The organism is Aeromonas sp. TS_SC_11 (genome assembly GCF_057318915.1).
Map to the genome: position 1 here is coordinate 4146409 of NZ_CM170470.1, position 57671 is coordinate 4204079.

Sequence of the window (57671 nt, forward strand, 5' to 3'; positions counted from 1 at the left end):
GTGAAGTACACGTCCGCCTGCCTGTGTCCGGACTTTTCCGGCAGGTTTTTGGGCCAGAACACAAATCCTGGCTGGAGAAAGAGTTGCTGCTGCGCATTAGCCAAGAACAGGTCATCGCCCATAGGCTGGCTCGCAAGACGCAGGCGGTCAATCCGCGACTCTACGACAGGCAGCAACTGCTCCGGTACCAGTTTCCTGATGTCCAGATCGATCAGCAACTGGAGCTCGGCAGCCCAAGCATGATTATCGAATGAGGCTGGAAGCACGATCTGGTCGACCGTCAGAAACTGATAGGGAAAATAGTTGTGCGTCTGGATTAGGCTGTTTTCAAGCCGCTCGCGCTTTGGTTCGCCTGTGGTCTTCGCCATGCCTACTAGGTACATTAGTGGCGCATCGGGCGAGATGCTTCGCAGGTCTCGGCTGATATCGAGCAATGTCCTCCCGCTCTCAATAACACTTGCGACAATGACTATTGGTTCGATCGTTTTGGCAGGAATGTCATCGATATTATCCCGCGCAATCACCGGTGCTGGCGTGGCGAGGTGGGCCGCCACGCGCCTTGCAAGCGCCTGCGACTGTTGGTCGGCGGCGATAACATGCGACAAACGCGCCGGTAGCGATCGGCGCAGAGCATAGTCGAGCTTGTTGCCAAAGTCTGCGCTTTCGAGCAGCTTGTCAGCGTTTATGTGAAACAAGCGAGGCGTCTTCAAACCGATGCGTCCGAGCCCTACCTCGAAAACTTCGGCGCAGGCGTAGCGGCCCATCAGCGCTGAAAGTCCCTTCGGTGCGTCGGCGAGCCCAACCAGCAGCGCATCCTGTTGGGGGCCTGCGAACTCGAACTGATCGCCCTGGAGCTTGATTGCGTGTGAGCCTCCAGCGCACATTGGGCAATCCGCGGATTCGTTGGCTGATGGTAAAGTCGTGAATCCGGCGGGATTGACCTGGGCTTCCCGTAAAAGGTCACAAACGACTGGCGTTGTGCTCGGTTTTTGCCCGAGGTACAGCAAATGCACGATCCGCTGCGGCTCGACATTCTTCTCGTCGATGAGGCGAGCAGCGAGAGAGCCGCTAGACGATGCAGAGATCAACACCACTGCATTATCGTCGCTGTCAAACGCGCATTGATCAAAACCGGCATAGGACGAGAAATTGTCAGCGAGAATCCAACGCGCACCCGCAAATGAGCGACGCTGCTCATTAATTGCGGCGACGACGGCGTATAGCGAGGGCGTATCAAGATAAGCCTTCGTTACTGAGAGGGCGATTTGAGGCAGGCAGCAGAAACCGATAAATGCAATCTCCGCTCCACGCGCCAATATGTTAGACAGCCGGATGAATCGCTCGGTGTGCCGTCCCGAAGGGTTCTCGAAATGATAAGTGGCGTTTGCCTCGACGAAGCCTCGTCGCTCGTTGAAGATAAAGGTGATCCCGCGGCGCCGCACATCATCGATGGTCATGCCATTGGTAGCTATGGTGCCTGCGACATAGTGGCGCCTACTCTCAACTCCATTGCTGTTGTAACCGATTAGGGTGACAGTGCTATGGCCAAGCCTACCCAACGTTGAATTATGAAGCGAATGGTTAGTCAGCTCGTCCAGCGTGGCAGCAAACGACGGATCGCGCACAATGATCGCCACCTCGTCGGGCACGAGATTGATTTCTATCTCCGCCTCCATCATGCTTGCGAACGCTTCTGGGTCTAGTTCTGGTTCCGCGACGAAGACCATCAACGTATCACGTGTGATGGCCTCCGCTGCCTCGTTCAAACGGTGGAGGTCGAACCTCAAGCTAAATAGTGATTTCACCGTCCCCTCCGCAGTGGTAGCAGGACCGTAAGTAGACTTCCAGCGACCGGGGCAAGGACCCCGTCCTCAGGGCGGAACACCTGGAGGGCCTCATGGCCCTCCCCCACATTCGTGTCCGAGAAGTCGGCATGGATTGATAGGCGTCCTGTTCGCAGTCTCAGGAACCCCCGCTCTTGGCGCAGCACCCGCAGCACATGTGGTAACCCCTGTCCAAAGCGCGATCCTCCCTTGGCGCTGAAGGTCGTAAAGCAGTCCCGCACCGCGGCCTCTTCCTCTTCACTACTGAGCTCAACGAGCGTTTTGCCTGCACGCGAGACGGCAAAACCAGGTCCGGAATCGAGGATAGATAGCTCGAACAGGTGAGTCTGGACGGCATCTTCCGCCGGTTCTAGGGACCGGCAATAATGAGCGAGCGGGGGATAGTCGGCCACGATCTGGGCTAACGTTTCCGGCTTGATACCATGATGTACGGTCTTGATAGCGCGGATCGACATCGACAGAATATTGCCGAAGGCGTCGGACTGGCCGTGTTCCTCGGTGTTCTTGAACAATTCAAAGATCATGCCACCTAGGGCCTCAGGCATTTGTGGCGCGATCCTGTTCTGGTACGCCTCTGGCACGGTTTGTCGCAAAAGCCACGAAGCCAACGAGGTAAAGGATTGTCGCGGCCGCAATTGGGGGGCTTGGCCGCTATCGGTCTTGTAGAGGAGATAAGGTGCATTACGCCCAAGATGATCTGCACAGATAATTTCCACCGACGAGCCGCGATAAGCCGCTTTCGGCTTGGCGCTCAGTAACGTTGTTAGGCGAGCGAGCGCTGCATCACGCACCTGATGAGTTAAATCTCCCGCTTTGCCACCGCCCATGATGACCCCTGCGCAAAGGGCGCCAGTCAGCCCGGGCAGGCGACGGACTAGTTCCCCGATCTGCTCAGGTGTTTCAACGTAAGTTTTCAGAGTGACTGGAGGGCGCGGCTGGGCCCATGTGACCAGCAATTGGTTCAAAGCCGCCTCGCCGCCGCCCCCAAAATGACGTAGGTTAGACGGCAAAATGAAGGGCTCATTCTTGGGTGCGGTAGCAGCTTCATGCAGGGCCCGCTCGATGTTGGCGACACTCGCCTGTACTGGAATTCGCAACACTGTCTCCTTGAACCCTTCAGCTGAGGCTCGGGCCCAGTAGTTAGGAAATTAATGCAATCAGCTTCAGCATTGCCGCAAAGGTTGAGGGTCGCCCATCCGATATTTCATCGACACTACCGGGATGTTGAAAACATGACGGAAATGTTAATCCGACTATTGGAGTTGCGATAGCCCCAAATGAGTGTTTTTAATTTGTTCAATAAACCCTCCTTTCTGGATGGGCGGCGATAATGGGTTGAACGACTCACTATCGACGCTCGTTCGGGTCACGCTACAGACGTTGTTTTTCGCAGCAAATCCCCGAACAGCTCAATCCGATGGGCGCTGTGTACCAGCCGGTCTAGGATGGCGTCTGTCACCGTGGGTTCACCGAGATAGTCGTGTCAAGCGCTGACTGGCAGTTGGGCCGCTATTGTTACCGAGCACATACAGCTGAAATCGTCGATGATTTCCAGTAGGTCCAAGCGGTTGCGCGCAGTCAGCTCGCCGATACCCCAGTCGTCCAGGATCAACAATCGTAACCGGGATATCGTCTGTCGCAATTTTGGGAGACTGCCATCGGCACGGTTGCTCTCGACTGCTTCCAGCAGGCGACTGAAGCGGCGGTAAAGAACCGTATAGCCGCGCTCGGCTGCAATCATGCGGTAGCGCCGCACTGTATTCTTGGCTCTATCAAGCTGTGCTGGCCTGGTGCCATATGCAGGAGAGTGACGTGGAGGCCTTCTACAAGCGAGTGACGGCAGCGTGATACCAAAAGTCTTTTGGCTCTGAAATAAATCCTGTAAATTTGTGCAATATTTATCACATTTTAAATAGTATTACTGCCGTATCCTAATTACCAACTGGAATTCGATTCAAATCTAGTAAACCTGTCATATTCAGAGTTATTGGGTGTGTTTGTCGCAAGATTCTGAAAGTAGTTTGACATCGGCATGTTGAGTGTGCGGAGAAAGATATATGTCTGATTTTACACCTTATAATGACCAACCTATCGAGGTACCTTGCGATGACCGATTTGGTGTTGATCCCTTCGCCCGGGCTCTTGCGACTAGCTTTCTCAGAATGAAGTCTCCCCAAGGGGCTGTTATCGGTCTCAATGGGCCATGGGGCTCTGGAAAAAGTAGTGCAGTTAATCTTTGCAAGCACCATTTGGCCAAGGCCGTCGAGGCTAACGAGATTGTTATTATCAATTTTGCCTGTTGGTGGTTCAGGGGAGAAGATGCTCTAGCTCTCGCTTTTTTTAGAGAATTGTATGCAGGCTTAGGTCCAAGTCTTGGTGACAAAGCAAAAAAACAACTTCCGAAACTAGGTGCTCGATTGCTTCGCGCTGGTGCTCTTGTAGGAAAAGTCGCTGAAGTTGCAGGAGCCGGTATCGTTGGAGGTATTGCTGAAAAGGGAATGGAATGGGCTGCAAGTCTCATTGAGCAGGACGAAAGCGTTGAATCCCTACATTCTGAACTATCAGAAACGTTACAGAAGCAGGGGAAGCGTTTCCTCATTATTATTGATGATATAGACAGGCTCTCACCTGATGAAGCTCTGTTAATCTTCCGCCTAGTTAAGTCAGTCGGGCGCTTGCCAAACGTTATGTATTTGCTGTCCTATGACCGCGAACTGGCGGAGAAAGTTGTCAGCGAAAGATATCCATCTGAGGGCTCACATTATTTAGAAAAGATTGTTCAAGCCTCGTTCGAATTACCTGAACCAACAGATTTTGATGTTCAGCAACATCTGCAGTCACAGATTGTTTCTATCTGCGGGGCTGCTGTTGAGGCGGATGCTGTTCGTTTTATGAATATTTTCTACGAAGGTATTGCACCAGCAATGCGTACTCCAAGGGATGTCATACGCTATACGAACTCATTGAGCGTGTCATGGCCAGCAGTGGCCAATGATGTAAACTGTGCAGATTTTTTAGCATTGGAAGTGTTCCGACTATTGCATCCACGGATTTATCGAGCTATACGACAAAACAAGTCTGTATTAAGTGGTAATCGACAATATGAACATCGAGAAAAACAAGAGTTAGAGCAGCGTTTAAATGAACTATTTTTTGGAGCCAATCCAAAAGCTGAGGACGATAGAATTCGGCGTGTATTAAAACGTCTATTTCCTACTCTTGAATCCATTTGGGGAAATATCGCTTACGCAGGAGACCCTGAAAGACGATGGACAATAGATCGCCGAGTTTGTTCGGTTAGGCATTTTGATACATATTTCCGTTTTGCGATCAGTGATGATACGGTTACAAGTGCTGAGTTGAATATTTTATTGGCCAGAGCTGATGACGTTATATATGTCAAAAGCATTCTGTTAGAGGCAATCTCTATCAGCCGTAGAGCAGGCGGAACCAAGGCTGCCGTATGGTTAGAGGAGTTGCGTACCCACGCTGAAAGTGTGGCACGTGATAAGATTCAACCATTACTTACTGCTCTTTTTTCTATATCTGACAGTCTTAACGTTGATGCTGATTCTATTAAAGGGTTTGGTTGGGGTGACAATCAGTTCCGACTGCACTGGTTATTACGTGCTTTAACGATAGATAAAATGTCGCTTGAAGAGCGCTCTTCCATATTGCTTCGCGCTTGCGACTCTGCCTCTATTGGTTGGCTTAGTCATTTCTCACGTTCTGCTTGGGCAGACTATTATCCTCAGGAAGGTAGTGATCCTGAACCACCTGAAAATTGTTTGACCACTGAAGCTGGAGCTGAAGAGCTTCGTGGGATTTTATACTCACGTATAAAGATTTCAGCAGAAGATGGATCTCTAATTGAACACAAAAAGTTTATATCTCTCTTATACGCTTGGTTAGATTTGACAAACGACAATGGTGCTGAAGTACGAGAATGGATTTCATCACAGCTCACAACAGATCATGGCGTTAAGTTACTCACTAAAGCTTTTACTTCATATGCTTGGACCCAAGGGATGAGTTTTGATGGGATGGGTGATCTTGTGGCTCATCGGATCACACGAGTTGATTTAAAGGAAATGACCAAATTAATTGACCTAGATGTGTTCCGCCCTCGTGTTGAGGATATTGCTGTTTCAGACCCAAATGTACGCGAGTTCTTGGAAGCCTGGCGGCGAGCTGAGCAAGGCCATGATGATTAACCCTTATCTGTTGATGCATGTAAGGAGTTGTTGCTTAAGGAATGGATAGCAAATTGAGAGCGCCAGCTCTGAAGATGGCGGGCTGGGGACTACTTCACGATGATTTCTTTGACCTGGACGACGTCGCCGAAGTGCTTGAGATACCCAGTGGAGAGGCGGGCCAGCTAATGTACTACTTGCGCACGCTGCATAGTGTAGAGTTGGTTTCCGAAGTCCGTGTAGGGCGAAAAGAGGAGGGGAAAGTCTACAAACGGATTGTCATCAAGGTGCTCTGCATCTATCCAGAAGCTCCACCAAGGCCAAAGAGGTTGCCGCAGCTCTCGAAGTCGGCCTCTCTCCAGCAACAGTTGACCAGACTGGTCAAATTCATGCCTTCACTGCGGGGAGATCGCTGATACAGGTGGTATAGCGATGCCAGCACGGCCGTCTGTCTGCCAGCACTGTGGCGGTATCGGGCTGAGGCCCCAGGTACGCCGCGCCATCGAGCTATTCCTGGGAAGCTGGAGTCGTAGTGAGTGGGAGCGGCAGTGGTATCCGCTCTATCAAGCGGTGCTGGCCTGGTGCCATGTTCAGGAGAGCGAGGTGGCGGCGTTCTATAAGAGGGTGACGGCTGCGTGAGCATCTTGAAATTTTGAATCACCAAATTGAATGCTCCAATGGTCTGGTAATGAGAGGTTTGTCAGGTACTTTGGTTTTAATTGCGAGTGAGCACTTGGGGAGCACATTTAATGCAATACAGTGACAATAACGATGAAGAACGGGAATTGCGTATTTGTTACGAGTGTGTCGGTGAGGCATACCTTTCCAGCGAGATCGAACGAAATGGTGTAGAAGGGGGATGTTCTTATTGCGATGAGGTCGCGAAATCTTGGGCGATTCATGAGTTATCTAACTCAGTTGAGGCCGCATTAGAACGCCATTTCATCCGTACGTCAGATCAGCCTGATTCGTTGCAGGAGCGGATGTTGGCTGATAGAGAATCCTTGTATGACTGGTATCGTGATGGTGAGCCAGTCCTTGATGTAATTGTGAATACTGCTGAAATTTCAGAAGATGCTGCGAAAGACGTTTTAGAGATCCTTGCAGATAAACACTATGACCGCCATTTAGCAGAGATAGGTGAAGAGACGGAGTTTGATGGAGATTCTTATTATGAGCAGAGAAGGGCTAGTGATGAGACTTGGCAGTGGGAATGGAATAACTTTGAACAATCGCTGAAGTCTGAAGCCCGCTTTTTCAGCAGAGCTGCAACGGATTATCTTGCTTCAATTTTTGATGGGATTGATGAGTGTAAGACTAGAGACGATTGTCAGGTAGTAGTTAATGCTGGACCGCAATCTGAATTTGAGTTTCTCTATCGTGCCCGTGTTTTCCAATCAAAAGAGAAACTCAAAGAAGCAATTTGCCATCCTGACCTTCATATTGGTCCACCTCCTGGCCGCTTTGCCGCATCTGGCAGAATGAATGCACGAGGTATTTCAGTATTCTATGGTGCAACAGATGCTGATGTCGCACTTGCTGAGGTCCGTCCCCCAGTTGGAAGTGACGTTGTGGTCGCGAAGTTTTTCATAGTTCGTCCGCTCCGTCTTCTAGACCTAAGCGCATTGGAGGGGGTGTACGAGAATGGGAGCTTCTTTGATCCTCTCTATAAGGAAAGGCTCGAGAGGGCCGCGTTCCTTCGTTCATTAGGTCGGCGCATAACAAAGCCCGTTATGCCAGATGATCAAGACTTCGACTATCTAGTAACGCAAGCTATAGCGGATTTTCTAGCAACTGAGAATAAGCCACAGCTAGATGGAATCATCTTCGAATCTGTTCAATCGAAGAGTGGGCGAAATGTAGTCTTGTTCCATAAGGCTGCAAGAGTTGAACCAATAGTTTATCCAAAAGGTACTGAGGTCAAAGCTGATAGTGGATATTGGACTGAAGATGGATGGGAGCCGGAGTACGTAGTTCGGGTTCGGTCACCGCGTCAAGAAGAGCCTCAGGTTCCACCAGGCAATAAGATTTTTGCCTATCTTGGCCTACCACCGGATGTTGATCGTGCTCTAGGCTATTTAACAGATGTTGCCGCTGACCCAAGGGATGTCGTGCTGCGGGTTGACCCCAAGTCAATTACTGTACATCAAATTGATAGGGTTCAGGTGCATTCCACAATGTCGGAGGTTAAACGCCATACATTTAAGATGTTTAACCGATGAGATAATTAAGATATTTCTGCTGGGATCTCTCTGATACCGGTGGTGTAGCGGGCGCTTTAATGTTTCTGTGGGAGATAAGTATGTCTAGGCTGTGTTCTTAAAGTGATGAAGATATAATCTCAAATCTTCTCAACAGCTTAAGACGGCGTTGTTTCCCAAATCAGCCAGCAAGTCATGACTTCCCCAGCCCCTGGTGACCGCTACACTCGGGGCTTTCTGACAGGTAGGCCCAGGGTATTCAGCTTGTTTATGGCGCTTACATACGCCATGACTTCTCCCACTTAGCCGTTGTAGTTACGCAGACTGATTTTCCCCGTCAGCAACTGCTTGAACCGATACATCGCCGTCTCTGCCAGCGAGCGACGGTGATACCCCGATATCTTCTTCCAGTGCGCCAGCCCTTCCTTGCGCATTACCAGCACGGCCTCATTTCTTGGATGCCCCTTTTTCCATAACCCCGCGCTCTTGCGAGGCGGGATACATGCTGTCGCCCCTTTTCGCGAGATAAGCTGATGGCTGGCTTTGCTGTCATAAGCTCCATCCGCATAAACATGTCCCAGCTTACGCCGCAGAGGGTTGAGCAAGGTGGGCAACACCTCGGCATCATGGACATTTTCCAGCGAGACTTCCGTCGCCACGATATCGTGGGTCACCGGGTCTACCGCCAGATGCAACTTGCGCCAGACTCGCCGCTTCTCAGCGCCATGTTTTCTGACCTTCCATTCGCCTTCGCCAAACACCTTCAGACCCGTCGAGTCGATAACCAGGTCGGTGATGCGCCCCTTGCTGGGCTGCCGATAGGCCACTGTCACCGTGCGGGCCCGCTTGCTGACACAGCTATAGTCCGGTGCGCACAACGGCACATTCATCAACTCGAACAGGGAGTCGAGTAGTCCCTGAGTAGCCCGCAGAGTGAGGCTGAAAATCCCCTTGAGCATCAGGAAGGTACAGATGGTCTGGTCAGTGTAAAGCTGGCTGCGGCCCCGCCGCCCATTATGGTCGTGGTGGAACCAGTTGTTCATGGCGGTGGCATCAACCCAGAAGGTGAGTGAACCACGGTTAATCAAAGACTTGTTGTATTTAGGCCAGTTGGTGATGGGGTGAAGCGATGTGGCCATGATGCAGACTTGAAGAGGATGGTGGTGCTCAGATCACCAAGTCCTCAGTTAGTTCCATTCAAGCCGCATCGATTTGGGAAACAACGCCGGTATTGGTACAAATGTACTCTAAAGCTGCCTTTCACGACACCTCCACGTGAGGGAACAGTAGCACCTCGATTTGAAACCAGAATTAAACCATTAGAAAAAAAGTGGGGGGATATATGGGGGCATTAAATCAACATTAAAGTTAATGGCTTGAACTTATTGTGTTTTTTCATTAAAAATGCCGGTCACTGACCGGCATTTTTCTATCCCTCTTCTACCTGCTGCCAGATGCTGAGCACAGGGATGCAAGCCATCAAGCCTGCAAGAGCGGGAGACTGCTGCCCGCCAGGCGATATCACTTGCTCGCTGATGCGCGCAAACAACTGCCGTAAAAACAACAAGCCCGAGGGGTGAGCCTCGGACTTGGGACAGGTGAGGGACAGGGCCGGAGGCCATCCCCTTACTCCAGCAGGAAGACGGCTTCCACGTTGTCCGTGATGCTGATCTGCTGCTGTTGATAACTGTTTTCCATCATGTCGGCGGCAGGGGCCATGGCGGCGGCCTTGAGTGCACGGCTATAGATGGGCATGGGGGTATTGTTGCGGTACTCCACGCTGTAAACCTTGCCAAGCTTCATGCCGAACGCCTTGGCCAGGGACTCCGCCTTGTTCTTGGCATCCTCGACCGCACCAATACGAGCCTGCTCCTTGATGATCTGCGGCGACTTGAGACCGTACTCAATCTGGGAGACTGACTCCAGACCCGCCTTGAGAGCGGTATCCATCAGCCCGCTCAGTTTGTCGAGCTGATAGAGTTTGACCGCGAGTTGACGCTGGGCACGGTATCCCACCAGTTCCGGTTTCTTGTTCTGCGGATACTGATATTCGGGAGAGATCACCAAGTTGCCCGCTTCCACATCGCTGCGCTTGATGCCCAGCCCTTCCAGCTGACCAAAGAAGGCCGCAACCTTGCTATCGACCTGCTGCTTGGCCTTGATGCCCTGCTTTTCCAACGCAGTGACTGCAACATTGAGGGTCAGCATATCGGGTTCGGCCTTTTGCTCGGCATAACCACTAACCACCAGATGTGGGGCTTGCGGTACTTCGAGCGCGAATAACGGAGCACTGACAACCAGAGCGGAAAGGGTAAGAAGGGAACGCCACATATAAAAAAACCTCAATCAATTAGAGTGAGGTCATTATGCCCGTGGCTGAATGGGATTCATATATCGTGCAATGGCGGTATCTGATCCAGTACCTGATTGGTCATATCGATACTGATGCTGATCTCATTGCCCATCGGCTCAGGATGACTCGAGGCAACAGGTGCGACACTGCGGGAAGTGATCAGGTCTTCATCATCAAAATGGAACGAATCCCACGACAGAACATGTCCCTGTACCTGGCTAATGGGGTCTGCCAGCGTGGATGTGGTCAGTGGAGCACAGTCGATACTGTCGGAGTGAATGAGCAGATCCTGCAAGCAGGCATGGCTCAAACTCTGCAGCGAATACTCCTGCTGCCCCTCATCATGCCCGACCAGCACCACCCTGTGAGGTGGCTCAGCATCCATTGCCGGATTAAATGCGATGGTGGCCGCCGCGAAGTCCACATTGAGGGAACCCGCCACGTCGCCATCTTCGCTTTCAAGATCCAGCCCGTCAATCCGGTCACCCGCCATGGTTGCCTGATAGCCAAACTGGCCGGTGCAGGTAATGCTGCCCTGCCCGTCCCAGCTATAGCGAATGCCATCAATATCGACCCAATTAAATGACTGCATGGTGACCCTCTCCTCTACTGCCGCTATCTTAGCCGCCCCCTCCGTCAAAAAACAGGGGCCAGGCATAGCCCGGCCCCGTTACCTGATTACGGATCAACCTTGAGGTTACCATCATCCAGCAGTTGCTTGATGATATCCTGGTTAGAACCCAGGGAGGCAAGATCAAGGGAGTTCTGGAACTGAATCGTCAGCTCGGAGCCACCGACCGCACCATCAGGGTCTATCGTCAACGTCTTGGTGGCGGTATCAAACTGCAAGTAACTGTCCAACGCCGCCGCCAAATCATCATTACTGCCGCCAGTGGGAACCCCAACCAGCAAATCAGACAGATCCAGCACATCCCCCCCACTGGCCGTATTCCCAAGGGTAAAGTCCGTGATGTTGTCCGTACTGCCATCTGCATCGCCTGCAAGCCACTTGAAGGTATCGCTACCGGCGCCCCCTGTCATGGTGTCGCTACCGAGGCCGCCGATCAGAATGTCCTCACCCAGACCACCGATCAGAGTGTCATTGCCCGCCCCTCCTTCCAGACGGTCATTGCCATCATTGCCATTAAGCACATCAGCACCCGCATGGCCGAGTAATACGTCATCTCCGCTGGTGCCTACGAGGGCATCATTGGCACTGGTACCTTCCATTACTGTCGGTGCCACCGTGGCACTGGAAGCAATATTGATGGTCAGCTGAGCTGTATCCTGATCTCCATCACTTTGTGCCAGTTGATAGTTGAATACATCCGCTTTGCCCACATTGTTAAGATCCGCATTCGGTGTGTAGGTATAAGCACCATCACTGTGGATCTCGAGTGAGCCATAAAGCCCAGCCACTGTCTGACTTGTAGTGACAGCGGTATAGCTGCTGCCATTCCAGATCTTGAGCACAGTGCTCTCCGCTCCGATGGCATCAACACTTCCCCAAGGATCGCCACTCATCATGTCGTGGTTGGGATCGGTTAGCAGATTGCCATGTGCAGCCGTCAAGGCAATCGCAGCCGTTGCGGCAGCAGTCACGTTGAGTTTGATATTATCCAGCTGCAACGTGGAGTCAGAGTTACCAGAACCATCATTCACCGAGAAATAAACCCGGTAGCGTGTCCCAGCATCCAGGGTAGACGTCGTGATAGTCGACAACGAACCCGGATCACCGGATAGATTACCGCTAAAGCCAACGCCAGAGAGTTGAACCCAGCTTGATCCATCGAATTTGTACAGACTCCAGGTCACTGTATCGCTGGCATGTACGTTACCTCTATCGTATTGGAAGCTAAGTGTGGTTGTACCTGCCAGTCCAGTGACGAACTCTGGGGTCAGAAGCTCTGCAGCACCGGCGCCATCATCATTGCTATCAACGAGTTGCAATGCGCCTCCACTAACACTGCCGTCCAGGGTCGAACTGCTTAGCGTACTGACAATCCACTTGTTGCCATTGCTCGCCACGGCAGAGCCGATGGAAGTGGAACCCAAGTCCATCACACTCATACCAGTGCCAGAAGTGTCATAGATCCAGGGATTGTACCCGACCCCACTGTTCGCAGAATTGGTTGTATCCCCAAAGTCTGCCAGTGTGGTGCTGGTCGTGGCCCCCGGGACCATGATCTGGGTTACCAGCGCTTCATCGCCGTTGTCATAGGCGATAACATCACTGGAATCTGTCGTGATCATGTTGAGTACGCCGGTCTTCACGTCCCCATCCGCATCGCTGATGGTGTAGCGGAAGGTCTCTGTATAGTCATTTGCCACGTCCAAAGACAAGCTATAGCTATACGCCCCGGTCAACAAATTGACCGAGAAAGTTCCCCCACCATGAGTGGGAATAGTCAGCACATGCGTTATTGCGTTGTAGCCGGAATACGTCGTGGTATACACCACATCCGGGGTTGCCGGGTTGCCATCTGCATCATGAGAGATACTGGTGATTGGCAAGGTCGCCGGACCATCAGCACCGAATACAACCCCAGCATCAGTCAGCAAATTCCCTGTGGTTGGGACCTGTACTGTCCCGGACAGGGTCGAAGCCAGCTGACTCAGATCCGTGACAATGATGGCAGGTTGCTGTTGGCCAGAGCTTCCGTTGTAAGCTATTGGCGTCAGCGCGCCAGCGGTTGCACCGGTCCCCATGCCCAGGGCATAAGCATTGATATCATTACTATTAAGGAAGGCTTCCCAAGCGGTTTGTTCCGCCGTGTTGATGCCCGTACTTCCGGTACCGCTAACACCTGGCCAATTGGTACTTTCGGTGGGTTCCCCATCAGAGAGGAAATACAGCACACTCTGGCCGCCGATGATTTTTCCTGCCGAATCGTAGGCTGACATAGCCTTGATCAGGGCATCGTCATAGTCAGTACCACCGTCACCTAGGTAGTCGGTAATGCCATTGATAACATTCAGGGCTTGAGCCGCTGTCAGCCAAACATCGCCAGATCCCAGGAAGTTAGTGGTTGCCGAACTGGCAAAGCCAACCAAGCGTACCATTACGTCCCCTACATCATCGTAATCACCAATGAGCTGCAGAATGGATGCTTTGGCAATCGCCATGCGGGTAGCGAATCCAGCCACCCCGGAGGCATAATCCATGCTGCCTGATGTATCAAGAATGATCATCAGGTTGGTGCCTGGATTCGAGAACTCCTCGACCCGGGTATTAAGATCCACAGGCGAAACAGGCACGTCATCCACTATCCGCACACTCAGGGTGTTGTTGGCACTGTCGCCATCGCTGTCCACCAGGGTGACCGCGAAATCCTCAAACAGGTTGTTGTTGCCTCCCCCGCTCGGGTGCGCCTCGTTGTCCGTCAGCGTGTAGCTGTAGCTCACCAGCCCCGTCGCCGGGTTGTACGCCGTGATGGTCAGGGTGTTGCCAAACCCGGTCGTCACGCTCTGCGGCACGCTCGCCACTACACCACCACTGACCAGGTTGATGCCCCCCACGCTCAGCGTCTGGACGCCATCCGGCGCACTGATGTTGAAGCTGCCCGTGACCGTGGTCGACTCCTTGCTGCTGTCAGACCCCGCCGATTCACCCGCCCCCCGAGTCGACAACAGGTCATCCTCGAACACGGTCGCATCGCCGCCCTCGCCTTTGGGCGTCAGGTCGGTGATGGTCACATTGTCATCGTCATTGCGGATACTCAGCGTCAACGTCGCCGTGCTGGTGTCGCCATCGCCATCCGTCAGCACATAGGTGAACACCTCGCTCCCCGTCGCCCCGCCCGGCAACGCCACAAACTGCGGGTCAGCCGGATTGAGGGTATAGGTGTAGCTGCCGTCTGCACCCAGCACCAGACTGCCATAGGTCCCCGTCAGGGTGCCCGCCGTGACCGCCGCACCGTCCGCGCCCTGCACGTCGTTGCCCAGCACATTGCCGCCCAGCACCAGGCTGGCTTCGCTTGCCACGCCCGGATTGCTGTCGTTGCTCGCCGTCGGCACGTCATCCACTATCCGCACACTCAGGGTGTTGTTGGCACTGTCGCCATCGCTGTCCACCAGGGTGACCGCGAAATCCTCAAACAGGTTGTTGTTGCCTCCCCCGCTCGGGTGCGCCTCGTTGTCCGTCAGCGTGTAGCTGTAGCTCACCAGCCCCGTCGCCGGGTTGTACGCCGTGATGGTCAGGGTGTTGCCAAACCCGGTCGTCACGCTCTGCGGCACGCTCGCCACTACACCACCACTGACCAGGTTGATGCCCCCCACGCTCAGCGTCTGGACGCCATCCGGCGCACTGATGTTGAAGCTGCCCGTGACCGTGGTCGACTCCTTGCTGCTGTCAGACCCCGCCGATTCACCCGCCCCCCGAGTCGACAACAGGTCATCCTCGAACACGGTCGCATCGCCGCCCTCGCCTTTGGGCGTCAGGTCGGTGATGGTCACATTGTCATCGTCATTGCGGATACTCAGCGTCAACGTCGCCGTGCTGGTGTCGCCATCGCCATCCGTCAGCACATAGGTGAACACCTCGCTCCCCGTCGCCCCGCCCGGCAACGCCACAAACTGCGGGTCAGCCGGATTGAGGGTATAGGTGTAGCTGCCGTCTGCACCCAGCACCAGACTGCCATAGGTCCCCGTCAGGGTGCCCGCCGTGACCGCCGCACCGTCCGCGCCCTGCACGTCGTTGCCCAGCACATTGCCGCCCAGCACCAGGCTGGCTTCGCTTGCCACGCCCGGATTGCTGTCGTTGCTCGCCGTCGGCACGTCATCCACTATCCGCACACTCAGGGTGTTGTTGGCACTGTCGCCATCGCTGTCCACCAGGGTGACCGCGAAATCCTCAAACAGGTTGTTGTTGCCTCCCCCGCTCGGGTGCGCCTCGTTGTCCGTCAGCGTGTAGCTGTAGCTCACCAGCCCCGTCGCCGGGTTGTACGCCGTGATGGTCAGGGTGTTGCCAAACCCGGTCGTCACGCTCTGCGGCACGCTCGCCACTACACCACCACTGACCAGGTTGATGCCCCCCACGCTCAGCGTCTGGACGCCATCCGGCGCACTGATGTTGAAGCTGCCCGTGACCGTGGTCGACTCCTTGCTGCTGTCAGACCCCGCCGATTCACCCGCCCCCCGAGTCGACAACAGGTCATCCTCGAACACGGTCGCATCGCCGCCCTCGCCTTTGGGCGTCAGGTCGGTGATGGTCACATTGTCATCGTCATTGCGGATACTCAGCGTCAACGTCGCCGTGCTGGTGTCGCCATCGCCATCCGTCAGCACATAGGTGAACACCTCGCTCCCCGTCGCCCCGCCCGGCAACGCCACAAACTGCGGGTCAGCCGGATTGAGGGTATAGGTGTAGCTGCCGTCTGCACCCAGCACCAGACTGCCATAGGTCCCCGTCAGGGTGCCCGCCGTGACCGCCGCACCGTCCGCGCCCTGCACGTCGTTGCCCAGCACATTGCCGCCCAGCACCAGGCTGGCTTCGCTTGCCACGCCCGGATTGCTGTCGTTGCTCGCCGTCGGCACGTCATCCACTATCCGCACACTCAGGGTGTTGTTGGCACTGTCGCCATCGCTGTCCACCAGGGTGACCGCGAAATCCTCAAACAGGTTGTTGTTGCCTCCCCCGCTCGGGTGCGCCTCGTTGTCCGTCAGCGTGTAGCTGTAGCTCACCAGCCCCGTCGCCGGGTTGTACGCCGTGATGGTCAGGGTGTTGCCAAACCCGGTCGTCACGCTCTGCGGCACGCTCGCCACTACACCACCACTGACCAGGTTGATGCCCCCCACGCTCAGCGTCTGGACGCCATCCGGCGCACTGATGTTGAAGCTGCCCGTGACCGTGGTCGACTCCTTGCTGCTGTCAGACCCCGCCGATTCACCCGCCCCCCGAGTCGACAACAGGTCATCCTCGAACACGGTCGCATCGCCGCCCTCGCCTTTGGGCGTCAGGTCGGTGATGGTCACATTGTCATCGTCATTGCGGATACTCAGCGTCAACGTCGCCGTGCTGGTGTCGCCATCGCCATCCGTCAGCACATAGGTGAACACCTCGCTCCCCGTCGCCCCGCCCGGCAACGCCACAAACTGCGGGTCAGCCGGATTGAGGGTATAGGTGTAGCTGCCGTCTGCACCCAGCACCAGACTGCCATAGGTCCCCGTCAGGGTGCCCGCCGTGACCGCCGCACCGTCCGCGCCCTGCACGTCGTTGCCCAGCACATTGCCGCCCAGCACCAGGCTGGCTTCGCTTGCCACGCCCGGATTGCTGTCGTTGCTCGCCGTCGGCACGTCATCCACTATCCGCACACTCAGGGTGTTGTTGGCACTGTCGCCATCGCTGTCCACCAGGGTGACCGCGAAATCCTCAAACAGGTTGTTGTTGCCTCCCCCGCTCGGGTGCGCCTCGTTGTCCGTCAGCGTGTAGCTGTAGCTCACCAGCCCCGTCGCCGGGTTGTACGCCGTGATGGTCAGGGTGTTGCCAAACCCGGTCGTCACGCTCTGCGGCACGCTCGCCACTACACCACCACTGACCAGGTTGATGCCCCCCACGCTCAGCGTCTGGACGCCATCCGGCGCACTGATGTTGAAGCTGCCCGTGACCGTGGTCGACTCCTTGCTGCTGTCAGACCCCGCCGATTCACCCGCCCCCCGAGTCGACAACAGGTCATCCTCGAACACGGTCGCATCGCCGCCCTCGCCTTTGGGCGTCAGGTCGGTGATGGTCACATTGTCATCGTCATTGCGGATACTCAGCGTCAACGTCGCCGTGCTGGTGTCGCCATCGCCATCCGTCAGCACATAGGTGAACACCTCGCTCCCCGTCGCCCCGCCCGGCAACGCCACAAACTGCGGGTCAGCCGGATTGAGGGTATAGGTGTAGCTGCCGTCTGCACCCAGCACCAGACTGCCATAGGTCCCCGTCAGGGTGCCCGCCGTGACCGCCGCACCGTCCGCGCCCTGCACGTCGTTGCCCAGCACATTGCCGCCCAGCACCAGGCTGGCTTCGCTTGCCACGCCCGGATTGCTGTCGTTGCTCGCCGTCGGCACGTCATCCACTATCCGCACACTCAGGGTGTTGTTGGCACTGTCGCCATCGCTGTCCACCAGGGTGACCGCGAAATCCTCAAACAGGTTGTTGTTGCCTCCCCCGCTCGGGTGCGCCTCGTTGTCCGTCAGCGTGTAGCTGTAGCTCACCAGCCCCGTCGCCGGGTTGTACGCCGTGATGGTCAGGGTGTTGCCAAACCCGGTCGTCACGCTCTGCGGCACGCTCGCCACTACACCACCACTGACCAGGTTGATGCCCCCCACGCTCAGCGTCTGGACGCCATCCGGCGCACTGATGTTGAAGCTGCCCGTGACCGTGGTCGACTCCTTGCTGCTGTCAGACCCCGCCGATTCACCCGCCCCCCGAGTCGACAACAGGTCATCCTCGAACACGGTCGCATCGCCGCCCTCGCCTTTGGGCGTCAGGTCGGTGATGGTCACATTGTCATCGTCATTGCGGATACTCAGCGTCAACGTCGCCGTGCTGGTGTCGCCATCGCCATCCGTCAGCACATAGGTGAACACCTCGCTCCCCGTCGCCCCGCCCGGCAACGCCACAAACTGCGGGTCAGCCGGATTGAGGGTATAGGTGTAGCTGCCGTCTGCACCCAGCACCAGACTGCCATAGGTCCCCGTCAGGGTGCCCGCCGTGACCGCCGCACCGTCCGCGCCCTGCACGTCGTTGCCCAGCACATTGCCGCCCAGCACCAGGCTGGCTTCGCTTGCCACGCCCGGATTGCTGTCGTTGCTCGCCGTCGGCACGTCATCCACTATCCGCACACTCAGGGTGTTGTTGGCACTGTCGCCATCGCTGTCCACCAGGGTGACCGCGAAATCCTCAAACAGGTTGTTGTTGCCTCCCCCGCTCGGGTGCGCCTCGTTGTCCGTCAGCGTGTAGCTGTAGCTCACCAGCCCCGTCGCCGGGTTGTACGCCGTGATGGTCAGGGTGTTGCCAAACCCGGTCGTCACGCTCTGCGGCACGCTCGCCACTACACCACCACTGACCAGGTTGATGCCCCCCACGCTCAGCGTCTGGACGCCATCCGGCGCACTGATGTTGAAGCTGCCCGTGACCGTGGTCGACTCCTTGCTGCTGTCAGACCCCGCCGATTCACCCGCCCCCCGAGTCGACAACAGGTCATCCTCGAACACGGTCGCATCGCCGCCCTCGCCTTTGGGCGTCAGGTCGGTGATGGTCACATTGTCATCGTCATTGCGGATACTCAGCGTCAACGTCGCCGTGCTGGTGTCGCCATCGCCATCCGTCAGCACATAGGTGAACACCTCGCTCCCCGTCGCCCCGCCCGGCAACGCCACAAACTGCGGGTCAGCCGGATTGAGGGTATAGGTGTAGCTGCCGTCTGCACCCAGCACCAGACTGCCATAGGTCCCCGTCAGGGTGCCCGCCGTGACCGCCGCACCGTCCGCGCCCTGCACGTCGTTGCCCAGCACATTGCCGCCCAGCACCAGGCTGGCTTCGCTTGCCACGCCCGGATTGCTGTCGTTGCTCGCCGTCGGCACGTCATCCACTATCCGCACACTCAGGGTGTTGTTGGCACTGTCGCCATCGCTGTCCACCAGGGTGACCGCGAAATCCTCAAACAGGTTGTTGTTGCCTCCCCCGCTCGGGTGCGCCTCGTTGTCCGTCAGCGTGTAGCTGTAGCTCACCAGCCCCGTCGCCGGGTTGTACGCCGTGATGGTCAGGGTGTTGCCAAACCCGGTCGTCACGCTCTGCGGCACGCTCGCCACTACACCACCACTGACCAGGTTGATGCCCCCCACGCTCAGCGTCTGGACGCCATCCGGCGCACTGATGTTGAAGCTGCCCGTGACCGTGGTCGACTCCTTGCTGCTGTCAGACCCCGCCGATTCACCCGCCCCCCGAGTCGACAACAGGTCATCCTCGAACACGGTCGCATCGCCGCCCTCGCCTTTGGGCGTCAGGTCGGTGATGGTCACATTGTCATCGTCATTGCGGATACTCAGCGTCAACGTCGCCGTGCTGGTGTCGCCATCGCCATCCGTCAGCACATAGGTGAACACCTCGCTCCCCGTCGCCCCGCCCGGCAACGCCACAAACTGCGGGTCAGCCGGATTGAGGGTATAGGTGTAGCTGCCGTCTGCACCCAGCACCAGACTGCCATAGGTCCCCGTCAGGGTGCCCGCCGTGACCGCCGCACCGTCCGCGCCCTGCACGTCGTTGCCCAGCACATTGCCGCCCAGCACCAGGCTGGCTTCGCTTGCCACGCCCGGATTGCTGTCGTTGCTCGCCGTCGGCACGTCATCCACTATCCGCACACTCAGGGTGTTGTTGGCACTGTCGCCATCGCTGTCCACCAGGGTGACCGCGAAATCCTCAAACAGGTTGTTGTTGCCTCCCCCGCTCGGGTGCGCCTCGTTGTCCGTCAGCGTGTAGCTGTAGCTCACCAGCCCCGTCGCCGGGTTGTACGCCGTGATGGTCAGGGTGTTGCCAAACCCGGTCGTCACGCTCTGCGGCACGCTCGCCACTACACCACCACTGACCAGGTTGATGCCCCCCACGCTCAGCGTCTGGACGCCATCCGGCGCACTGATGTTGAAGCTGCCCGTGACCGTGGTCGACTCCTTGCTGCTGTCAGACCCCGCCGATTCACCCGCCCCCCGAGTCGACAACAGGTCATCCTCGAACACGGTCGCATCGCCGCCCTCGCCTTTGGGCGTCAGGTCGGTGATGGTCACATTGTCATCGTCATTGCGGATACTCAGCGTCAACGTCGCCGTGCTGGTGTCGCCATCGCCATCCGTCAGCACATAGGTGAACACCTCGCTCCCCGTCGCCCCGCCCGGCAACGCCACAAACTGCGGGTCAGCCGGATTGAGGGTATAGGTGTAGCTGCCGTCTGCACCCAGCACCAGACTGCCATAGGTCCCCGTCAGGGTGCCCGCCGTGACCGCCGCACCGTCCGCGCCCTGCACGTCGTTGCCCAGCACATTGCCGCCCAGCACCAGGCTGGCTTCGCTTGCCACGCCCGGATTGCTGTCGTTGCTCGCCGTCGGCACGTCATCCACTATCCGCACACTCAGGGTGTTGTTGGCACTGTCGCCATCGCTGTCCACCAGGGTGACCGCGAAATCCTCAAACAGGTTGTTGTTGCCTCCCCCGCTCGGGTGCGCCTCGTTGTCCGTCAGCGTGTAGCTGTAGCTCACCAGCCCCGTCGCCGGGTTGTACGCCGTGATGGTCAGGGTGTTGCCAAACCCGGTCGTCACGCTCTGCGGCACGCTCGCCACTACACCACCACTGACCAGGTTGATGCCCCCCACGCTCAGCGTCTGGACGCCATCCGGCGCACTGATGTTGAAGCTGCCCGTGACCGTGGTCGACTCCTTGCTGCTGTCAGACCCCGCCGATTCACCCGCCCCCCGAGTCGACAACAGGTCATCCTCGAACACGGTCGCATCGCCGCCCTCGCCTTTGGGCGTCAGGTCGGTGATGGTCACATTGTCATCGTCATTGCGGATACTCAGCGTCAACGTCGCCGTGCTGGTGTCGCCATCGCCATCCGTCAGCACATAGGTGAACACCTCGCTCCCCGTCGCCCCGCCCGGCAACGCCACAAACTGCGGGTCAGCCGGATTGAGGGTATAGGTGTAGCTGCCGTCTGCACCCAGCACCAGACTGCCATAGGTCCCCGTCAGGGTGCCCGCCGTGACCGCCGCACCGTCCGCGCCCTGCACGTCGTTGCCCAGCACATTGCCGCCCAGCACCAGGCTGGCTTCGCTTGCCACGCCCGGATTGCTGTCGTTGCTCGCCGTCGGCACGTCATCCACTATCCGCACACTCAGGGTGTTGTTGGCACTGTCGCCATCGCTGTCCACCAGGGTGACCGCGAAATCCTCAAACAGGTTGTTGTTGCCTCCCCCGCTCGGGTGCGCCTCGTTGTCCGTCAGCGTGTAGCTGTAGCTCACCAGCCCCGTCGCCGGGTTGTACGCCGTGATGGTCAGGGTGTTGCCAAACCCGGTCGTCACGCTCTGCGGCACGCTCGCCACTACACCACCACTGACCAGGTTGATGCCCCCCACGCTCAGCGTCTGGACGCCATCCGGCGCACTGATGTTGAAGCTGCCCGTGACCGTGGTCGACTCCTTGCTGCTGTCAGACCCCGCCGATTCACCCGCCCCCCGAGTCGACAACAGGTCATCCTCGAACACGGTCGCATCGCCGCCCTCGCCTTTGGGCGTCAGGTCGGTGATGGTCACATTGTCATCGTCATTGCGGATACTCAGCGTCAACGTCGCCGTGCTGGTGTCGCCATCGCCATCCGTCAGCACATAGGTGAACACCTCGCTCCCCGTCGCCCCGCCCGGCAACGCCACAAACTGCGGGTCAGCCGGATTGAGGGTATAGGTGTAGCTGCCGTCTGCACCCAGCACCAGACTGCCATAGGTCCCCGTCAGGGTGCCCGCCGTGACCGCCGCACCGTCCGCGCCCTGCACGTCGTTGCCCAGCACATTGCCGCCCAGCACCAGGCTGGCTTCGCTTGCCACGCCCGGATTGCTGTCGTTGCTCGCCGTCGGCACGTCATCCACTATCCGCACACTCAGGGTGTTGTTGGCACTGTCGCCATCGCTGTCCACCAGGGTGACCGCGAAATCCTCAAACAGGTTGTTGTTGCCTCCCCCGCTCGGGTGCGCCTCGTTGTCCGTCAGCGTGTAGCTGTAGCTCACACTACCTGCCCCAGTAACAGGGTTGTAATTAATGCCTGTCACTACCAGTTGATTGCCTAGTGGGCTAGTGATCGTCTGTGGGAAAGCCGTAATAGAGAGCCCATTGCTGATCAATGTGATGTCACCGAGCGTCAAACTCTGAACACCATCTGCTGCATTGAAAGTGAAGACGCCACTTTGCGTCAGAGCCGTTGTGTCAGAGCCACTGCCATCGGCCAAGGCAGCTTCGCTCAACGTCAGATCTCCCCCTTCTAATTGGAATCCGCCTAATTCAGCCGGCTCATCGACCGGTGTAATCGTAATGGAAAGGGTAGATTGAACCGTGTCTACACCATCGGTAACGCTGTAGTTCACTGGCGGAACCGAACCATCATAGTTAGGTGCTGGCGTGAACTGATAGCTGCCATCTGCATTGACCAGCAGAGTTCCCACACCCGCCAGCGTCACTGGCGTACCCAATACGGGGTTGGTTATCGCTCCCCAGCTAAATCCCGTAATGGATGGAGCCTGTGGTCCATCATTATCTGTCGTGTTGACCAACAAGTTGCCAGAGCCTGCGCTGTCTTCTGTGACAACCACACTTTCACTCTGATCGGAGAGAGCATTGACAGGAGTAATGGTCAATTCCAGTGTGGACTGCACCGTATCTGTACCATCGCTTACCACATAGGTAACAGGCGGAACCGCACCATCATAGTTGGGCGCAGGCGTGAAGGTAAAACTGCCATCGGAGTTGACAATCAGGCTGCCGATACCATCAATCGTGACGCTCGTACCGGCAGTCACGTTGATATTGTCTCCCCAACTGAATAGCGGTACCGATGCGGCTTCAGGGCCATCAGTGTTGACGGTGTTGGTGAGCAAGTTCCCATTCAGCACCCCACCCTCAGCAACCGTCAGCTGCTCTCCTTCATCACTCAATTCGTTGGTCAGCAGTGGCTCTGCAAGTTGCTCTGTATCCACCACAGGCTCAGTCTGATAAGCAGTATCAAACCCGGCTGCAGCAATGGTTGCATCACCCGTTCTATCAATGGTGACAAAACCGCCATTACCGCTGGCCCCGGCAACCCCGCCAATACCACCGCCGCCACCACCAGCTGCAGGTGCACCACCTGCGGCAGACGCCTCAAAATTTTGTGTCGGGTCGACCCCTTGCAAGATCGATTGTTGCAATGCTGCAATTTCAGGGGAGGTAGCCGTGCCATCGTCCGGGACTTGCTGCAGTCCCGGTACAGGTACATCCGGCGCAGAGGAATCTGGCGTGGTGGCGGTAGGGGCATCGTCATAGGGAGCCAATAACAGCTTGGCATCATCTGCAATATTGAGCTTGGCTCCAGGTTGCAGAATTTCACCTTTCTGCAATGGGCGACTGCTTCCATCGGCCAGCAAGATTTGAACATTGCCTTCAATAGAAGACACCACCACGGTTTTGTCGATTACTTGAGTGCGCATATCCATTGCTCCAACATGACAGATCTTGATGTCTACACCATAGATACCTGCCTCCCTGGCTTCCGTTGCAAAAATGTACAGGGTTGGTTCAAACCTAGAGCAATGCTGCCCATTAAATCGAAGGGTCTTTTTTATATTATTGAATCAATCACTTAATTGGGATTCGAGTAAGGCCTTAGCAAATTTACTATTAAAAACCTCAATGCTTATTTATATTTCGCATAAAAAAAGGCCCCTATGGGGCCTAAGTGGTTATATTGATTGCTCAAGGCAAGGGAAATGCAGGGTGTACGAAGCCCTGATAACCGTCGATATGCAGCTTGGAAAGCAGCTCGACCTGATGCTGATCCTCAACACGAGTTGCGATGGTAGTCACACCCGCATTGTGGGCGGCGCGACAAACCGCGGCCAGGAAAGAGGTGTCTGCCCCCGGCTCCATGACCTGACTGGTATAACCATGGTCAACCTTGACATACGCCGGAGCCAGCTCTTCCAGATAGCCCAGAGACTGGAAGTGGCGGCCATAATGGTCAACCCCCCACTGAAATCCATGCTCCTGCAAAGTATTCACCAGCGCGGTCACATGTTCCTTGTGCTTCATGATGGCGGCTTCCGGTATTTCAAACAGCAAACGATCCTTCAGCTCTGCATGGGTTGTCAGGTACTCCGTCAGCCAGGTCAGAAACTCGTCAGAGCAGAGGGAACCTACCGTAATATTGATGGCCAGCACCAAGTCTGATTGCTGTTTAAGCAAAGGAACGCAGGCATCCAATACTGCCTGATCAAATTCACTCCCCAACTTGAATTGTTCGATGGCTGGCAAGAACTGGCCCGCAAAGTAGTCGGTCCCATCCCGCGAAATAGAGGCAAACAATTCAGCATGCAACCGCACCCCATTGTCGAATCGGCAGGCCGGTTGCGCCTTGAAGCGCCACAAGTGCCGTGAAATGGCATCTTGTACCAGATCGCGCCAAGCCAGGCGCCCCATCATTCCCTGACCTGTGCCCCCTTCCATGACCACGGCGCCACGGCGTTCGTTTCGGGCCTTGCCAAGCGCATTATCGGCTTTGGTCAGCAAGGCGGAGAGATCGTCATTGCCATCACGCCCCGCAATACCGATGACGGAGAGGGCATCTCCTTCACCCATCGGATTAACGACCAAGTCGGCAATACGGCTGTTGATAACCTCCGCCAAGTCTTTCAACTGGGTCAGATCATCAGTTGGACAAAGCAGCGCATATTCAGTCGCAGAGATCCGCGCCAGAGCCGCACCATCCCACCCCTTCAACTGATCTTTCAAAGTCTGGGCGATGGACTTAACCATGTTGTCCCGCGCGGCAAATCCCTCTTCGCGGTACAAATCATCGAGCATATCGACCGCCACCAGCATGACACCACCTTGTCCTGCCTCGGCAATCCAAGCGTTGACCTGACCGACAAAATAGGCTCTGTTGCCCAGCCCGGAAACTGCATCCACATAGACCCGCTCCCGCAGTTTTTCAGCTTCATCGGCTTGCTCTTTGAACTGCAGTGCCAACTTGCTGGAGAGGGTATTGATGGCCTGCACCACCTGCTTCAATTCGTGGGTTTTGGGCTCTGGAATGGCGTGACCGAAATGGTGAAGTTCAATCTCCACCGCCTGCTCGCAAATTTGTTTGAGTGGCTTGAGCAGATAATTCAGTGCCCTCATCAGCAAAATGGTGGTGATTAAAAAACCGATCAGGAACCAGCTTGCCAGTTCGCTCATACCCCGCCACAGCTCGTAATAGGCTTGTCCCGGGTGGCCCACCACTTTCAGTTTGCCCAGTTGCAGCCAGCCGGATGTCAGAATTGACTCGTTAGATACTTCGGGAAACAACCCCAAGCCGATAAACCACTGTGGTACGCCCTGAATGTTGCTGGTGTTCTCTTGCTCGATGACATCTTTAGACGCTAGCAGATCCAGTCGGATCAACTGATAATAGCCGCCATCGAATATGGCCTGAATGACAGATTCAGCTCCCACCTTGTCACCGTTTTCCAAATACGGGGTCAGCGCCAACCCGAGCGAGGTGGCGGTATTGATGACGGTGGTTTCCTGCTGCTGGGCCAGATAGGTTCGGGTCGAATTGAACTGCACCCAATAGGTGGCTGCAAACAACAAGCCGAACAGGATCAACATGGTTGCCAATAATTGTCTGTAGAGCGTCATAGGTTAATCATCCAAATTCACCACAGGCCGAGCCAATCGCCCGGAAGTCATGCGATTGCGTAAATCAGTCCATAATCCCAAGCGTGACGACTGCCCGGCCAGTTCCCCTTGACCACGCGCCTTCATCAACCACAAGTGACTACCGTTAAAGCTGTATATAGGCACCAAATCCCTGCGTTGGCTGGCAGGACGGATCGAGCCGATCAAATTATCCAAAATCACAGGTTCGGAGGAAGGGGTATCATAGTAGGCAACAACCATATGAAACTGGTTATAATCCAATGCCTTGACATATACCATCCGCATTTTCTCATCGGGAATGCCAAGCTCCAGCAGGGTGAAGTATTTTGAAATGCTGAAGTCTTCGCAATCACCGCCAGCCGCCCCCAGAAACTCCAACGGGGTAGCCCAGTAATCTTTCTTGCGCCACAACTTGATGTCATCAAGAAAACGCATTCGATTAAAAAACTGGTTTACCTTCTCCAGCTTCTGGCGTTCATTGAGCCCGGCTGCACGATTCTGCATGACCAGCGTACGCCAACTTGTCACACGCTTGCCTGCCCTGACCCCATAGGTTTCCTCTGCGCGCTGAACCAGCTTGAGGTCTTCGGGTGTCAAAGGTTGACTGGCAGAGAGGAGGAGCGGAAGCGAAACCAGCAGCAACCACAGTGAGTAACGCAGCCAGCGAGCGCGCGAAAGCAGACCCAACCCCGAGGCTGACGCCCTGCTGCAACCGCTTGCCTTCCACCACACCGTCACACTCATCCCATGGGCATCCAATGACTGTCACTGCAACGGCCAAGCATCAGATCGTTAGAGACAAGGGATGGTGGCAGCACAGCTGCGACCATCCCTTTCACTCGCATCAAACCTGATGCGTTCTCCATTAGCGTTTGGCTTGCCAGTCGGCCGGCTGCTGCACGTTAAACGCGTTGAGCAAACTGCCTGTCGCGTTGAGGATACGGTAATCCGCCAGCAGAGCGTCATACTCGGCCGTGATGTAACTGCGGCGCGCCTCGAACAGTTCGTTCTCGGTGTTCAACACGTCCAGCAAGGTACGCTGACCCAGACCAAACTGCTTCTTGTACGCCTGTACAGTGTCATAGCTGGCGTCAACGTGCTCTTTGAGGAAGGTCTTCTGCTTGGTCAAAGACTCTTTGGCGTTCCAGGCCAGACGCGTTCCCTCTTCAACCTGACGGAAGGCATTCAAGTGAATGTCTTTCGCCTGGGAGTACAGGGATGAAGCCGCCTTGCTCTCCGCCAGATCAGAACCACCGCGGAACAGGTTGTAACGCATCCGAACCATGGCAGTCAGATCATCGTTGCGTCCCTTGACTGCATCTATATCCTCATTCCAGTTCTGATCCACTTCGAACGTGACGTTCGGATAGAAGCCGGATTTGGAGCCTTCATGCTGATACTTTGCCGCTTCGATATCCTGCAGGGAAGAGAGCAAGGTCGGATGCACTTCGGTGGCCGTTTTCAACGCGGCATCCAGACTGGCTGGAATGAACTGTTCATCGGGAACCGGTTGTACCAGATCCTTGGGCATCTCGTTGACGACGCGAATGAATTCGCTCTCGGCATCGCGATAGTTGTTCTCGGCGGCAGCCTGGTTGGCATAGGCACGGGCAACACGACCATCGATCTGGGTCTGGTCCGCAGTCGAGCCCAGGCCCGAGTCGGTCCGCTTGCTGATGTCGCTGCGGATCTGCTCATGGGTTTCCAGATTCTGCTTGGACAGCTCCAGTATCTCCTGCTGACGCAACATGTTGAGGTATACCTCAGCCACGCGCAGCGCCGTGTTCTCTGCCTCGGAAATCATGGCCAGACGCTGGGCGTTGGCTTCGGCATCGGTCCGGGCCACGTTGCTGCTGACATTGAAACCGTCGAACAGCATCTGGCGCAGACTGATCCCGGCCTCTTTACGGGTCATGGAGTCGTCAATATTGCTATTGGCGCCCGCGGCACGGGTGGACGGGCTATCGGTCTTTTCATAACCGACACCACCGCGCAGATCGATAGTGGGGTAGTAACCACCTTTGGCTCCATCATGCTGATACAGTCGTGCCTGATAGAGATCAAAAGCTTCCTTGATTTTCGGATGGGTAGCCAGTGACTGTGCCACTGACTGTTCCAGCGTTTGAGCCTGGGTAAGGCCCGGGAACAGCACGGCGCCACTTACTAACATGGCAACAATCGTCTTCTTCATGGTATCTCCAGTCATGTTGTTTTTAGATTGTTGGCTTATCGTTCTCTCAGTGCCGACTGTTTCGCCCGTAATATCGGCTTAAGCAAATAGTCTAGGACACTTTTTTTACCAGTAATAATATCTGCACTGGCTAACATACCGGGGATGATGGGAAGTGCGTTAAGCTCATCGCCCAAGTAACTCTTCTCGGTGCGGACACGAACCAGATAAAAGGAGTTCCCCTCCTCATCCTGGATCGAGTCAGCACTTATCTGTTCGACCTTTCCATGTAGTCCTCCATAAACGGTGAAGTCATAAGCAGTGATCTTGACCACGGCATCAAGCCCTGGCCGCAAGAATGCGATGTCTTTCGGGGAAACCTTGGCCTCTACCAACAAGGTGTCTTCCAGCGGCACGATTTCCATCAAATCCATACCCGGTTGCACCACCCCACCCAGCGTATTGATCTTGAGTTTCTTGATGGTGCCTTTGAGGGGCGCAATGACGCTGGTCCTGTCGACCCTGTCTCGCAGACCGACCTGCCCTTCCGACAGCTGTCTCAATTTACCCTGAAGTTCGTTGAGCTCAGTCTGTGAGTCAGCCCGGAACTTCAATGCAATGTCGTTGCGCTTGGAAATGCTTTCTCTCAGCACAGAGTTGAGTTTGGGAATAATAAGCCGGTTGCTCTCCAGCTCTCCCTGCATCTCGTTGACCTGGCGTTCAAGCTTGATGAGCTCTACCTGGGGGACTATCCCTTCTTTGGCCAGGGGACGACTGATGTTCAATTCCTGCCGGGCCAGATCGACACTGCGCCCGACGGTTCTTATCTTGGCATTGAGCTCGATCAGCTCCTGCTCTTTCTGCTCGATCTGCTGACCAAGTATATAGAGCTGGTTATTCAGGCTATTAAGTCGTTCATCCTGAACCGACTTTTCACGGGCAGCATATTCGGCAAAGACATTTTCAAAACCATCAGGAAAGTCGATAGGCTGTTTGTCGATGAGCACCTGCTCACGCCAGCTCAGGTTCGGCCCTGTCTTGACCACCACGCTCTTTATCTCGGCTCTTAGCCGGGCAATGCCGCCCTTGAGGGTCACCAGCTCTTCTTCACGCTCCCGGAAATCAGAGCGAAAACGGGTGTCATCGATACGCAGCAACGGCTGCCCTTCTTCGACTATGTCCCCCTCCCTGACGAAGATCTCCTTGACGATCCCCCCTTCCAGGTTCTGGATCACCTGCAACTGACGGGACGGAATGACTTTGCCCTGCCCGACCGTCACTTCATCCAGCTCGGCCCAGGCAGCCCAGACGATGGCGCTCATGAAGAACAGAAAACAGGCCCACAACAATACTCTGGCCCGGGTCGGAGTACTCAGCAGGACCGCAGCGGCGCCATCATCGACAAACTCCAGATGTTCGGGTGCGGGCAGCACTGTATCGGACGGCGACTTCTTGAACAGGCCAAATTTAGCCATTGGACGCCTCCTGCACTCGCACCTTGCCTTCCTTCAACTGTTGCAACACTACATCTTTGGGTCCATCTGCCACTATCTGCCCCTGCTCCACGACGATGACCCGCGATGCGACATCAAGCATGGAGGTCTTGTGAGTAATGAGGATCAGGGTAGTTTCCGGTCCCAGTCGTGCCAGCTCATGCTTGACCTGCATCTCTGACTGGTTATCCATGTTGGAGGTGGGTTCGTCCATCACCAGAATGGGGGGATCGTTGAGCAAAGCGCGGGCCAGCAGGATCGCCTGACGCTGACCACCGGAGAGCTGACGTCCCCCTTCCCCTATTTGTCTGTCCAGACCATTCGGGTCACGGTTGGTAAAGTTGGTGACACCAGCCCGTTTGGCCGCACGCAGCACCCGCGCATCGTCCACCAGCGGATTGCCCAGCATGATGTTGTCACGCACAGAGCCGAAAAACAGGGTCACATCCTGAGGGACACAACCTATGTTTCGCCGGATCACAGATGCGGGCAGCTGATCCAGTTCGAACCCGTCGAGACGGACCGAACCATCTGTGGGTCGATACAACCCCATCAGAATCTTTTCGAGAGTGGTCTTGCCTGCCCCGATCCGACCTATGATGGCCACCTTCTCACCCGGCTCAATACGCAGATTGATATTGTGCAGCGTGCTCGTCTCCATCCCCGGATACTTGAACGACACATTATCAAATTCAATGCGCCCGGAGATGATGGGGTGGTGAATGTACTGCTTGCCTTCCTCCTGCTCACCCGGCGTCATCATTATTTTCTCCAGGATCTCCAGCGCGGACTTGGCCTGATTGTAACGAGTGGAGAGCACGGAGAGTTGCACCATGGGGGCGATGGCGCGGCTGGAAAGCATGACGGCGGCAATCATGCCGCCCATGGTGACCAGCCCTTCCGATATCTGGTAGACACCGACGATCACCAGACCCACGGTTACCACCTGCTGGATATAGCTGGCCAGGGAGGACATGGAGTTGGTGATACGGCGAGTCTGCACGCCCCAGGTAGAGATGTGGGATACCGCCTGTTCCCAGCGATGCTGGAACATGCTCTCGGCGCCGAAGATCTTGACGGTCTCCAGTCCGGAAATACTCTCGATGAGGTTGGCATTCTTCTGGGAGGCGAGGCGCGAGCCCTCTTCGATGGATTGCTTGAGCGGCGCCTGAATATAGAAGCTGTAAATAATCAGGATCAGCATGGCGACGATGGGCACGACCACCATGACGCCGGCAAACAGCCAGATAATGAAGAGGAAGAAGACCGCAAACGGCAGATCGATGAGGGTCGAGACAGTGGCCGAGGTGAAAAACTCCCGTACCGACTCGAACTCTTGCAGGTGTTTGGCAAAAGCGCCGGTGGAGGCCGGTCTCGACTCCATCCGCATGCCCATCACCTTGGCGAAGATCTTGGCCGACAGTAATACATCGGATTTCTTGCCCGCAATATCAATGAAATAGCTGCGCAGCTGGCGCATCACAAAATCAAAGGTAAACACCACCATGGCGCCTACAGCCAGCACCCAGAGTGACTCGAACGCCAGGTTGGGCACGATTTTGTCATAGACGTTCATGGTGAACAGCGGACTGGCCACCGCAAACAGGTTGATCAAAATGGAGGCAATCAGCACATCCCGATAGATGCCGCGGGATTCAAACAGCGTGCTCCAGAACCAGTGACCATCACGTGTCTCCAGTACCTTGGGAGAGCGATCATCAAACTTGAACTGCTTTTTGACAAAGAAGAGCCGGCCCAGATATTCGTCACCCAGCTGGGCAACACCGAGCCACTGGGCGGCATCACCCGCCTGAGGAAAAATCACCTTGCCCTGGGTTCTGTCTTCGTTCCACTCCAGCAGTATGCAGGCACCACCGTTTCGCATCTGCAATACGCAAGGCAGCAACAAGGATGAGATGTCGGCAAGGGGCTGGATCACTTCCCGTGCGGAAAGCCCCCCCCGCTCTGCTGCGCGGCTGAACAGGTTCGGAGTCAGCAAGCCGGATACCAGCGGCAGTCCGGTCGTCAGGGCATCCTTGCTGTTGGGCACGCCGTAAAAGCGGGTCAAAAAGACCAGACATTCCAACAGCTCATCAATACGGTTCGTTTCTGCTTGCATAGCATCCTGTCACTGCTTGAATAGGTCGGCCGTCATCATCGCGCATCTATGGTCACACATGGTTGCATGACGAGCGCACGCTCGTGGAATAAACATCAGGATCCCACAGCATAGAGATCAACAGCCTGATAAACGTTAAGCACAGGTAAATGACACTGGATATCATCATCAGACCTGAGAGGCATTACGCCCAAAGACGGTACGGCATGAAAGTGCTTGATAGCGACACAAGATGGCGCCATGTCTGATATATCCCGCCAAAATTGGAAACAATACAAGCTTATTGATAATGATATCTTTTCCAAGCGGAATACTATATCAAGACAATTTTACCGAAACTATACCGCAAAGACTGAATTTCATCTAATAACCCTCTGTTTTTTTGACGAAATTTGATTGCTTACTCTATATGGTCAGGAAGGGAGAAGGGCCGTCCCAGACTGTGTCCCTGAGCACCGGAACGGGCCAGTTCACTAGCAATCCCTGCCATGGCTGTCCAGCGATTTTCGCACCAGACCGGTGCCAACAGGGTCGGTCGGCGGGCAGAGGCAGAGATGCGATGATAGACCACCTCGGGAGGGGTGTGCTGGATCATGGCCACTGCCGCTTCAACATATTGATCCAGTGACAACACCTCCAGCCGCCCTGCCTGCCACGCCTTGCCGAGGGTGCTCCCCTCCACCACATGGAGCGGATGCAGCTTGATCCCCTCGACCCCGGTCGCCACGATGCGATGCAGGGTATCGAGGCTATCCATCGGCACCTCCCCCGGCAGGCCGACGATCAGATGGGCACAGACCTTGATGCCGCGCTGATGGGCCCGCGCAACCGCATCGGCATAGGCGGCGTAACCATGACCGCGATTGATGCGCTGCAAGGTCTTGTCATTGGCACTTTGCAGCCCTAGCTCCAGCCACACCTCATAGCCACGGGCCTGATAAGCCGCCAGCAGGTCCAGCACCGCATCCGGCACGCAATCGGGTCGGGTACCGACACACAAACCCACCATGTCGCTGACTGACAACGCCTCTTCATACATGCGTTGCAGGTACTCGACCTCGGCATAGGTGCTGGTGTAGGCCTGAAAGTAGGCGAGATAGCGTTTGGCACGGGTCACTTCATCCCGGCGCGCCAACAGTTGCTGCACCACGGAAAGCTGCTGGGCCGACTCGTCGGCAAAAGAGGAGACATTGCAAAAAGTGCAGCCACCACGGCCCAGGGTGCCGTCCCGGTTGGGGCAAGTGAAAGCGCCGTGAATAGAGAGCTTGTGGATCTTCTGGCCGTGGCGTTGCTTGAGATCCTGACCGAATGTATTGACGAGTTCGTGTAACTGCATGACACCTCCGCTAAAGGAGCGTCATTGTACGAGCTTGCAAAAACAGGGCGCTGAGCTGGATCAAGGGAGGGGAAGGTCAGAAAACATATAAATATTCACCAATATCTGGATAAATATCAGCAAGCAGGTCGTTGTTGATGCTTTCGAAACCCTTACACCAACCACAGCATGCACAATCATGATGAATAACAGTTAGCTAACCATCTGTTAGGCAATGAAAATTCACGTATAGACTCACTGACGACAAAAGCAAGACTCGTGGTGCGTAATTGTGATCTCTCCCCACCACTTGCCTGATGAATTGGTAAAATTACTACAAATCCCCTCCCCCACTGAGTCAACCAACAAAAGCCCACATATCAACATTAAGTGCTGTAAAAATAAAAAATGCCAGAGCAATCACCAATTCAAGCCCCATATATACCCGCACCCCAACATTTTGTTATGACTTTGTAATAATGAAAACAGCCGGGATGTTCAATTGACCTTGCCGAAAAATCCCATTAGTTTGGAGATTCGCCACGTCAGGCGGACGGAACCACAAGAGCCAATCGCAATTTATGCAGTTTGCGATGCAAGGCCGAGCAAGGGAGAAATGCAATGTCACTATATGATCCAAAGCTGGAGAGGGATAACTGTGGCTTCGGCCTGTTGGCCCACATGGAAGGTGAAGCCAGCCACAAGCTTGTCCGTCTCGCGATGTCAGCATTGGCTCGCATGCAGCACCGCGGCGGTATCTCCGCCGACGGCAAGACCGGCGATGGTTGCGGTCTGTTGCTGCAAAAACCGGATAGCTTCTTTAGAGCCGTCGCCGAAGAGAAAGGATGGCATCTGGGCCGCAAATACGCGGTCGGCATGCTGTTTCTCAACCCGGACCCCGTATTGGCCCAGCAGACTCGCGACATCATCGACGAGGAGCTGGAAAGAGAGACCTTGAGTCTGGTCGGTTGGCGCAAGGTGCCCATCGATACCAATGTGCTCGGTCCCATCGCCAAAGCCTCCCTGCCCAGTATTGAACAGGTCTTTGTCAACGCGCCGCCAGGCTGGGTCGACAAGGATCTTGAACGCCGCCTTTATATAGTGCGTCGCCGTATCGAAAAGCGCATCAGTGACGACTACTTCTACGTGGTCAGCCTCTCCAACCTGGTCACCGTCTATAAAGGACTGTGCATGCCGGTGGATTTGCCCCACTTCTATCTGGATCTTGCCGACATTCGCCTGCAATCGGCCATCTGCGTGTTCCACCAGCGTTTCTCCACCAACACCAGCCCGCGCTGGCCGTTGGCGCAGCCGTTCCGTTATCTCGCCCACAATGGCGAGATCAACACCATTGCTGGCAACCGCCAGTGGGCCAAGGCCCGCAGCTACAAGTTCGCGACCCCGCTCATTCCGGATCTGCAAGAGGCGGCGCCCTTCGTCAACACCACGGGCTCCGACTCCTCCAGCCTCGACAACATGCTGGATCTCTTCCTGGCCGGTGGCATGGACCTGTTCCGTGCCATGCGCCTGCTGATCCCGCCTGCATGGCAAAAACATCCGAACATGGATGACGACCTGCGAGCCTTCTATGACTTCAACTCCATGCACATGGAGCCCTGGGATGGTCCGGCCGGCATCGTCATGACCGATGGCCGCTATGCCACCTGTGCACTGGACCGTAACGGCCTGCGTCCGGCCCGCTATGTCATCACCAAGGACAAGTTCATCACGCTCGCGTCTGAGGTCGGTACCTGGGACTACACCCCGGATGAAGTGCTGGAGAAGGGCCGGGTCGGCCCGGGCGAGCTGTTCGTGGTGGATACCAGCAACGGCAAGGTGTGGACCAGCTTCGAGATCGACGACGATCTCAAGAGCCGTCACACCTACAAACAGTGGATGGACTCCCATTGCAAGCGGCTGGTGCCGTTCGAGCAGATGGATGACGCCAGCACGGGAGCCCGCGAGTTCTCGGACGATCAGCTCAAGACCTATCAGAAACTGTTCGGCTACTCCTATGAGGAGCTGGATCAGATCATTCGCGTGCTCGGCGAGAACGGTCAGGAAGCGGTGGGCTCCATGGGAGATGACACCCCGATGGCTGTGCTCTCCTCCAGCCAGCGCACCCTGTATGACTACTTCCGCCAGATGTTCGCCCAGGTGACCAACCCGCCGATCGATCCCCTGCGGGAAAACCACGTCATGTCACTGGCTACCTGTATCGGTCGCGAGCAGAACGTCTTCAACGAGACCTTCGGCCACGCCCACCGGGTACTGTTCCAGTCGCCGATCCTGCTCTACTCCGACTTCCACCAGTTGCTTGCGCTGGAAGGTGAGCACTATCGCCATCAGGTGATCAGCCTCAACTTCAGGCCCGAAGAGGGACTGGAAGCAGCCTTGGTGCGCATCTGCGAAGAGGCCCAGACTGCCGCCCGCAACGGTACAGTGCTGCTGATCCTGTCGGATCGGGACGTCAGTGCCGACACACTGCCCATTCCAGCCGCCATGGCGGTAGGCGCGGTACAGCGCACCCTAGTGGACAACAATCTGCGCTGCGACGCCAATATCCTGGTGGAGACCGCCAGCTGCCGCGACCCGCACCACTTCTCGGTACTGCTGGGCTTTGGCGCCACCGCCATCTACCCCTATCTGGCTTATGAAACCCTCGCCAAACAGGTCGAGGAAGGCGTGCTTAAGATGAGCCTGCGCCAGGCCATGCTCAACTACCGCAACGGCATCAACAAGGGCCTCTACAAGGTGATGTCCAAAATGGGCATCAGCACGGTCGCCAGCTATCGCTGCTCCCAGCTGTTTGAGGCCGTGGGCCTCTCCAGTGCCGTGGTCGCCATGTGCTTCCGTGGTGTCTCCAGCCGTATCCAGGGCGCCGATTTTACCGATATCCAGCAGGATCAGTTCAATCTGGCCCGTCAGGCCTGGTTGCAACGCAAGGCCCTCACTCAGGGTGGACTGCTCAAGTTTGTCCACGGCGGCGAGTATCACACTTACAATCCGGATGTGGTGCAAACCCTGCAAACCGCGGTGCGCTCCGGCAACTATGCCGATTACAAGGAGTATGCGCGGCTCGTGAACGAGCGCCCTGTCTCTACCCTGCGCGATCTGCTTGCTCTGAAGAAGGTCGACAATCCGGTGGACATCAGCGCAGTGGAGCCGGCAGCCAAGCTGTTCCCCCGCTTCGACTCCGCTGCAATGTCTATCGGCGCCTTGGGCCCTGAGGCGCACGAAGCGCTGGCAGTGGCCATGAACCGCCTCGGTGGTCAGAGCAACTCCGGCGAAGGCGGCGAAGATCCCAAGCGTTTTGGGACCGAGAAAAATTCCCGTATCAAGCAGGTGGCATCAGGGCGCTTTGGCGTCACCCCCCACTACCTGATGAACGCGGACGTGGTGCAGATCAAGGTGGCCCAGGGCGCCAAGCCCGGTGAAGGCGGTCAGCTGCCCGGTGACAAAGTCACCGCCCAGATAGCCAAGTTGCGCTATTCCGTGCCTGGCGTGACTCTGATCTCGCCGCCGCCGCACCACGATATCTACTCCATTGAAGACCTGGCCCAGCTAATCTTCGACATCAAGCAGATCAACCCGGACTGTCTGGTGTCGGTCAAGCTGGTCTCCGAGCCCGGTGTCGGCACCATCGCCTGCGGCGTGGCCAAGGCCTATGCCGACTTCATTACCGTCTCCGGCTATGACGGTGGCACGGGCGCAAGCCCGCTGACCTCGGTCAAGTATGCCGGTTCCCCCTGGGAGCTGGGCCTGGCGGAAACCCAGCAGGCGCTGGTTGCCAACGGCCTGCGCCACAAGGTGCGGCTGCAGGTGGATGGTGGTCTCAAAACTGGCCTCGACATCATCAAGGCCGCCATCCTCGGTGCCGAGAGCTTCGGTTTTGGCACTGGTCCCATGGTGGCGCTCGGCTGCAAATACCTGCGCATCTGCCACCTGAACAACTGCGCCACCGGCGTCGCCACCCAGGATGAGAAGCTGCGCCGCGAGCACTTCACCGGCCTGCCGGAGATGGTGATGAACTACTTCAAGTTCATCGCAGAAGAGACTCGCGAACTCATGGCTCAGCTGGGGGTCACCCAGCTGACCGATCTCATCGGTCGTACCGATTTGCTGGAAGCCCTGCCAGGCCTCACCGCCCGTCAGGCCAAGCTTGATCTCTCCGGTATTCTGGCAAGTCCGGTGGCTCCGGCGGGCTCCAGCCTGTTCAGCCAGCAGCACAACCCCACCTTTGACAAGGGACCGCTCAACTTGCGGATGGTGGACGATCTGCTGGAGGCGGTGGAGCACAAGTCGGGCGGCGAGTTCCGTTACGACATCCGCAACACAGACCGCTCTGTGGGGGCCCGTCTGTCGGGCGAGATCGTCAAGCGCCACGGCAACCAGGGCATGGCGGCCGACCCGGTGAAGGTTCACTTCAACGGCACAGCGGGCCAGAGCTTCGGCGTCTGGAACGCGGGTGGCCTCGAGATGATACTCACGGGTGACGCCAACGACTACGTGGGCAAGGGCATGACTGGCGGCAAACTGGTGGTCAAACCCCACGTCGGCGTGGCATTCAAGTCCCACGAAGCCGCCATCATTGGCAACACCTGCCTCTATGGCGCCACCGGCGGCAAGCTGTTTGCGGCCGGTACGGCGGGCGAGCGCTTCGCGGTGCGCAACTCAGGGGCTCTGGCCGTGGTCGAGGGGATAGGCGACAACGGCTGTGAATACATGACAGGCGGTATCGTCACCATACTCGGCACCACCGGCGTCAACTTCGCGGCGGGCATGACAGGTGGTTTTGCCTACGTGCTGGACGAGTGCGGCAACTTTGCCAAACGCACCAACCCCGAGCTGGTCGAACTGCTGGACGTGGCGACACTCGCCATCCATCAGGAACACCTGCGCGGCATCATAACGGCTCACCTCAATGAGACCGGCAGCCCGCGCGCCGAGGAGATCCTGGCCAACTTCGACTCCTATGTGCCCAAGTTCAGGCTGATCAAACCCAAGTCCAGCGACGTCAAGTCCCTGCTTGGCCACACCAGCCGTTCCAGTGCAGAACTCAGAATCCAGGCGCAATAAGGAGGGAACCCTATGAGCCAGAACGTATTCCAGTTTATCGATGTCCAGCGGGTCGACCCGCCCAAGAAGCCGCTCAAGATCCGCAAGATCCAGTTTGTGGAGATCTACGAGCCCTTCAACCAGGCCCAGGTCGGCATGCAGGCGGATCGCTGCCTCGACTGCGGCAACCCCTATTGCGAGTGGAAATGCCCGGTCCACAACTACATTCCCAACTGGCTGAAACTGGCCAATGAGGGGCGCATCCTGGAGGCGGTGGAGCTTTCCCACCAGACCAACAGCCTGCCGGAAGTGTGTGGCCGCGTCTGCCCGCAAGACAGACTGTGTGAGGGTGCCTGTACCCTGAACGATCGCTTCGGCGCCGTGACCATAGGCAATATCGAGAAATACATCACCGACAAGGCATTCGAGATGGGCTGGCGCCCGGATCTCTCCAACGTGGTGAAAACCGACAAGCGGGTCGCCATCATAGGTGCAGGCCCGGCCGGGCTCGCCTGTGCCGACGTGCTGGCACGGGGTGGCGTCAGCGCCGTGGTGTTTGACAAGTATCCGGAAATTGGCGGCCTGCTCACCTTCGGCATTCCCTCCTTCAAGCTGGAAAAAGAGGTGATGCAGCGCAGACGCGAGATCTTCGAGGGCATGGGGATTGAGTTCCACCTCGAGACCGAGGTCGGCAAAGATGTCACCTTCGCCGATCTGCTGGGCGAGTTCGACGCCGTCTTCCTCGGGGTCGGCACCTACAAGTACATGAAGGGTGGCTTCGAGAATGAGACGGCTCCCGGTGTGTACGATGCCCTGCCCTATCTCATCTCCAACGCCAACCGGCTGCTGGGCTTTGAGAAGGCGCAGGCCGATTACATCGACTTCGCCGGCAAGCAAGTCGTGGTGCTCGGTGGTGGCGATACCGCCATGGACTGCGTGCGTACCGCCATCCGCCAAGGTGCCGACAAAGTCATTTGCGCCTATCGCCGCGATGCCGAAAACATGCCGGGCTCCAAACGGGAAGTGAAAAATGCCCGGGAGGAAGGGGTCGAATTCATGTTCAACCTGCAGCCCATCGGCGTCGAACTGGATGCTGATGGCCAGACCTGTGGCATCAAGATGGTGAGCACTGAACTCGGTGCGCCCGATGCCAATGGCCGTCGCAATGCGGTAGTGATAGAGGGGTCAGAGCAGGTGCTGGCTGCCGATGCCGTGGTGATGGCGTTTGGCTTCCAGCCCAACCCCCAACCCTGGATGCAGGAGTTTGGCATAGCGCTCGACAACCGGGATCGCATCCAGGCCAGCGAGCAGGCTGACTACCCCTTCCAGACCAGCAACCCCAAGGTATTCGCCGGTGGCGATGCGGTGCGCGGTTCCGACCTGGTGGTGACCGCCATTTACGAAGGTCGCAAGGCTGCCGAAGGGATCATGGACTATCTGGCCGTCTGATCCGCCGTCCGTCATCGCCTTTGTGCCAACAAACAGCCCCGCATCTGCGGGGCTGTTTTTTATGTCGCTCTCGTCCGGGAAAAACCGGCTAGATACTCCAGCTCTCCGGCAACCGCTCGGTCAGGGTAGAGATGTACTCAAAAGTACGTGCCCGCCTGGGGGTGGTAAACATCTGGCGCGCACTGCCCGCCTCCACCACCTCGCCGGACTCCAGAAAGATCACCTGTTGCGCTATCTGGGCTGCAAGGCGCAAGTCGTGGGTCGCTATCAACATTGTGGTCCCTTCTTGGGCCAGCTGGCGCAGCACGGCCACCACCTCCAGCGCGAGCTCGGGATCCAGCGCCGAGGTGGGCTCGTCACAGAGCAGCACCTTGGGCGCCGGCGCCAGAGCCCGTGCGATGGCGACCCGCTGCTGCTGGCCGCCGGAGAGGGTAGCGGGTACGGCCTCGGCCTTGTGCCTGAGTCCCACCTTGTCGAGCAGTGCCAGCCCCCGTGCTATCGCCTGCGCCTTTGGCCACTTCAGCACAGTCACCAGCCCTTCTATCACGTTTTCCAGCACCGTCATGTGCGGAAACAGCTGGAAGTTCTGAAAGACCATGCCGGTCTGCTGACGCAGGCTCAGCACGCTCTGGCGAGGCAGGTGATGGGCAAAGTCGAGCTCGCTCCCCCCCAGCACCAGCTGCCCCGCGTCCGGTCGCTCCAGCAGGTTCACGCAGCGCAGCAAGGTGCTCTTGCCGCTGCCGGAGGGGCCGATCAGCGCCGTGACACTGCCAGCTGCCATCGCCAAGCCAATTCCTTTTAGCACCCTTTGCCCGCCAAACTGTTTCTCGATGCCGCTCAATCGGATCATAGGGCCAGCTCCCGGGTCTCTTTGTGGGTCAGTCTGCGTTCCAGCCGGTCTTGCAGGGTGGAGAGCACTGAGCTGAACAGCAGGTAGATGATGGCCGTCTCTATGTAAAGAATCAGCGGCTCATAGGTGACAGAGGCGAGCCGCTGGGCCGCCTGAAACAACTCGGGCACTGTTACCGCCGCCGCCAGCGAGGTGTCCTTGACCAGCGAGATGAAGGTGTTGGAGAGCGGCGGCACAGCGATACGTGCGGCCTGTGGCAGGATCACCCGCCACATCACCTGAGGCCAATTCATGCCGATAGAGTAAGCTGCCTCCCACTGCCCTTTCGGGATCGCCGCCAGAGTGGCACGGATAATCTCCGAACTGTAGGCACCTATGTTGAGGGTGAAACCAATGACGGCAGCGGTAAAGGCATCCAGCACTATGCCCGCGCTCGGCAAACCATAGAAGATAAGAAAGAGCTGAACCAGCAGCGGTGTACCCCGAATAAGCCAGACATAAAAACGGACCAGCACAACCAGCGGGGTGGGGCCATATAACCTTGCCAGCGCCACCAGGAAACCGAGCAATATTCCCAATACGAAGGTGATCAGGGTCAGCGGCACGGTAAAAATAAGCCCCGCACTGAGCAGGGGCCAAAAAGAGTCGATCATTAACTGCAACCAGGCTGGCACGTTAATTACCTCTGTCGTTATTATGTTGCCGCAATATTATTGCGAGACGTCAGTGCCAAAATATTTAACCGATATTTTTTGATAGCTGCCATCCTGCTTGGCGGTACGCAGCGTCTGATTGATGGCGGCCAGCAATTCCGGCTGCCCCTTGGCCAGCAAGGCGGCGGATTGATCCCCCTTCGCCTCGGTGGCCGCCACCTTCAGTCTGGCGTCCGGCTTCTGCTTCTTGAAGTCCAGGAAGGAGAGGCTGTCGTTGATGGTGGCATCCACCCGCCCGGTCAACACCAGCTCCAGGGACTGGTTGAAGCCCTCGGTGGCCACCACCTCGGCGCCCGATGACTTCGCCAGCTGGGCGAAGTTGCTGGTCAGGGACTGGGAGGACTTCTTGCCCTTCAGATCCGTGAAACTCTTGATGCTGTCGTTGTCGCTGTGCACCACTACCACCGCCTTGGAGGTGATATAGGGATCTGAAAAATCATACTTTTTCAGCCGCTCTGGCGTGATGGCCACTTCGTTGAGCACCAGATCGTAGCGCTTGGCATCCACCCCGGCGATGAGCCCGTCCCACTTACCTTCGACGAACTCGGGCTTCACGCCGAGACCGCTTGCGATCAGCTCGCCAATCTCAACGTCAAAACCCACCAGCTTGCCGCTCTTATCGTGGTAGGTGAACGGAGGATAGGCCCCTTCCGTGCCTATCTTGATCACCCCGGCGCTCTGGATGGCGGCGAGGCTGGATTGGGCGTCGGCCGATGTCATCAGAGCCAGCGGAAGTGCCGCCAGCAAAAACAGGGAGCGTACTTTTTTCATGATCCACCTCGTTATATTTATAAATACCCAGAACGCTTGCCAAATAAAAACATTGGCGCCATGCAATTATTATTTTCCAAACCTGAACCCATACAGGCCAATTAATTTCATTCACGGCAACATAAAATACTAATTCGGTTGGCTATCGGCATGGACAAAACATAACGCGGATCATTCCATTGCCAAACAATGAAATGTGGGGATATTTATCGAAATAATGGATAACGAGGATGGATGAATGTAAGGTAACAACACAAAATAATCATGTCCCCAGGGCGGCATGGCTCACCTTGGGGGCCAGGATCAGGCGTGTTGCGGCTCCCGGGGAATGGGGGTCACCCAGGGGCGACGCCAGCGGGGTGCCTCGTAGAGATCAGGCCAGAACTCGGTCTGACGCGAGATGACATTGCCGCGCACTGTGTGAAAGGTAATGGCGCGAGCCTGCACCTCACCATCGGTGATCAACACCTCGGTCACGACTTCACCGCCCTGCTCCAGTAGCCGGACCACGTCAAAACTCCAGGGACCTGCCGCCGGATAGCGGCGGTTGATCTCGACAAAGTTGCAGCGCCCCTCGATGCGCTCCCCCGACTGCGGCCAGTCGCAGATAAAATCATCGCCGAGCCAGCGGGCCGCCCTAGAAAAATCATTGCTTTGCATGGCCTGCCAATAGGCCTCTACCACTGCTTTTGGTTCCATGGTTCTGAACTCCATGCTCACTCTCCCGACAAACTCACCACCAGCCACTCCCCCTTGCCAACAGGCACCAGCGAGGTCGCAAAGGCCGGATCACGCTGCACCTCTCCCATCCACTCGGCCAACTCATCCCGATGGGAGACGGCATTGTCCACCACCAGCAGACCACGGGGTGCCAGCAGGCGCTGGATCTGTGGCCACCAGACACGATAGCGCTGGCGATCCGAGTCCAGGAAGATGAGCTGATAACCGGCCTCTGGCAAAATGGGCAACAGGGTTTCAGCCTCCCCCGCCAACTGGGTGATCCAGGGGCTCAGGCCGGCACGCTGAAAGTTGATATCAGCCAGTTCACGCTTGCCCTCATCCCGCTCTATGGTGGTGACTCGGCCATTGAGCCTTTGCACCGCTTCGGCCAGCCAGAGAGTGGAATAACCGTTGGAGGTGCCAATCTCCAGTACGGCCTCAGCCCCCCGCGTCTGTACCAGTACCGCCAACAACTCGCCGGTATCGCGGGTGATATTGAGCATCTTGCTGCCACGGGTCGGCTGCGCATCATCGTTGCGCTCGCCAAACTGTTCCAACTCCCGTTTAAGCTGTTGCAATGCCATGTCTCCTCCTTGCTCATTACTCAGATCGCCCAGTGCATGGCATGCCAGGTCGACTCTCATGTTTATTGTTCTTCTGATCCCGGGTCGGATGGCGGCACATCCCCCAGCAGATAACGGGGGCCGGCGCCCTGTCCGGCCGCCTGATCATCCGGGTTGTAAAGGGCGCAGTGCTCAAGGGACAGGCAACCACAACCAATACAGGAGGTGAGCTTGCCTTTGAGCTGCACCAAAGCCTCGATGCGCTGATCAAGCCGGCCCTGCCACTGGCTGGCTATCTGCTCCCAATCGCTGCGATCCGGAGTGCGGCCATCTGGCAAGCCGGCGAGAGCATCGGCAATCTCGCCAAGGCTCAACCCCATCCCCTGCGCCACCCGGATGAAGGCTATCCGGCGCAGCGCATCCTGCGGATAGAGGCGCTGGCTGCCATCGCTGCGCACGCTGCTGATCAACCCCTTCTGCTCGTAAAAACGCAAGGCACTGGCATTGACCCCGGCGCGCTTCGCTATCTGACCTATGGCTAACCACTTGCGATCCGTTTTCACCCTTGACCTCAAGTTAGCTTTAACTTGCACAATCCTGTCTCCCCTCGCAAAAGGAGTCAAATGATTATGCATCATCTTCACCACTTGCTCGATGCCAACCGGGCTTTTGCCCTCAACGGCAAAGGCACCACCAACCACTGCCCCATGGCGCTGCACGCCCTGCATGCGATGGGTGCAAGCCCCCGCCAGTTGCAGCATTTCTTCGATCATTGGCAGGCAACCCATGCGCTGCCGAGCGGGGAAACAAGTCAGGACGAGGATGAAATCCGTTTCGTACGACTGCGTCAGCAGTTGGCAGACCGGATTGCCGCCGAGGGCTGGTTGCCTCTCTTCGAGACCCTGCTGGCCAGGCGCCTCTCACCGGCGGGAGGCGCCTTCCATCCTCTTATTCGCTTCGCCTGTGCCCTGGAAAATGGTCATGTGGGAGAGCAGGCTGCGGCACTGGCCGCCTGGCAGTGCAGCCCCCTGATACTGCCTGTCGGGGAAGGCGCACCGGCCCGGGATGTCGCCAGCCTGCTGGCCGGGCTCTCCGAACAGTGGGAGGGTGCGAGCTGGCAGGGCGAGTGGATCACGGGTCGATTGCAGCAGGTGGCAGAGGCGCCGCGCTGGCCGGGCACGCTGCCGCAAACGCTCGCCGAGTCATCGTCTGTTTTGACACAACTGGCCGAGGTGGCCCTGCCGCTCTATTGGCAAACCGGCAATTTTACCGTGCTGCACATGGTGACCGGCAGCCGGGCCGCAGCCATTGTCGCAACGCAGTTGCCCAGCGAGTGGCAAGGACAGTGGCGGAGCTTGATGTGGCAGGCGGTGGCGGCGGCTTATATCACGGTCGGGGCTCCGCACCTGCGTCCCCAGACATGGCCCGCCTGCAACGGATTATCCTGGCAGCAAGTGTTGGAGCGGGCGCTCGCCAGTCTGGACGATCATGTGATCAAGCTGGTGCACTGCTGCTGGCGGGAACAGGCAAGCAGACCCGGCGATTCATCCCGCTATCTGGCAGTCGCGGCCCGCGCCGTGGGGCTGCTGAACGCAGCAAACGGGCGTGACGCCGCTTAGGGTGCCGCCAACCGGGTGAAACTGATGGCGGGGCAGCTGGGGGTGACCCCCTGGGTCAGGGTCAAGGGCTGGGCGCGGTAGTTGAGGTGATAGAGGCCTGGCCGGGACAAATCATAGACCTGGGTCAGATCTGCATCCGCCTGGCTCTGCTGGCCCGCCCCCAGAATGAAGAAGTCATCGGCACCGGGTTCGCCACGCTTGGCGAGCGGTCCTTTGTAAACCAGCGGCTGATTGTCGAGGGTGAGATCGATGGCATCGGCGAACCAGCCTTCGAACGGGGTGAACCAGCTCAACACCTCGAGCGGCCCCTCCCCCTTGTTGGTCAAGGTCATCACCAGGGGCAAGGTCTCGTTCACCCGGCTGTGTGCCTTGACCGACAGTTCACACTGCAGGGGAGCGAGCGCGAGGGTGGTGAGCAAGAGTGTCATCATGGAGCCTCCTTCAGCATCAAAAAGGGGCCTTGCGGCCCCTGTCAGCGGATCAGTTTTCGCTCGGGGTATTCTCGGCGAAGTATTCATGATTGTCGGCGTTGTTGAGCGCCTTGACCGGATCCGTCTTCGCCAGATTGCGGGCATTGGCCTGACCGTAACCCAGATCGTCGGTGCCTGCCACTACGTTGAAGTGACTCAGCTCATGGACTATGGTGCCGGCACGGGAATCGCTCCCGGTGACGGGCGCCGTCCAGAAGCTCTTGCACAGATAGACCTTGTAGGGTTGATCCGGATAGACGTAGGCGAAGTAGCTCTGCTTGCAGCTGCAGTCAAAGGTGAGCGGCTTGTTGTCGATGGCATCCTTGATCTTGCTGAAGTTCGTCTCGGCCTGATCCCAACGGACACTGCTATAGGCCCCGAACCAGCTGCGATAGCGCTGGCCATCGGGCTTGTCGACCGCCAGATAGCTGCTGGCGTTGTTGCTGATGCCACTGGCGGCATCCAGCGCCGTCAACAGATCGCTCTTCTGGGTGTTGGTGCAGCGTCCGCTGAAACTGACAGAACCGGCAACAGCCTGGGGCTCGGCGGCGGCTACCTTGGCCTGAACCCGCTCATCGTTCACCCCCTCCACCCACAGGGTGATGGCGTTGGACTCGCTCGCCTGGGCCTGTTTGGCCTTGGCGGCCTTCGCCTCCTGCGGTACGGTCGGCAGCTGATAGCGGATGCTGTACTGACCCTGAGCACTCATGTCATAGAGACCCGACACTTCCGCCTGCACCGTCAGACTCTGGCCAGCCTTGAGCAGCTGGAAATCCTTGTCGGTTGGCGCCGCACGTTTGATCAGCGCCCCCTCATAGCTGACCGGTTGACCATCCCGCTCCACCAGAAACAGGGGGGCATCGTCGCTGCCCGGCAGTTGCCACTTGAGCAGACGGATAGGCTTGTCACCCGTGTTGGTCAATGTCAGGTTGACGCGCACGTCGTCTGTGCTGCCATCCACCAGGGTGAGTTGGGCATCTAGCCCAGCGGCGCAGAGCGGGGAAGCCAGCACACCGGCCAGCAGCAAGGCTATTGGAGTCACTTTCATCATGTTTCCTCATTCATTGAGTGTCGCCATCAGGCGGTTTGCTTCCTTAAGGCCCTCTTTGGGGCTCACTCACCCTAGAGCAGAAATTTTCCACCACCATCCCACCATATGGGGGACGCCCCCCATCAGAGGGGGCAAGATGCAGGCGCGCTGCCATGCGACACATTTCGAACGACAAAACGGGAACCCGCTGGCCGTATCACGCAGCCCCTTTGGTTCTTGTAAAAGGTTCCTGTAAAAGGTGCTTGTAAAAAGGTTCCTGTAAAAATTTCGCTTTTGCTCTCGCCTCACCCGGCCAAGCCCGCCAGCACCATCACTGGCGCATAAAAAACCCCGGCGCCAGGCCGGGGTTTGGGAACAACAGGGGAAGAGGCTCGCCGTCAGGCTTTCGCCTCGGCCAGCAGCGCCAGCGCGGGCTGCAAGTTGGCGGGCACCAGACGGTACGCCTTGTGGTGCTTGACCAGAGTGACCTTCTTGTTGCCCTGGCTCAGCAGCAGACCATGGTGAAAGGCCGCTTGCGCCAGCCTGGCTTCATCACCGCGCACGTACAGGGTCAAGGGTTTGATCAGCTCACCCTGCACTATGTGCTCGCCATATTCGCAACTGGAGATCACCAGACTGGATTGGCCCTGTCCCTGCAAGCGCAGCTTGGCGTTCACCTCGCTGTCGGTAAACACCAACCAACCCGCAGCTTCCAGCTCTGCCAGCAGGGCGGCAAGCCTGGTGCCGAGCTGTTGTGAGTCCGCCTGCACCCGGGCGTACTGGAAGGCGATGCGCTCCAGCAGGCCCTTGAGATCGGCACCGGCCCCCAGGGTACGGCCCTGCTGGATCCCGCCTTTCAGATCCTCCATCACCAGACGGGAGAAACGCTTCTCCTTGAGGGAGTCCGCCATCCAGGTGCAGAGAAAATGGCTCTCCTGGGCGGGGGTACGCTTGCCCGCCTTCTGCTCGGCGGTGCGCGCCAGCTCGGCAAGGCTCTGGGTGGCCATGTCGAGCAGGGCCTGATTGTAGTTGGGAGGTGTCATCACGAGTCCTCAGAGAGACGGGCACAGGCCAGAGGCCGGGTCATCAACAGCATAAAGGCGCCAGTGGCGCCTTTATATACAAAATCGCCCCTCCGGACCGGCCCTGACAAGGGGAAGGCCCGGATGGGGTTGGGCGCGCTTATTTCGGCTGGCGCGGCTTCTTCATTGCCGCCAGACGCTTGAGGCGCTGACCCTGCAACTTGGCTTCGGCCATGGCCTGGGCGGCGGCGTTGTCTTCACGCTGGGGACGCTTGCCGAAGCGACGACGCTCCTGCAACTGCTTGATCAGCTCGTCACGGTTGCCCACTTCGTAGCCCTTCGCCATGACACGGCGGATCTTCTGGCCGATCAGTGCCTCGATCTCGAGCAGGGTACGCTCTTCTTCGCGGCTGACGAAGGAGATGGCCATGCCGCTCTTGCCGGCGCGGCCGGTACGGCCGATGCGGTGCACGTAGTCTTCGGCCAGGAACGGCAGATCGTAGTTGACCACGTACTGCAGATCCGGGATATCCAGACCACGGGCGGCCACTTCGGTGGCGACCAGTACCCGCAGCTTGCCCTCGGTGAATTCGCGCAGGGCGCGGCGACGGCTGCCCTGGGCCTTGTCACCATGCACAACGGCAGACTTGATGCCATCCAGGTTCAGCTCGGCCACCAGCTCGTCACAGCTTTCGCGGGTACTGGCAAACACCAGCACCTGCGGCCAGTTCTGCTTGCCGATGAGCTCGGAGAGCAGCTCGCGCTTGCGCTTCTGCTCCACCGGATAGACGGTGTGAGTAACGGTATCGGCGGTGGAGTTCTGCTTGTTGACGCTGATGATCTGCGGCTTGTCCAGCATGACGTTGGCCAGCTTCTTCACCCCGTCGGAGAAAGTGGCGGAGAACAGCAGGTTCTGGCGTTCCTTGTTGACCGCTTGCAGGATCTGCTGCACATCGGCGCTAAAGCCCATGTCGAGGATGCGATCCGCTTCGTCCAGCACCAGACACTCGACGCCTGACAGGCTGAGGTTGCAGGCGGTCAGGTGCTCCAGCAGACGACCCGGGGTCGCCACTATGATGTGAGCACCCGCTTTCAGCTTCTTGGCCTGCACATCCTGCTTGCCGCCGCCAACGAGCGTCAGTACGGTGACATCCAGGTACTTGGCAAAATCATTGATGTTGCTCGCCACCTGGGCCGCCAGCTCGCGAGTCGGGGTCAGGATCAACACGCGGGCATTGGACGGCTGCAGCTCGGCCGGCTTGTCCACCAGGCGCTGCAGTATCGGCAGGGCGAAGGCGGCAGTCTTGCCGGTACCTGTCTGGGCGCTGGCCAGCACATCGAGACCGCGACGGATAGTCGGGATCGCCTGGCGCTGCACAGGGGTCATCTCCTGATAACCGCAATCTGAGACAGCACGCAAAATCTCGGGGGCAAAATCGAACGATTCAAATCTCATAATGGGTTCCTGTGTTCCAGCTGGACTGTGTTTGGCTTGCGGCTCGGCGTAGGCGAGGCGGAGGTTGATACCACCGGTGGCTGCGTCCGACATCAAGTCAGAAAATGAGCCGGAAAATGGCGGGCGCGAAGTGTAACAGATAGGCATCACAAATTCTGCCTCAAATGGCCTGAGTTTTTATCCTGTCACGAGAAAGGTGCCGACAAAGAGAGCCGCATCACTGGCATCGGCCAGCGCAGCCCTGCCCCCCATCGGCACCAGAATGTCAGGAAACGTTAGACCCTGTTGGCAGCATTTGCCTGAAAATCACGCTGAAACAGACACATGCGAATGGCTGTGCGATATTTGCCATCGATGAAGAACTCCTCTTTCAGCTCCCCCTCCGGCGCGAACCCCAACGACTGATAAACGTGGCGCGCCTTGGCATTGTCACTGTCGACGATGAGATACAACTTGTGCAGATTCAGCACGTTGAAGGCATACTTCATCGCCTTCAAGGTTGCTGTCTTGGCATAGCCCAGCCCCTGATAGGCGGGGGCTATGATGATCTGAAACTCGGCGCGGCGGTGGATGCTGCGAATATCCACCAGCTCCACCAGGCCAACATTGGTGCCCTCCACCTCCAGGATGAAACGGCGTTCTTGCTGATCGTGGATGTGCTTGTCATAGAGCTGGGCCAGCTCCATGTAAGCCTCGTAAGGCTCCTCGAACCAGTAACGCATTATGCTGGCGTTGTTGTTGAGCTGATGTACGAATTTCAGATCCTCTCGCTCGAGGGGACGAAGGCTCAGGGTGTCACGACATGGCATAAAGTACCTGCTTGATGGTTGATGGGCGGCATTGGCGGCCCGCCTGGGCCTAGCCAATGCCATTGGTAACTCAATGGAGAACCCGGGGCCAGCCTGCGCTCCCCCGGATATCACTCAGCGAATGCGATTGGTCGGGCGCTTGAGCAGCCGGATGGCGATGGCCGCCATGGCGATAACGAACAGACCGAGGGAGGTCACCAGCAGGCACTTGGTCATCAATTCGTGATACTGGACGAACGCCGGCGCCGCCATCACGAACTTGCCCACCAGACTCAGCAGCAGGGCCCAGAGGAAGGCGCTGGCAAAACTGGCCATCACCACCCGGGGCAGATGCAGGCGGGAGACCCCCATCAGCATGGGCGTCAGCACCCTGACGAAGGGCACGAAGCGAGAGGAAAACAGGGCCCAGAAACCGTAGTTGTGCAGCAGACGCGAGGCCCGTGGCAGACTGCCGTCCGGGATCATCCGCTCCACATGGCCCATAAAGGAGGTGCCGTGCAGCGCATGGCCCTGCAGATAGGCGACCAGGCTGCCGATCCCGGCGGCGAGCGGCATGTAGACAAGGGTCACTTCGGGGCCGAGCACTCCCATCCCCACCAGGCCACCGGCCAGCAGCACCAGACTATCACCGGGCAGGGGTAAAAACACGAAACTCGACTCGAGAAAGAGGATCACCACCAGGCAGGTGACGAGCAGGCCCGCCGCCTGCATCTGGATCAATTGGTCAAAGTCCTGTTGCCATATGGCAAGCAGCATATCCTGCATCTGGTGACTCCCATCAACGTCAGTGAGCATCCATCCCGGGGGACACTATGGCCCCCGTTGCGGCTGACACTCCCTGTCGCCATCCCCTTTCTCTCCTTGAAGGGGCTCCTGTTATACACCCGCGCAAGTGAACAAAAAATTAATGTCTGGCACAAAGTCAGCAATCAATACAAAAAGCTGAATGGCAGGACAAGGGTTGGACGAGCACTCCAGCTCGGCGATGTATAAGCTTCAACCGGCTCACCCTTGGGCTGCCAAGATGAGAAAAAGTCGCTACAGTCAAACGGCGCATCATCACAACCGGCTTCGGGGGAACAAGGCATGCCCACACACACAACCCTTCGCACTACCCTGCCCCTGCTGATCACCCCCTTGCTCAGCCATGGCGCCATGGCTGAAGAGTCGTCACTAATACAAAAACGTGCCAACGCAGTGGTGTCGCTGATGACCTTCACTGTGGTGCCCGACATCACAGCCAGCAACCTCGACATCGGCAGCAACACCAGCACAACTGCGTCGTCGGCGCTCAATATGACCCAGATGGGAGGCGGCGCCACCATGAGCGAGAGTGTGCCCGTCTATCTGGAAGGGACACTGGGTTTTAGCCGCTACGATCCCAAGTTCGTGGTGAGCAACGGCAGCGAGAGTCGCACTATCCCCACCCGATGGAACAGTCTCACCGCCACGGGTGGTATCGGCTGGGATCTTCATCTGCATCAGGATCGTCACGGCGGCAACTGGGTATTGCGCCCCATCGGCAACGTCACGCTGGGCACTGTGGCAAGCGATCTACGCATCGGCAACTGGTTGCTGGGCCAATACACAGGCAAGAACCTCGACTTTCTCGATGGCGGCAGACTCGATGTCTACGGCCTGGGTGGCGCCCTGATGCTCGACTATGAACTCTTCTCTGCACAGCAGGATATCGACGTTGAGCTGCGCTACTCCTACCAGCATCTGCAAAGCTTTGGCGGCACCTCGGCCAGCGTAACCGGTCAGGCCAATGCGGAGAACCTCGGCCTCTACCTGCGCCGCCGCGCCCCCATCGGCAATTTCACACTGCTGGACAAGCCGCTGCGCTACGTGATGGAAGGGGCTCGCACTGAATATCTTGGCGAGCAAAGAGGCCTGCTCGGTTTCAACTCCCTCAACTCGCTGGGGCTCGGGATAGAGCTCGACAGCAGCAAGTACGACATCATAGTGACCCGCACCCGGCTGGTAGCCCGCTATATGTTCAGCCACAACACCAGCGGCTACGGCGTCGGGCTGGCGATGAGTTTCTAAGCGGATCGAGGGACTATCCCCTCGGTACAGTTAAGTCAGCCCACAACAGGATTCAATTTAAACCGTCCAGAATGCTATCCTGATCGGCCCAATGCTTCTGGAACCATCTCATGATCATCACGACACTGCTGGCCTCTGCACTCGGCTCGTTTTCTGAAGGGGTCTCTTTTCAACACAAGGACTGGGAGCTCGCCTGTGACAACACAGGCACATGTCGAGCCGCAGGTTACAGCGCAGAAGCTGGTGGAATATCGGTTCTGCTTACACGAGAGGCAGGAGCCAAGGGCGCACTGCATGCCGAGCTTGCCATCTCAGAGGTTGATGAACAGACTCCAGGAGCCCCCGCTGATGGTTTGATCACACTGCGCATCAATGGCAAGGTGCTCGGCACCGTAAAAGAGCGGATTCCGTTTAGCCAACACCAAACCACAGCGATCATTCAGGCAATCAAGGGGGCTGGGAAGGTGGTATTTAAATGGAACAAGCACCAGGAACCGCTATCCGGGGCCGGAGCCTACGCCATTTTTCTCAAAATGGATGAATTCCAAGGCCGTCTCAATACCAGTACAGCCCTGACTAAAAAGGGCACACTACCAGCCACAACCGTGCCTCCCGCATTGGCAGCTCCCGTGATCCACGCAGGCGCCGTTGCCGCAGATAACCTATCTCGTCCACTCACAAAACCAGAGCTCCAGAGCATAGGCGAGTGGCTAAAGCAGCAAGTCGATAAAGACACTTGTCCCATGGCCTATGAGAATCAGGAAGGTGGCATGCTCTACACCCTGAACATGGACCGAACCTTGCTACAACTCCCCTGCTGGCTCGCCGCTTACAACGATGGTTCAGCATTCATCCTGATAGACGCAGACCTTGATATCGGCAGTGCAACACTCATCAACACAGATGCAAACGGTTATGGTTCGGGTGAACTGAGGGCCTCACACAAGGGGCGCGGGATAGGAGACTGTTTCTCTTTCGAGAGCTGGGTATGGAATGGCAAAACCTTCGTGCAAAGCGAGCAAAGCACCACCGGAAGCTGTCGCATGATTACATTGGGAGGAACCTGGCATTTGCCAACCCTGACCAGCAAGGTGGTCAAAACACAGTGAACAAAGGCGGCCACTGGCCGCCTTTGTTTTTGCGATTACAAGGATCCCAGCCGTTTCACGCAAGCTTGCTCCCTGTCATCCACTCGCTTGGCAAACCAGGCGGTGGTGAGGTTGCGGGTGATCTTGGGGCTCTTGAGTTGAATGCCGGGCAGGATGGCACGGGGTTGCCGCTTGCCAGCCTGCTTGTCGGCCAGGGTAAAGACCCTGTGGTAGAGGTCGGTCTGGGCAAATTCGGCGGTATCCCCTTTGCGCAGGCTCTGGTGGATCGCCTGCTTGCTCATATTGACCCGGCTGGCGAGGGTATAGACAGCCTGCTCAGTCTTGCCCGGCAGGTCTGAGTCATAGCGGACAAGATCCCCATCCAGCGCCAGGGGCTTGCCGCTCAGTCGGCTGACGGCAGCCTGGAAGGCGGCGTTGCGGCTGGCGTACCAGCCCGCATTGAAGTCGGCGAAGCGATAGAGGGTATCCGGGTAGTCGGCGGGATAGCCAAACAGGTGCCTGGTGCCGAACCAGATACCGCCACGACGGCTGAACACCTCATGGCGAATGGAATCCTTGACGGGATAGGGGTAGCCACGGGCATTTGCCTCGGCAAAGGCGATGCTCACCTGCATGGGGCCGCCGGTATGCACCGGGTTCATGTTGCCAAACAGCGTCTTGCCCATGGGCACCATGCTGATCATGTCCTCGAAGATCTCGCTCATCTCCCGCTCGGTGCGAAGCTTGTCGATGCGCTCGGCATAGCTCTTGCCGGTGGGGGACTTGATGCCAAGGGCCGTGCGCACCACGAATTCAGGGATCAGCAGCTTGGCGGCGCGGGCATTTATCTCCTTCCAGGCAATCTTGCCAAGGCCCGGCACCACGGGGTCGGCCTGATAGGTGGCCTCCTGTTCGGCCACCGCCAGCACAGTGCAGACATTGTGATCGCTTACCGTCACTCCCTGCGTCGAGAGTGCCGTCACCACATCATTGGCCCAGCCCTGTTTGTCTGGCACCTGACGCGGCAAGAACCGCACTATGCGGCTCTTCATGTCTGCCGGTTTGCGCGGCTGCATGGCGATGGGTTGTTTGGCCTGCTGGGCGCTCATGGCGACATCTTGCTTGGGCGCCGTCGGGTCGCTGGCACACCCGGCAAGCAACAGGATTGCAAAGAGAGGCAGGGTGGTGAGCCGAGTGGGAAAAAGGGGTGAGGAAAATATCATCAAGGCTTCCGATGCAGGGGCAAGGCGCTGGGCGCCCGGCACACGAGAGTCACACGAACGGAGCGGCTCCGAACGCAAACAAGCGCTCATTGTAGAGGATTGACAGGCGGATCTGAAGGCGCAGATGCCTTGACGCAGCACCCGCTGGCGCAATCGAGCAGCCCCGCCGGATGGGCGGAGCTGCTGCAAGCGGATAGGCTCTTTGGCGACATGCACTCAAGCCGTTTGGCGCAGGGCCTCAATTTGCGCCGCACCATTGATCACCGCCTGCAGGGAGGCATTGACCACGTCGCGGCCGATGGCGACCCCGCACATGCGCTGGCCATCGATGCTCAGCAGCACATAGGCGGCGGCGCGAGATTCTGTACCGGCGCAGAGGGCATGTTCCGAGTAATCGAGCACGTCGATGTGCATCCCGGTCTGGCGCTCCCAGCCGTTGACCAGCGCAGTGATGGCCCCCTCCCCTTCGCCGCTCAGGTGCAAGGTGCCGTTCGGGGTCTGCAACTCGAGGCGCAGACTCTCCTGACTGTCGTGACCAAGCTGGAAGCGACCGATGCGATAGCCGTGTACCGGCTCGAGGTAATGCTGCTCGAACAGGGCACGGATCTGTTCCGGGCTGATTTCGCTGCTGCTTGCCTCGGCCTGTGCCTGGACCCGGCGGCTGAAGTCGATTTGCAGCCAGCGCGGCAGTTGCAGGCCAAGGTCGCGCTCCAGCAGATAGGTGACGCCCCCCTTGCCGGACTGGCTGTTGATGCGGATCACCGCCTCGTAGCTGCGGCCAAGGTCTGCGGGATCGATGGGCAGATAGGCCACGTCCCAGTAGGCATCGGGTTTCTCGGCCGCCAGAGATTTGCGAATCGCATCCTGGTGACTGCCGGAAAACGCCGTGTAGACCAGTTCGCCCGCGTAGGGGTGGCGCGGGTGCAGGGCTATCTGGGTGCAGGCGCCCACAGTGGCGACTATGGCGTCCATGTCTGAGAGATCCAGCTCGGGATCAATCCCCTGGCTGTAGAGGTTCATGGCCATGGTGACTATGTCCATGTTGCCGGTGCGCTCGCCGTTGCCAAGCAGGGTGCCCTCGATGCGATCGGCCCCCGCCAGCACCGCCAGCTCGGCGGCGGCCACCCCGCAGCCTCTGTCGTTGTGGGTGTGGATGGAGATGCTCACCTCGGGGCGCGCCTTGAGGTGGCGGCAGAACCACTCCACCTGATCCGCGAACACATTGGGAGTGCTCACCTCGACCGTGGCAGGGAGGTTGAGGATCATGGGGCGGCCAGCAGGGCGCCACTCGTCGATGACGGCGTCGCACACCTCTACCGCGAACTCCACCTCTGTGCTGCTGAAGCTCTCCGGCGAATACTGGAAGCTCCACTCTGTGCCAGGATTGCGCGCCGCATGGTCGCGCACCCAGCGCGCGCCCTGCACGGCGATGGCCTTGACCCCCTCCTTCCCTGAGTTGAACACATAGTTGCGCTGGGTCGGGTTGACCGAGTTGTAGACGTGGACGATGGCGCGTTTGGCCCCCTTGAGCGATTCAAAGGTGCGGGCGATCAGATCTTCGCGGGCCTGCACCAGCACCTGTATGGTGACGTCATCGGGAATGAGATTGCGCTCAATAAGCTCGCGCACGAAGTCGAAATCAGGCTGGGAGGCGGCGGGGAACCCCACCTCGATGTGCTTGAAACCGACATGGACCATGAGCGCCCACATTTGCAGCTTCTGGGCCACCGTCATGGGTTCGACCAGCGCCTGGTTGCCGTCGCGCAAGTCCACGGCGCACCAGAGCGGCGCGCGCTCCAGCACCCGGTTGGGCCATTGGCGATCCGTCAATGCGATGACGGGAGCGGGGCGGTATTTGCGATGATCGAAGCTCATATTCAGATTCCCTTGGCTGATGTCCTTGAGGCGCGGCGCCGTTGCGGGCAATGAAGGTGAGCAACGACGCGACTGGGCAGGCAAGCAAACAGGGTAAGGAGGGGGAAGCTGGCTTGCGCGGTAACGCTGGCCCTGACGGTTGCGCAGGTGGTAACCCCACAACCGGTTTCCTGTGGCCCCTCTGGGTAAAAGGGGACGGCCTCGGCTACCGGATAAGCAACTGGCCCTGATCCTCGCACCCCGCTGTTGCAGGCGCAGACGACCTTATGTGATGAGAAACCAGTATATAGAGGAGAGTCGGGTGAGTGATTGCAAAGATTGCGGTATAAATCGAAAATTGCGCAATCATTGTCATATTTAGTTCACTTTAAGGGATTATCTATCCCTATCGATGTGAAATCAGGCCAATACTGTTTACGCAGTGCTGGCGCCGCAAAACAAAAACCCCGCCATTGCTGGCGGGGTTTTTCAGGGTTCGCAAGTGTTGTGCAAAGAAGGAGAGAAAGACTCCCCTGCCCTTGTTACGCAATGCTTAGCGGTTTTTCACCTTCTGATGCAGCTCCTGCACCGAGTTGACGTTGGCGGTGGCATCCATACTGATGGCCATGCAGGTGGCAAACGCCTCATTCATGGTGGTGGTATAAGCCACTTTGTGCTGCAAGGCGGCGCGGCGCAACTGCTTGGAGTCCTGGATCGCCACTCGCCCTTCGGCGGTGTTGACGATATAGGTGTACTCGCCATTCTTGATGCGGTCGAGAATGTGCGGCCGCCCTTCGTGCACCTTGTTGACCAGGCGCGGGTTGATGCTCGCTTCACCCAGCGCCACTGCGGTGCCGTGAGTAGCATCCAGCTCGTAGCCCAGCTCCAGCAGCTTGGCAGCCAAATCGACCACCAGCGCCTTGTCGCTGTGACGCACCGACAAGAGCGCGCGACCCTCTTTCGGCACCGCATGGCTGGCACCCAGCTGGGCCTTGGCATAGGCCTCGGCAAAACTGCTGCCCACCCCCATCACCTCACCTGTGGAGCGCATCTCAGGCCCCAGCAGCGGGTCAACCCCAGGGAACTTGGCGAAGGGCAGCACCACCTCTTTCACCGAGTAGTAAGGCGGGATGATTTCGGTGGTAAAGCCCTGATCTTTCAGGCTCTGGCCGGCCATGACGCGAGCGGCAATCTTGGCCAGCGGCGCACCGGTCGCCTTGGAGACGAAGGGCACGGTACGGGCGGCACGCGGGTTCACTTCGATGAGGTAGATATCATCGCCCTTGACCGCGAACTGCACGTTCATCAGGCCGACCACTCCGAGTTCCAGCGCCAATTTCCGCACCTGCTCGCGGATCTCGTCCTGAATTTTCTTGGACAAGGTGTAGGGCGGCAGGGAACAACCCGAGTCACCGGAGTGGATACCGGCCTGCTCGATATGCTCCATGATGCCGCCGATGACGACGTCCACGCCGTCACAGATGGCATCCACGTCCAGCTCGGTGGCATCGTCCAGGAAGCGGTCCAGCAGTACCGGCGATTCGTTGGAAACGCTCACCGCCTCGGCGAAGTAGCGACGCAGATCGGTCTCGTCATAGACGATCTCCATGGCGCGGCCACCCAGCACGTAGGAGGGGCGCACCACCAGCGGGTAAGTGATCCGCTCGGCGGTCAGCACCGCCTGCTCCAGGGCAGTGACGGTGCCGTTTTCCGGCTGCTTGAGACCCAGGCGCTCGACGGCGGACTGGAAGCGCTCGCGGTCTTCGGCGCGGTCGATGGCATCCGGGCTGGTACCGATGATCGGCACGCCGTTCGCTTCCA

The 57671-nt window shown here is 57.6% G+C and carries 35 protein-coding genes and 2 pseudogenes (2 of these 37 only partly in view); 9 read left to right on the forward strand and 28 right to left on the reverse strand.

Going from position 1 to position 57671, the window contains the following annotated elements:
- From AC1P02_RS19220 to AC1P02_RS19230, 3 genes and pseudogenes are all read right to left on the reverse strand, one after another.
- On the reverse strand, positions 1-1805 hold the 5' portion of the coding sequence (locus AC1P02_RS19220) for a hypothetical protein (protein WP_485182926.1). The gene continues 400 nt to the left of window position 1, outside the view; the window shows 1805 of its 2205 coding nt (coding positions 1-1805); it begins with the start codon at positions 1803-1805; the stop codon falls past the left edge of the window.
- On the reverse strand, positions 1802-2941 hold the full coding sequence (locus AC1P02_RS19225; RefSeq protein ID WP_139737831.1) for a hypothetical protein: 1140 nt from the start codon (positions 2939-2941) through the stop codon (positions 1802-1804). Before AC1P02_RS19225 ends, AC1P02_RS19220 begins: the two co-directional genes overlap by 4 nt.
- A 269-nt stretch (positions 2942-3210) precedes the next feature.
- Positions 3211-3585, reverse strand: a pseudogene (locus AC1P02_RS19230) (ATP-binding protein).
- Positions 3586-3901: 316 nt separating this feature from the next.
- Between AC1P02_RS19230 and AC1P02_RS19235 the strand changes: the two are divergent.
- From AC1P02_RS19235 to AC1P02_RS19250, 4 genes are all read left to right on the forward strand, one after another.
- A complete protein-coding gene (locus AC1P02_RS19235; protein WP_139737829.1) occupies positions 3902-6058 on the forward strand; it encodes a KAP family P-loop NTPase fold protein in 2157 nt (718 codons plus the stop codon).
- A 41-nt stretch (positions 6059-6099) separates the two neighbouring features.
- A complete protein-coding gene (locus AC1P02_RS19240; RefSeq protein WP_485182927.1) occupies positions 6100-6453 on the forward strand; it encodes a hypothetical protein in 354 nt (117 codons plus the stop codon).
- Between the two features lie 16 nt (positions 6454-6469).
- Positions 6470-6676, forward strand: coding sequence for a hypothetical protein (locus AC1P02_RS19245; protein ID WP_235671704.1), 207 nt, complete (start codon positions 6470-6472; stop codon positions 6674-6676).
- A 110-nt stretch (positions 6677-6786) separates the two neighbouring features.
- A complete protein-coding gene (locus tag AC1P02_RS19250) occupies positions 6787-8259 on the forward strand; it encodes an RES family NAD+ phosphorylase (RefSeq protein WP_485182928.1) in 1473 nt (490 codons plus the stop codon).
- Between the two features lie 200 nt (positions 8260-8459).
- On the opposite strand, the pseudogene AC1P02_RS19255 reads toward AC1P02_RS19250, so the two are convergent.
- The 10 genes and pseudogenes from AC1P02_RS19255 to mnmL form a co-directional block, all read right to left on the reverse strand.
- Positions 8460-9377: pseudogene (locus AC1P02_RS19255) on the reverse strand (IS5 family transposase).
- Between the two features lie 487 nt (positions 9378-9864).
- Positions 9865-10569 (reverse strand): SIMPL domain-containing protein, encoded by a 705-nt coding sequence (locus AC1P02_RS19260; RefSeq protein ID WP_021140495.1) that lies wholly within the window; start codon positions 10567-10569, stop codon positions 9865-9867.
- 56 nt (positions 10570-10625) lie between these two features.
- Positions 10626-11183 carry a hypothetical protein gene (locus tag AC1P02_RS19265; protein ID WP_021140494.1) on the reverse strand — a complete coding sequence of 186 codons (558 nt, stop codon included), beginning with the start codon at positions 11181-11183 and terminating at the stop codon, positions 10626-10628.
- Between the two features lie 86 nt (positions 11184-11269).
- Entirely contained in the window at positions 11270-23797 is a 12528-nt protein-coding gene (locus AC1P02_RS19270) for a retention module-containing protein (RefSeq protein ID WP_485182929.1), read from the reverse strand.
- Between the two features lie 265 nt (positions 23798-24062).
- Positions 24063-25988: an EAL domain-containing protein gene (locus AC1P02_RS19275; RefSeq protein ID WP_485182931.1), complete on the reverse strand. Its 1926-nt coding sequence runs from the start codon at positions 25986-25988 to the stop codon at positions 24063-24065.
- 3 nt (positions 25989-25991) lie between these two features.
- A complete protein-coding gene (locus tag AC1P02_RS19280) occupies positions 25992-26753 on the reverse strand; it encodes a transglutaminase-like cysteine peptidase (protein ID WP_485182933.1) in 762 nt (253 codons plus the stop codon).
- 121 nt (positions 26754-26874) lie between these two features.
- On the reverse strand, positions 26875-28200 hold the full coding sequence (locus AC1P02_RS19285; RefSeq protein ID WP_485182935.1) for a TolC family outer membrane protein: 1326 nt from the start codon (positions 28198-28200) through the stop codon (positions 26875-26877).
- A gap of 35 nt (positions 28201-28235) precedes the next feature.
- Positions 28236-29654: an HlyD family type I secretion periplasmic adaptor subunit gene (locus tag AC1P02_RS19290; protein WP_017412894.1), complete on the reverse strand. Its 1419-nt coding sequence runs from the start codon at positions 29652-29654 to the stop codon at positions 28236-28238.
- Complete coding sequence (locus tag AC1P02_RS19295) at positions 29647-31791, reverse strand: type I secretion system permease/ATPase (protein ID WP_005314720.1); 2145 nt, start codon at positions 31789-31791, stop codon at positions 29647-29649. Before AC1P02_RS19295 ends, AC1P02_RS19290 begins: the two co-directional genes overlap by 8 nt.
- A gap of 400 nt (positions 31792-32191) precedes the next feature.
- Entirely contained in the window at positions 32192-33127 is a 936-nt protein-coding gene (gene mnmL, locus AC1P02_RS19300; protein WP_005314700.1) for a tRNA modification radical SAM protein MnmL/YtqA, read from the reverse strand.
- 600 nt (positions 33128-33727) lie between these two features.
- On the opposite strand from mnmL, the gene gltB reads away from it, so the two are divergent.
- Entirely contained in the window at positions 33728-38185 is a 4458-nt protein-coding gene (gene gltB, locus AC1P02_RS19305) for a glutamate synthase large subunit (protein WP_485182939.1), read from the forward strand.
- A gap of 12 nt (positions 38186-38197) precedes the next feature.
- Positions 38198-39613 carry an FAD-dependent oxidoreductase gene (locus AC1P02_RS19310; protein WP_485182941.1) on the forward strand — a complete coding sequence of 472 codons (1416 nt, stop codon included), beginning with the start codon at positions 38198-38200 and terminating at the stop codon, positions 39611-39613.
- Positions 39614-39701: 88 nt separating this feature from the next.
- Here AC1P02_RS19310 and AC1P02_RS19315 read toward each other — a convergent pair whose 3' ends face one another.
- The 6 genes from AC1P02_RS19315 to soxR form a co-directional block, all read right to left on the reverse strand.
- Positions 39702-40394, reverse strand: coding sequence for an amino acid ABC transporter ATP-binding protein (locus tag AC1P02_RS19315; RefSeq protein WP_485182943.1), 693 nt, complete (start codon positions 40392-40394; stop codon positions 39702-39704).
- A 65-nt stretch (positions 40395-40459) separates the two neighbouring features.
- Positions 40460-41116 (reverse strand): amino acid ABC transporter permease, encoded by a 657-nt coding sequence (locus AC1P02_RS19320; RefSeq protein ID WP_174218890.1) that lies wholly within the window; start codon positions 41114-41116, stop codon positions 40460-40462.
- 57 nt (positions 41117-41173) lie between these two features.
- A complete protein-coding gene (locus AC1P02_RS19325) occupies positions 41174-41947 on the reverse strand; it encodes an amino acid ABC transporter substrate-binding protein (protein WP_485182945.1) in 774 nt (257 codons plus the stop codon).
- A gap of 303 nt (positions 41948-42250) precedes the next feature.
- The gene (locus AC1P02_RS19330) at positions 42251-42661 is read right to left on the reverse strand and encodes a nuclear transport factor 2 family protein (protein ID WP_125602342.1); all 411 of its coding nucleotides are present in this window, start codon (positions 42659-42661) and stop codon (positions 42251-42253) included.
- Between the two features lie 2 nt (positions 42662-42663).
- Positions 42664-43251: an O-methyltransferase gene (locus tag AC1P02_RS19335; RefSeq protein ID WP_485182947.1), complete on the reverse strand. Its 588-nt coding sequence runs from the start codon at positions 43249-43251 to the stop codon at positions 42664-42666.
- A gap of 62 nt (positions 43252-43313) precedes the next feature.
- Complete coding sequence (gene soxR / locus AC1P02_RS19340) at positions 43314-43793, reverse strand: redox-sensitive transcriptional activator SoxR (protein WP_485182949.1); 480 nt, start codon at positions 43791-43793, stop codon at positions 43314-43316.
- Between the two features lie 60 nt (positions 43794-43853).
- Between soxR and AC1P02_RS19345 the strand changes: the two genes are divergently transcribed.
- Positions 43854-44849 (forward strand): questin oxidase family protein, encoded by a 996-nt coding sequence (locus AC1P02_RS19345; protein WP_485182951.1) that lies wholly within the window; start codon positions 43854-43856, stop codon positions 44847-44849.
- On the opposite strand, the gene AC1P02_RS19350 is transcribed toward AC1P02_RS19345, so the two are convergent.
- From AC1P02_RS19350 to AC1P02_RS19375, 6 genes are all read right to left on the reverse strand, one after another.
- Positions 44846-45280 (reverse strand): protease, encoded by a 435-nt coding sequence (locus AC1P02_RS19350; protein ID WP_485182953.1) that lies wholly within the window; start codon positions 45278-45280, stop codon positions 44846-44848. The two genes, AC1P02_RS19345 and AC1P02_RS19350, sit on opposite strands and share 4 nt — an antisense overlap.
- A gap of 49 nt (positions 45281-45329) precedes the next feature.
- Positions 45330-46370, reverse strand: a complete 1041-nt coding sequence (locus tag AC1P02_RS19355; protein ID WP_485182955.1) for a M35 family metalloendopeptidase — start codon at positions 46368-46370, stop codon at positions 45330-45332.
- 377 nt (positions 46371-46747) lie between these two features.
- Complete coding sequence (locus AC1P02_RS19360; protein WP_485182957.1) at positions 46748-47392, reverse strand: DUF2913 family protein; 645 nt, start codon at positions 47390-47392, stop codon at positions 46748-46750.
- 139 nt (positions 47393-47531) lie between these two features.
- Positions 47532-48827, reverse strand: a complete 1296-nt coding sequence (locus AC1P02_RS19365) for a DEAD/DEAH box helicase (RefSeq protein WP_005314664.1) — start codon at positions 48825-48827, stop codon at positions 47532-47534.
- A gap of 275 nt (positions 48828-49102) precedes the next feature.
- Positions 49103-49636 carry a spermidine N1-acetyltransferase gene (speG, locus tag AC1P02_RS19370; RefSeq protein WP_017413054.1) on the reverse strand — a complete coding sequence of 178 codons (534 nt, stop codon included), beginning with the start codon at positions 49634-49636 and terminating at the stop codon, positions 49103-49105.
- A gap of 114 nt (positions 49637-49750) precedes the next feature.
- Complete coding sequence (locus AC1P02_RS19375) at positions 49751-50401, reverse strand: DedA family protein (protein ID WP_290122394.1); 651 nt, start codon at positions 50399-50401, stop codon at positions 49751-49753.
- 321 nt (positions 50402-50722) lie between these two features.
- On the opposite strand from AC1P02_RS19375, the gene AC1P02_RS19380 reads away from it, so the two are divergent.
- Together AC1P02_RS19380 and AC1P02_RS19385 are read left to right on the forward strand one after the other, a co-directional pair.
- Positions 50723-51685 (forward strand): autotransporter domain-containing protein, encoded by a 963-nt coding sequence (locus AC1P02_RS19380; protein WP_155603990.1) that lies wholly within the window; start codon positions 50723-50725, stop codon positions 51683-51685.
- A gap of 110 nt (positions 51686-51795) precedes the next feature.
- Positions 51796-52794 carry a DUF1176 domain-containing protein gene (locus tag AC1P02_RS19385; RefSeq protein ID WP_290024234.1) on the forward strand — a complete coding sequence of 333 codons (999 nt, stop codon included), beginning with the start codon at positions 51796-51798 and terminating at the stop codon, positions 52792-52794.
- Positions 52795-52829: 35 nt separating this feature from the next.
- Here AC1P02_RS19385 and AC1P02_RS19390 read toward each other — a convergent pair whose 3' ends face one another.
- The 3 genes from AC1P02_RS19390 to carB all read right to left on the reverse strand — a co-directional run.
- Positions 52830-53996 carry a DUF1615 domain-containing protein gene (locus AC1P02_RS19390; RefSeq protein WP_290024233.1) on the reverse strand — a complete coding sequence of 389 codons (1167 nt, stop codon included), beginning with the start codon at positions 53994-53996 and terminating at the stop codon, positions 52830-52832.
- A gap of 216 nt (positions 53997-54212) precedes the next feature.
- Positions 54213-55871 (reverse strand): 2-isopropylmalate synthase, encoded by a 1659-nt coding sequence (gene leuA / locus AC1P02_RS19395; RefSeq protein WP_485182961.1) that lies wholly within the window; start codon positions 55869-55871, stop codon positions 54213-54215.
- Positions 55872-56403: 532 nt separating this feature from the next.
- Positions 56404-57671 carry the 3' end of a carbamoyl-phosphate synthase large subunit gene (gene carB, locus AC1P02_RS19400; RefSeq protein ID WP_017412104.1) on the reverse strand. It continues 1957 nt past the right edge of the window, so 1268 of the gene's 3225 nt are visible here — the last part of the coding sequence; its start codon lies beyond the right edge, outside the window; the stop codon is at positions 56404-56406.

What these genes read in the sequence shown, in the direction of transcription:
- AC1P02_RS19235 (WP_139737829.1), top strand. Translation starts at nt 3,902, where the DNA reads ATGTCTGATTTTACACCTTATAATGACCAACCTATCGAGGTACCTTGC.
- AC1P02_RS19240 (WP_485182927.1), top strand. Translation starts at nt 6,100, where the DNA reads ATGGATAGCAAATTGAGAGCGCCAGCTCTGAAGATGGCGGGCTGGGGA.
- AC1P02_RS19245 (WP_235671704.1), top strand. Translation starts at nt 6,470, where the DNA reads ATGCCAGCACGGCCGTCTGTCTGCCAGCACTGTGGCGGTATCGGGCTG.
- AC1P02_RS19250 (WP_485182928.1), top strand. Translation starts at nt 6,787, where the DNA reads ATGCAATACAGTGACAATAACGATGAAGAACGGGAATTGCGTATTTGT.
- AC1P02_RS19260 (WP_021140495.1), bottom strand. Translation starts at nt 10,569, where the DNA reads ATGTGGCGTTCCCTTCTTACCCTTTCCGCTCTGGTTGTCAGTGCTCCG.
- AC1P02_RS19265 (WP_021140494.1), bottom strand. Translation starts at nt 11,183, where the DNA reads ATGCAGTCATTTAATTGGGTCGATATTGATGGCATTCGCTATAGCTGG.
- AC1P02_RS19270 (WP_485182929.1), bottom strand. Translation starts at nt 23,797, where the DNA reads ATGCGCACTCAAGTAATCGACAAAACCGTGGTGGTGTCTTCTATTGAA.
- AC1P02_RS19275 (WP_485182931.1), bottom strand. Translation starts at nt 25,988, where the DNA reads ATGACGCTCTACAGACAATTATTGGCAACCATGTTGATCCTGTTCGGC.
- AC1P02_RS19280 (WP_485182933.1), bottom strand. Translation starts at nt 26,753, where the DNA reads ATGAGTGTGACGGTGTGGTGGAAGGCAAGCGGTTGCAGCAGGGCGTCA.
- AC1P02_RS19285 (WP_485182935.1), bottom strand. Translation starts at nt 28,200, where the DNA reads ATGAAGAAGACGATTGTTGCCATGTTAGTAAGTGGCGCCGTGCTGTTC.
- AC1P02_RS19290 (WP_017412894.1), bottom strand. Translation starts at nt 29,654, where the DNA reads ATGGCTAAATTTGGCCTGTTCAAGAAGTCGCCGTCCGATACAGTGCTG.
- AC1P02_RS19295 (WP_005314720.1), bottom strand. Translation starts at nt 31,791, where the DNA reads ATGCAAGCAGAAACGAACCGTATTGATGAGCTGTTGGAATGTCTGGTC.
- mnmL (WP_005314700.1), bottom strand. Translation starts at nt 33,127, where the DNA reads ATGCAGTTACACGAACTCGTCAATACATTCGGTCAGGATCTCAAGCAA.
- gltB (WP_485182939.1), top strand. Translation starts at nt 33,728, where the DNA reads ATGTCACTATATGATCCAAAGCTGGAGAGGGATAACTGTGGCTTCGGC.
- AC1P02_RS19310 (WP_485182941.1), top strand. Translation starts at nt 38,198, where the DNA reads ATGAGCCAGAACGTATTCCAGTTTATCGATGTCCAGCGGGTCGACCCG.
- AC1P02_RS19315 (WP_485182943.1), bottom strand. Translation starts at nt 40,394, where the DNA reads ATGGCAGCTGGCAGTGTCACGGCGCTGATCGGCCCCTCCGGCAGCGGC.
- AC1P02_RS19320 (WP_174218890.1), bottom strand. Translation starts at nt 41,116, where the DNA reads ATGATCGACTCTTTTTGGCCCCTGCTCAGTGCGGGGCTTATTTTTACC.
- AC1P02_RS19325 (WP_485182945.1), bottom strand. Translation starts at nt 41,947, where the DNA reads ATGAAAAAAGTACGCTCCCTGTTTTTGCTGGCGGCACTTCCGCTGGCT.
- AC1P02_RS19330 (WP_125602342.1), bottom strand. Translation starts at nt 42,661, where the DNA reads ATGGAGTTCAGAACCATGGAACCAAAAGCAGTGGTAGAGGCCTATTGG.
- AC1P02_RS19335 (WP_485182947.1), bottom strand. Translation starts at nt 43,251, where the DNA reads ATGGCATTGCAACAGCTTAAACGGGAGTTGGAACAGTTTGGCGAGCGC.
- AC1P02_RS19345 (WP_485182951.1), top strand. Translation starts at nt 43,854, where the DNA reads ATGATTATGCATCATCTTCACCACTTGCTCGATGCCAACCGGGCTTTT.
- AC1P02_RS19350 (WP_485182953.1), bottom strand. Translation starts at nt 45,280, where the DNA reads ATGATGACACTCTTGCTCACCACCCTCGCGCTCGCTCCCCTGCAGTGT.
- AC1P02_RS19355 (WP_485182955.1), bottom strand. Translation starts at nt 46,370, where the DNA reads ATGATGAAAGTGACTCCAATAGCCTTGCTGCTGGCCGGTGTGCTGGCT.
- AC1P02_RS19360 (WP_485182957.1), bottom strand. Translation starts at nt 47,392, where the DNA reads ATGACACCTCCCAACTACAATCAGGCCCTGCTCGACATGGCCACCCAG.
- AC1P02_RS19365 (WP_005314664.1), bottom strand. Translation starts at nt 48,827, where the DNA reads ATGAGATTTGAATCGTTCGATTTTGCCCCCGAGATTTTGCGTGCTGTC.
- speG (WP_017413054.1), bottom strand. Translation starts at nt 49,636, where the DNA reads ATGCCATGTCGTGACACCCTGAGCCTTCGTCCCCTCGAGCGAGAGGAT.
- AC1P02_RS19375 (WP_290122394.1), bottom strand. Translation starts at nt 50,401, where the DNA reads ATGCAGGATATGCTGCTTGCCATATGGCAACAGGACTTTGACCAATTG.
- AC1P02_RS19380 (WP_155603990.1), top strand. Translation starts at nt 50,723, where the DNA reads ATGCCCACACACACAACCCTTCGCACTACCCTGCCCCTGCTGATCACC.
- AC1P02_RS19385 (WP_290024234.1), top strand. Translation starts at nt 51,796, where the DNA reads ATGATCATCACGACACTGCTGGCCTCTGCACTCGGCTCGTTTTCTGAA.
- AC1P02_RS19390 (WP_290024233.1), bottom strand. Translation starts at nt 53,996, where the DNA reads ATGATATTTTCCTCACCCCTTTTTCCCACTCGGCTCACCACCCTGCCT.
- leuA (WP_485182961.1), bottom strand. Translation starts at nt 55,871, where the DNA reads ATGAGCTTCGATCATCGCAAATACCGCCCCGCTCCCGTCATCGCATTG.